A 57530-nucleotide genomic window follows, 5' to 3' on the forward strand; every position below is an offset into this window, starting at 1 on the left:
GCGGATGCTGGACAGGGCCGGAACTCCGCCCCAAAATGGGCTGGTGGGGATCATCATCGCCAACCTGTTCATCACCCTCGACGGCGTCTACCAGGCGCCCGGCGGCCGCGAGGAGGACACTGCGGGCGGCTTCGCCTTCGGCGGCTGGCAGGCGCCGGTTTCCGACGACGAGGCTGAAGCGGCCATCGAGGCTGAGATCAGCCAGATCGACGCCCTGCTTCTCGGCCGGAAAACCTACGACATTTTCGCCTCCTACTGGCCCCGCCAGTCCGGTGATATCGGGGGCACGCTCAACCGGGTGCCGAAGTACGTTGTCTCCGGCGCCCTCGCCTCTCCGAGCTGGGCGGGCACAACAGTCCTGCCGGATGCCACGGCCGCGGGCCGGCTGCGGGAGGAATACGACCAGGTGCACATGTTCGGCAGCGGCGTCCTCATCCGTTCGCTGCTCGCGGCAAACGTACTGGACCGCCTCCACCTCTGGCTCTATCCGGTAACCCTCGGGCAGGGCAAGCGCCTGTTCGACGCCGGGACGATCCCTGCGTCCTTCCGCCTCGCGGAGCCGGCGCGCAGCTTCCCGAAGGGGGCGGTGTCGCTGGTCTATGAGCGCGCGGGCGACGTTGAGACGCAGGACATGCCGGGCACGTAAGTCCGCGCCGCTCCCGCCGTCCCGCCGACGAAAAAACCGGCCCAGCGGATGCTGGACCGGTTTTTTCGCGTACACGGTTGCCCCGTGCGCAGCTACTTGCTAGTGGCTGTGGCCTGCGTGCTCGTCTTCCTCGGCAGGCTTCTCAACAACCAGGGTCTCGGTGGTGAGAACCAGGGCAGCGATGGAAGCTGCATTGCGGAGGGCAGCGCGGGTGACCTTGACGGGGTCGATGACACCGGCAGCGATCAGGTCCTCGTACTCGCCCGACTTGGCGTTGAAGCCGTTGTTGGTTTCGAGCTCGGCAACCTTGGCGGTGATGACGTAGCCATCGAAGCCGGCGTTCTGGGCGATCCAGCGCAGCGGCTGGACGAGCGCGCGGCGGACAATGCCCACGGCAGCGGCGGCGTCGCCTTCGAGTGCCTTGACGGCCGGGTCCTCATCCAGTGCCTTCAGGGCGTGGATCAGGGCCGAGCCACCGCCGGCGACGATACCTTCTTCAAGGGCAGCGCGCGTGGAGGAAACAGCGTCCTCGATGCGGTGCTTCTTCTCCTTGAGCTCAACCTCGGTGGCTGCGCCCACCTTGATGACACCGATGCCGCCGGCCAGCTTGGCCAGGCGCTCCTGGAGCTTTTCACGGTCCCAGTCGGAATCGGTGCGGGTCAGCTCAGCGCGGAGCTGGGCCACGCGTGCTGCCACGTCTTCGGCCGAGCCTGCGCCGTCAACGATGGTGGTGTTGTCCTTGGTGACCGTGATGCGGCGGGCGGTACCCAGCACCTCAAGGCCGACGGTGTCCAGGCTGAGGCCCAGTTCCGGGGAGACAACCTGCGCGCCGGTGAGGGTGGCGATGTCCTGCAGCATGGCCTTGCGGCGGTCGCCGAAGCCGGGAGCCTTGACGGCGACGACGTTCAGCGTGCCGCGGATGCGGTTGACGATCAGCGTGGACAGGGCCTCGCCCTCAACGTCCTCGGCAATGATGAACAGCGGCTTGCCGGCCTGCAGCGCCTTCTCCAGCAACGGCAGGAATTCCTGGATGCTGGAGATCTTGCCCTGGTTGATCAGGATGAGGGCGTCCTCGAGGATTGCTTCCTGGCGTTCCGCGTCCGTGACGAAGTACGGGGACAGGTAGCCCTTGTCGAACTGCATGCCCTCGGTCAGGACCAGTTCGGTCTGCGTGGTGGAGGATTCCTCGATGGTGATCACACCATCCTTGCCGACCTTGCCGAATGCCTCGGCGAGGAGCTCGCCAACCTCGTCGCTCTGGGCGGAGATAGCTGCAACGTTGGCCACCTGGGTGCCTTCAACGGGGCGGGCGTTCTCCAGCAGGCGGGCGGCGACGGCTTCAACGGAAACCTCGATGCCCCGCTTGATCTGGCCGGGGGCTGCGCCTGCCGCTACGTTGCGCAGGCCTTCCTTGACCAGGGCCTGGGCCAGGACGGTTGCCGTGGTGGTGCCGTCACCGGCAACATCGTTGGTCTTGGTCGCCACTTCCTTGGCCAGCTGCGCGCCAAGGTTCTCGTAGGGGTCGTCCAGCTCCACTTCGCGGGCGATGGTGACGCCGTCGTTCGTGATGGTGGGAGCGCCCCACTTCTTGTCCAGGACGACGTTGCGGCCGCGGGGGCCGAGCGTCACCTTGACGGTGTTGGCGAGCTTATCGATGCCGGCTTCAAGAGACCGGCGGGCAGCGTCGTTAAACGCAAGCTGCTTTGCCATGGTTTTGTCCTTTCAAGACAGAACCCCGCGCAGCCGACCAGCAGAATGCATGACCAGCGGCACGGGGATCCGGAGAGTTACTTTACGACGATCGCCAGGACGTCGCGGGCGGACAGCACGAGGTACTCGGTGCCGCCGGTCTTGACTTCGGTTCCGCCGTACTTGGAGTAGATAACGACGTCGCCAACGGCTACGTCGACAGGAACGCGGTTGCCGTCTTCAAAGCGGCCGGGGCCTACTGCAACAACTTCGCCTTCCTGCGGCTTCTCCTGCGCGGAGTCCGGGATGACCAGGCCGGAAGCCGTGGTCTGCTCGGCTTCGAGCGGGCGGACAACAATACGATCCTCAAGAGGCTTAATAGAGACCGACACTCGGACCTCTCCTTTTCGTCAGCAAATTCGTGGACTGGAAAGCTTTCCGCCGTGGCTGGCAACCGTCGTCGCGGTGCCGGCAGCAGCCTGGCTGGCAGCTCTTCATGTGTTAGCACCCTCCTAGGGAGAGTGCTAATGAAGACTCTATGTAAGGGTTAGCACTCGGTCAAGGCGAGTGCCAGCGTTTCGTCACGGGCGGACACCAACCCATGTACATTTGACCGGTGCGAGCAGCCCTGTACCTGACCCTTGCCACCCTCTTCTGGGCAGGCAACTTCGTTGTAGGCCAGGCCGCCATGGAAACCATGCAGCCGCTTCAGCTGACCTTCTGGCGCTGGGCCCTGGCTGCCGTGCCGCTGCTGGTCCTGGCGCAGGCGGTGGACAGGCCGGACTGGCGCGCTGTCCTGCGCCGCTGGCCGATGCTCCTTCTCCTGAGCTGCCTTGGCATGAGCGCCTACACCCTGCTGCTCTACAGTGCGCTGGGGCACACCTCGGCGCTGAATGCATCCCTGGTGACTGCGGCAAACCCTGCCCTGATCATGATCCTGGCTGCCATCCTGCTCCGGGACAGGCCGGGCCCCCTGAGCTGGGTGGGCGTTGCCCTGGGCCTGGCAGGGGTCCTGCTGATCCTGGCCGGCGGCAACCTGCAGCGGCTGCTGACGTTCTCGATCGATGCCGGCGAATGGCTGATCGTCGCGGCCATCACCGTCTGGGGCTTCTACACGATCGCCGCCCGCAGGCTTTCCGTCCCGGCCATTACGTCCACGGCGGTGCAGGTGGCCATGGCGGCGGTTGTCCTGGTTCCCTTTGCGGCGGCCACCGGGGCTGGACTCCCGGCCACATCCTCCGAGGGCTGGTCGCTGGCCTACATCGTCCTGTTCCCCTCCCTGGGTTCCTACCTGCTCTGGAACCTAGCCCTTAAGCACACCACGGCAGCCAACGCCGGCAACTACCTGAACCTCATCGCCGTGTTCACCGCCATCATCACGGTTGCTCTCGGGCAGCCCGTCACGGTCCCGCAAATCCTGGGCGGCGTCCTGGTCATTTCCGGGGTTCTGCTCACCAGTGCGGGCGGAAAGGCACCTCAGCGGCCCAGGTCGTCGAAGTCGACGTCCTCACCGCCGTCGGCCTCGCCTGCGAAATTCCGCCCCCGGTAGAGGAAGAAGGCAGAGGCCAGGGCGGCCAGCAGCGACGCGACGAGGAAGACGACGCTGCCGGCGCGGGCTCCGTCGTACAGCCCGCGGATATCCCGGGCCTCCTGGGTGTCGTCCTTGATGTCGTTGCCGCCCACCGAATAGACCGTGGCGTTGAAGGTATCCAGGAAAAAGATGATCACCAGGAGCGCCAGGCAGACCACCGCCACTACGGAGCTGGCGATCAGTGCCGGCCGGGCGAACCTCGCCGGCCCGCCGTCCCCGGGTTGGTGGTGACGGGACTGCTGCGGACCTGCACTGTGGTTCATGGCTTCAACCCTATCGGCATAGCGCCGGCCCGCTCCTCCACTAGGCTGGAACCCATGGCTCACGCTCCCCAGGACCAGATTGCACCGCTGCTCACCCCTGAAGGCTGGGAGCTCCTGGCGTCCCTGGGCCCCTACCAGGAAGACAAATCCTTCGAGCTGAACTCGGCCCTCCGCAAGGCCGGCCACTCCCCCGAACTGGTTTCCGCCGTCCTGACCCAGTCCCGGCTCCGCACCAAGGCCGCCGCGAAGTTCGGCGAGTTCGCCCGCAGCATGCTGTTCACCCAGGCAGGGCTGGAACAGGCAACCCGGCTGAACGTTGCCGCCCGCCATGCCCAGCGGTTCGCCGAGGCCGGCATCCGCCACGTGGCGGACCTGGGCTGCGGCCTGGCCGCCGACTCGCTGGCGCTGGCCTCCATGGACATCAAGGTCACCGCCGTGGAGATGGATGAGACGACGGCGGCCTGCGCCACGGTGAACCTCATTCCGTTCCCCAACGCCACCGTGGTCCACGCGGACGCCACGGCGGTGCCGCTGGACGGGGTCGACGGCGTCTGGCTAGATCCTGCGCGCCGCGTCACTTCGACGTCGGGCACCACGCGGATCTGGGACCCTGAAGCCTTTTCGCCACCGTTGTCCTTCGTTGAGGGCCTGGCCGCGTCCGGCCTGGCCGTTGGGGTCAAGATGGGCCCGGGCATGCCGCACGCGTCCGTTCCTGCCGGCTGTGAGGCACAGTGGGTTTCGGTGGCCGGCGATGTCACCGAGGTGGCGCTGTGGTTCAACGCGGTGCGCCGGCCCGGAGTCCGCCGGGCCGCACTGGTGCTTGGCGCCCAGGGCGCGGCGGAGCTGACCAGCGGGGAAGACTTCGGGGCAGGTCCCGCCGCGCCGGTGGGGCCGGTGGAGGGCTACCTGTACGAACCGGACGGCGCGGTGATCCGGGCCGGACTGGTGGCCGACATCGCACTGCAACTGGGCGGGCACCTGGTGGATGAGCACATCGCCTATGTGTGCGCGCCGGAGCTGGTGGACACCCCGTTCGCGCGCCCCTACAAGGTCCTCAACGTGATGCCCTACAACGTGAAGGCGCTCAAGGCCTGGGTGAAGGCCGAGGGCATCGGCGTCCTGGACATCAAGAAGCGCGGCACCGCCGTCACGCCTGAGGAGCTCCGCAAGCAGTTGCTGCCCGGCGGGAAGGGCGCAGCCGGAAAGAATTCCGGCAAGAGGGCCGGGACCAAAACGGCCACCCTGGTCCTGACCCGTATTGGCGAGGACCGGGTGGCCATCGTGGTGGAGCCGGTGCAGGGCACTGCCCTCGAAGAAACGGCTACTGCGCGCGCATGAACTCTTCTGCCGCGCGCACCTGCCCGGCAGTGGGCCGGATGCCGGTGTAAAGCACAAACTGCTCCAAGGCCTGGATGGTTGCAACTTCGGCACCGGTAATTACGGGTTTCCCCGCCGCCCGCGCCGCCTTGACCAGCGGTGTCTCGGCGGGCAGCGCAACCACGTCGAACACCACTTTGGCGGCGTCGATGGCTTCCTGCGGGAAAGCCAGGGCACCTGCCTCGGATCCGCCCGCCATGCCAATCGGCGTCACGTTGATGATCAGGTCCGCGGCGCCGCGGTCGAGTTCGGCACGCCACTGGAAGCCGTACTGTTCTGCCAGCGCCTGGCCCGTGGTTTCGTTCCGTGCCAGGACTGTAACGTCCGAAAAGCCGGCGTCACGAAGCGCGGCGACAGTGGCCTTGGCCATCCCGCCCGCGCCCTGGACCAGGACGGAATAGCCCGTAGGCACCTTGTTGGTGGCCAGAAGCTGTTCGATGGCCGTGTAGTCGGTGTTGTAGGCCTTGAGGTGCCCGTCCGTGTTCACGATGGTGTTCACCGAGTCGATGGCCGTGGCGGAGGGGTCCATCTCGTCCACCAGGGCGATCACGTCCTCCTTGTACGGCATGGAGATGGCGCAGCCGCGGATGCCCAGCCCGCGGACTCCGGCGATGGCCTGTTCAAGGTTGGTGGGGGCGAAGGCCTTGTAGATCCAGTTGAGGTCCAGCTGCTCGTACAGGTGGTTGTGGAACCGGGTCCCGTTGTTGCTGGGCCGGGCCGAGAGCGAGATGCAGAGGGTCATGTCTTTATTCAGTATGGGCACCTGACCATTTAACCCGCTCCCTCCCAACTAGGTAGCGCTAAGTGTCGTTTTGAGCCCCCAAAACGACACTTAGCGCTACCTAGTTGGGTTCTAGGGGCAGCCGGTGCCGGCCGGGAAGCTTCCGACGCCGGCGGGCAGCTTCCCGGGGGCGGGCGCCTTCCCTGCCAGGACGGCGGCCAGGGCGTCGAAGGCGCCGTCGCTGCGGCCATAGAGGGCAATCTTCACGGGAGCGGGCGAGTCCTGCAGCGGCCAGGGGGCATCAAGTGCGACGGCGATGTCCCCTTCCGCCCCGCGCCCGCCGTAGCCGATGAGGCTGACCAGCGGCCCGGAGCCCACGGACAGACCGGCCCGAACGGCCGCGGCCTCAAACCGGGCCCTGTCCCCCGGCCCGCCGCCGGCCACCCGCACCGCTCCGGGCACCAGCGGGCCGCTGCACGGTCCGGAGACCATGGTGACGGCAGAGGCGGAAACCCGGGCCGAGAGTGCTCCTCCGCTACCGGCCGGCGCACCGGTTGCCGCAGCGGTCCGGCCGTGCCACGCCATCATCGTGGCCACCCGCCGGGCAGCCTCGTCCAGGCGCTCAGGCGGCAGCGCGCCTGAGGCCACGGCCTGGACGACGGCCGCGTGTGCCTGCCCCACGTCGGCGGGCATCAGCAGGAGGTCCGCTCCGGCGGCAAGGGCCATCACGGCGGCGGTTCCGCTGGTGTACTGCTTGGCCACGGCGCCCATGTTCAGGGCATCCGTCACCGCCACCCCTTTGAAGCCCAGGCCCCGCAGCGCGGCATACGTGGGTCCGGAGAGCGACGCCGGGACGCCGGGTTCCAGCGCGGGCACGGCGATGTGCCCGGTCATCACCATGGGCGAACCGGCGGCAATGGCTGCCCCAAACGGCTTCCAGTCGCGGCCGCTGAGCTCCGCAACGGCCGCAGGCTGCACGGGCAGGCTCAGGTGGGAGTCGACGGTCACCGAACCATGCCCGGGGAAGTGCTTGACCGCAGGCAGGACGCCCGCGGCGAGCATCCCCTGGGAGAATGCGACGCCGAGCGAAGCGGCAGCACCCGGGTCCGAGGCCATGGACCGGGCACCAATGGTGGGATCCTTCGGGCCGATGGTGACGTCCGTATCGGGAGCGAAATCCACGTTGAACCCCAGCGGCACCAGCTCCGCCGCCAGCCCCTGCCCTGCTTCCTTGGCCAGGGGCGCGCTGCCGGCGGCACCGTAGCTCATGGGCGTGGGCCATTCCGTCAGGGGCGGCCCCAGCCTGGCAACCTGGCCGCCTTCCTGGTCCACCGCGATGATCCCGGGCCAGGGCCGGCCGCCGGCGGCCGCAGCCTGGGCCAGCCGCTGGTTGATGGCGGCCATGCCGTGCACATCCATCCTGCCCTGGGGATCGAGCGGAACGTTGTCGCCCATGATGATGGACCCGGCAAGGTGCAGGCGCTCGATGGCGGCCGCGTGGGCCTCCACCTCCTTGCCCTTGAAGAACGGAAGGAGGACCTGCCCGGCTTTCTGCTCGGTGGTCATCGCCGCCACCGCCGCGGCAGCCGTGTCGTGGTCGCGCTGCCGGGGACCCCAGCCCAGCGGCAGGGCACCCGGGTCAGGTGGCGGGGAGGAGGTGGCGGGCGCCGTCGTCGTACTCGGCGATGCGGTGGGCGAGGCTGGAGCAGAAGGGGTCGACGACGACGGGACGGAGCCGGGTGCGGCCGTACAGGACGCCAGGGCTACTGCGGCAGAGGCCGCCGCCAGGAAGGGGAAGGTTTTGTTAGGACTGTCACGCAGGTGTTGGAACAAGGCCATCAATACGATGCTACCCCTGCACTAGACTTGAATCATCCGTTCGCCTGCCGGCAACAGCCTGTCAGTGACGGCGTGAGCCAGCGGCAAACAGGACAGTTAGGACATGCGTGAAGATCGATTTCGCCCCCTCAAGGCAGTCAACCCTGGGAGTTGAATGGGAACTCGCGCTGGTGGACGGCAGGACAGGCGAACTCGCGTCCGTGGCCAATGAGGTGCTTCGCGGCGTTGCTTCACGACACCCGGAACTCAATGATGACGACGAGCATCCCCATATCAAGCAGGAACTGCTCCTGAACACCGTTGAGCTGGTGACCGGCATCTGCGAGACCGCCGCTGAAGCCAAGGAAGACCTCAGCCGCTCCCTGGCTGCCGTCCGCGAAATCACCGATCCCATGGGCGTGGAACTGTTCTGCGCCGGGAGCCACCCGTTCAGCCCGCCCCAGCTGCAGCCGGTGACGGACAAGGCCCGCTATGCCAAGCTGATCGACCGCACCCAGTGGTGGGGCCGGCAGATGGTCATCTACGGTGTGCACGTCCACGTGGGACTGGACCGCCGGGACAAGGCCCTGCCCGTGCTGGACGGCCTGGTCAACTACTTCCCGCATTTCCAGGCGCTCTCCGCGTCCAGCCCGTTCTGGGGCGGCGAGGACACCGGCTACGCTTCACAGCGCGCGCTGATGTTCCAGCAGCTCCCCACCGCGGGCCTGCCCTTCCAGTTCCGCTCCTGGGAGGAATACGAGTCCTACGTCCAGGACATGTTCACCACCGGCGTGATCGACACCCTCTCGGAGATCCGCTGGGACATCCGGCCGGTGCCCAACCTGGGCACCATCGAGATGCGCATCTGCGACGGCCTGGCCACGCTGGAGGAAGTGGGCGCCATCGCAGCGCTCACCCAGTGCCTGGTGGACGAGTTCTCCACGACCCTGGACAACGGCGGCACCATCCCCACCATGCCGCCCTGGCACATCCAGGAAAACAAGTGGCGCGCTGCCCGTTACGGCATGGACGCCATCATCATCCTCGATGCCGCGGGCAAGGAGCAGCTGGTCACCGAGCACCTGCTCGAGACCCTGAACCGGCTTGAGCCCGTGGCCGCCAAGCTGGGCTGCCCGGACGAGCTTGCCGACGTCGAAAAGATCATCCGCCGCGGTGCCGGCTACCAGCGCCAGCGCCGCGTGGCCGCTGAACACGGCGGAGACCTCAGGGCAGTGGTCCTGGACCTGGTGAAGCAGATGCGCAACGGCCCCACCGCCTGACGTTCCCGCGGCTTACGCCGGAAGGGAAACCGAGGTGACCGGCATGGACGAGTCCGGGGCGAAGCGGATGCCGCTTGGTTCCACTCCCGCCATCACCAGCTGCGCGCCCAGTGCCGCCACCATGGCGCCGTTGTCCGTGCAGAGGTCCAGCGGCGGCACATGCAGCCTGATTCCGGCGGAGGCGCAGCGCTGGCCGGTGAGCTCGCGGAGCCTTGAGTTAGCCGCCACGCCGCCGCCCAGGAGCACGTCCTTGATGCCGTGCTCACGGCAGGCCAGCACGGCCTTGGAAGAGATGATGTCCACCACCGCCTCCTGGAAGGCGGCCGCAATGTCGGCCACGGGAATCACCTCCCCGCGCGCCTCGAACTGCTCCACGCAGCGGGCCACCGCCGTCTTGAGGCCGCTGAAGGACCAGTCATAACGGTGCGGGCCGGGCTCCTCGGCCGTTCCCATGTACTTGGGCTGGCTGAGGCCGCGGGGAAACCGGATTGTCTTCGGGTTGCCGGTGCGGGCCACCTTGTCGATGGCCGGTCCGCCCGGATAGCCGAGGCCCAGGATGCGGGCCACCTTGTCATACGCTTCGCCGGCGGCATCGTCGATGGTGGAGCCGAGGAGCACCACGTCGTCGGTAATGCTGTTGATTTTCAGGATTTCAGTGTGGCCCCCGGAGACCAGCAGGGCGCCGAGGTTCTCCGGCAGCCGCGGAGCTGTGCTGCCGGCCCGGGCTGCGTTATTCCCGTCCAGCAAGCCCACTCCCACGTGGGCCACCAGGTGGTTGATGGCGTACAGGGGCTTGCCGGTGGCCACCGCCAGCGCCTTGGCCGCGCAAACCCCCACCATGAGGGCTCCGGCCAGGCCAGGACCGGACGTGACGGCGATGGCGTCCACCTCGTCGAGGGTCACGCCGGCGTCGGAAAGCGCCTGCTCCAGGGTGGGAACAAAGGCATCGAGGTGGGCCCGGGAGGCGATCTCGGGAATGACGCCGCCGAACCGGACGTGCTCGTCCATGGAGGAGGACACGGTGTTGGTGAGAAGCGTTGTGCCGCGGACCACGCCGACGCCGGTCTCGTCGCAGGACGATTCGATGCCCAGCACCAGTGGCTGCGAGCGGTTCATGGCTGGCGTCCTTTCTCGGGATTCGCGTCTCCAGTGCCCGCCGCGGGGATTCCGGCGAGCTGGAGGCGCATGATGAGGGCGTCGGTGCCGTCGCGGTAATACCGGGGGCGGACGTGGATCTGTTCGAAGCCGAACCGGACATACAGCTGCTGCGCCCGCGGGTTGTCCGCCCGGACCTCCAGCAGGACGTCCGCCGCCTGCCTGCGCCGGGCTTCGTCGATGAGGCTGGTGAGCAGCGCGGTGCCGATGCCCCGGCCCTCATATTCAGGGACGACGGCGATGGTCTGGACATCCGCGATGGGCTCAATGCACATCAGGCCGGCGTAGCCCACGATGCCGTCGTTGCTTTGCGCCACCAGGTAACGGCGGGTTTCCGGCTGGGACAGTTCGTCAAGGAACATCTGCAGGGGCCAGGCATCCACCGGGAAGAGCCGCTGTTCCAGGGCATTCACGGCGGGGACGTCGTCCAGGGTCATGTCGCGGACAGTGACACCAAGGCTGCCGAATCCGGGCGTAACGCTCACAGGGCCCTCTTCCTCGGTCCGGGGACCTGGGCGTCGGACTCCCGGAGGTACAGGGGCGTGGAGTCGAGAAGTCCGTTGCCGGCCGCGAGCCTGGCCAGCGCGAACTGCCCCAGGTACAGGGCGTCCGGCTGTTCCTGCACGAAGTCGGGATGGACGTTCAGTACATCAGCGTAAAGGCCGGCGCCGGCACCGAAAGCGGGCAGGCGGGGCAGGTCGGCGGCGAAGCTGACATGCGGGCCGTCTTCCAGGACTGGAAGCTGGCCTTCCGTGAGGCTGTAGCGCGCCCAGTAGACCTCCTTGCGGCGCGCGTCGGTTGCCACGAGGAACTCGCTCACAGCCGCCGAGGATTCCGCCACTTCCAGGGCCACGGCATCCAGGCTCATCAGCCCGTGGAGGGGCTTGCCCCAGACAAAGGCCAGGGTCCTCGCCGTGGCGATTCCGGACCGCAGCCCCGTGAAAGGCCCGGGACCCACCCCCACCACCAGGGCGTCGATGTCGTTTCCGGTAACGCCTGCGTCCGCGAGCATCTCTTCGATCCCCGGGGCAAGTACCTCGGCATGGCTGCGGGTGTCCTCGGTGGAGAAGCTGGCGAGCACGCCTTCCGGCACATGGTCTGAAACCAGGGCGGCGCTGGCGACGGCGGAGGTATCAATGGCCAGGATCAGCATCAGCGGACGCCTTCGTTCACGGCGCCGAGTTCCGGCGCTTCAGGCCAGCGGGGACCGTACCCGCGGATGACGATGGTGCGGGGCTCGTCCGCGTCCTCTGTGTCGAAGTCCAGGCCGGCAGGGGGCAGCTCAGCGCCGAGCCCGATCGCCCGGTGCAGGTCGATCTCCAGCCTGCTTTCGCTGAGGTGCTCCACCCGCTTCTTGCCCCACTCCACCACCGTGACGGAGGAGTCCATGGTGTTTTCAAGGTCGATGTCGTCAATCTCGGCTGCTGACCCCAGCCGGTAGGCATCCACATGGACCAGGTCCGGGCCGCCGGGCCGTGGGCCCTCCGGCAGGTTGGGGTGGATGCGGACCAGGACGAAGGTAGGGGAAATGACCCCCTCCCGGACGCCCAGCCCCTCTCCCAGCCCCTGGGTGAATGTGGTCTTTCCGGCACCCAACTCACCGCTCAGCACCAGCAGGTCCCCGGCCTCCAGGACCGCAGCCAGGCGGACGGCGAGCGCATGGGTCTGTTCCGCCGTCGTCGCGGTGAGGGTTTCTTCCCAGTTGGGCAGGGCAGCTTGGCCGTTAGTAATCACGGGAGCTTCTCCTGGCTGGACACGGAGCCCGGGCCCCCTTCGTTGACGAAGCAACGCGGCACCCTGGGGCTGATCCTGGTGACGATCTCATAGTTGATGGTTCCGGCCGCCCGCGCCCAGTCATCGGCGGTGGGTCCGCCGTCCGCGCCGTCGCCGAAGAGTTCCGCCTCCGCACCGAGCAGGTCCGCACCGGCGGGGCCGGCGTCGCCCATGTCGATGACCATCTGGTCCATCGCGATCCGGCCCACCACGGGATATGTCGTCCCTGCCACCCGGACCGGGCCGCCGGTAGCGACGCGCGGAACGCCGTCGGCATAACCCATCGGTATCAGACCCAGCGTGCTGGGGCCGCTGGTGTGGTAGCGGAGGCCGTAGGAGACGCCCTGGCCGTCCGGGACGTCCTTGCACTGCGAGACCAGGGTCCGCAGGGTCATCGCCGGGCGCAGTCCCAGCTCGGCGGAGGTCTGCCCGCTGAAAGGCGAGAGGCCGTAAATTCCGAGGCCCACCCGGACCAGGTCAAAGTGGGTGTCCGGCCGGGAGAGCGTGGCAGAGGTATTGGCAAGGTGCCGGACCTCCGGGTCCACCCCGGCGTCCTCCGCAACGGCAAGGACCTCCCGGAATGTGGCCAGCTGCTGGTCTGTTTCGGGGCGCTCAGGCTCATCGGCGACCGCAAGATGGGAGAAGATCCCCACTACGCGCAGCAGGCCCTGGTCCTGGTACTCCATTGCCTCTCCCACCAGCTGGTCCCAGGTGTCCAGGGCGGCTCCGTTCCGGCCCAGGCCGGTGTCCACTTTCAGGTGGATGCGGGCGGGGCGCTCCTGGTCCCGGGCCGCGGCCACGATGCTGTCCAGCTCCCAGCCCGAGCAGCCAATGTCGACGCCGGCCGCCACGGCAGCGCCGAAGTTGCTTTCCGTGGTGTGCAGCCAGGCGAGCAATGGCGCGTCGATACCGGCAGCGCGCAGCGCCAGGGCCTCCGAAATGTGGGCCACGCCCAGCCAGGCCGCACCTGCCTCCAGCGCTGCCCGCGCCACGGGAACCGCACCGTGCCCGTACGCATCAGCCTTGACCACGGCCATGACTTTCGCCGGGGAGGCGGCGGCGGCCAGGCGCCGGACATTGTGCCGGATGGCGTCGAGGTCGATCACGGCGGACCGTTCATATCGGGGGCCGGGCCCCGGGGCAGCACTGAATTCTCCGGTTGTTGCGGGGTAAGTCACCCTAGTGATTCTAGTGCTGGCGCTTCAGGCCGAATAATCCGTCAGGCGTCCGAGAGGTGGGCGATGGTTGCCGACGCCCTACGCTGGGCGGCGAGCGGGACGTCCTGGATGATATCGGCGAGGAAGCCAAAACGCCGCAGCCATTGGCTTGTCTGGCGCTCGGGACGGGCGTTGGCGCGCTTCCACCAGTCGGCAATATCGCCCCAGCCGGGGGCGGCCAACGATCCGCCCACCTCCTGCACCGCCAGCGAGGCGCAGAGGTTGGCAAAACGCAGCCTGTTGCCCAGCGGCCAGCCCGCCAGGCTGCCGAGGATGAACGCGGCGTCGAAACAGTCCCCCGCGCCCGTGGGATCGTATGCCTTGACCGGAAGCGACGGCACCCATTCCTCCTCCCCCGTTTCGGAGTCCACGGCCATGGCGCCCTGCGCCCCGAGCGTTACCACCGCTACCGGGACCCGGTCCGCCAGGGCATAGAGGGCGGTCCAGGGATCATCCTTCCCGGTGAAGGCCATGGCCTCGCGCTGGTTGGGGAGGAAGGCGTGGAAGTATTGCAGGTTGTCCAGCTGGGCAGGCGCCCATTCTCCGCTGGGGTCCCAACCGACGTCGCCGAACAGCTTGACCCCCGCGTGGTGCGCTGCCTTGGCCCACGGCTCAATCTCCCTGCCCACTTCCGCGATGCCTGCGAGGGCGGGCGGCGGGTCCCCGATCAGCTCTGAGGAGGTGATGGGCGCGGCGTGGCCGTGGGTCACCATCGACCGGTCCTTCTCCACGCACAGGGAGACCGTCACGGGTGAGTGCCAGCCAGGCACTTTTCGCGACAAGGAGAGGTCCACGTGCTCCTGCCCGGACAGGATCTTCCAGTTGAAGTCTCCGTAGCCGTCGTCCCCAAACGCGGCGGCCAGTCCTGTCTTCAGCCCCAGCCGCGCCGCGGCGATGGCCTGGTTGGCAACCCCGCCGGGGCAGCTGCCCATGCCGTCGCTCCAGATTTCGGTGCCTGGCTCCGGCGCGTGCGGAAGGCCTGTGAAAATGATGTCCTGGAAAACTGTTCCGGCCAACAGCACATCGAATCCGGGGGTTGAGGGCGGGCGGACAGCTGCCAGGGGGTCGAAAGGGCGGGCTGGGATCGCGTCCATGTCCGCACACTACGCCCTGCCGCAGACATCCGGTAGGGGCCTGCCGGGCGCGGGCCTAGACTGCTGGTTATGCGGCTTCTTATTGCCGGCGGCGGGGGTTTCCGGGTGCCGCTGATATACCGGGCACTGGCCTCCGGCCGCTTTGCCGGGATGGTCAGCGACCTCGTGCTGTACGACGTCGACCCCGCCCGCCTCGAGGCAATCACCGCTGTTCTCCGCAGCATGCCGGAAGCGCCCGGTGCACGCCTTCCCATCCATTCCACCACTGACCTTCCGGAGGCGCTGGCAGGTGCCGGAATGGTGTTCGCCGCGATCCGGCCCGGCGGGACGGCAGGACGGGTGGCGGACGAAAAAGTGGCTCAGGACCTTGGCCTCCTGGGGCAGGAAACGACCGGCGCAGGCGGGATTTCCTACGCCCTGCGGACCATCCCGCACATGCTCCGCCTTGCCCTGCTGATGAGGGTGCATTGCCCGGATGCCTGGCTGATCAACTTCACCAACCCCGCGGGCATGGTCACGGAGGCGCTGCTGCCCGTGCTGGGCCGGAAGGTGATCGGCATCTGCGACTCCGCAGGGGCCCTGGTGCAGCGGGCTGCGCGGGCGGCGGGCGCGGCGCTTCCGGAAGGAAGGCTCGACGGCGTGGGCTACTACGGGCTCAACCACCTGGGCTGGCTCTACCGGCTGGAGTCCGGCGGGCGGGACCTGCTGCCGGAGCTGCTCCGGAACCCGCGTGTGCTGGGCTCCTTCGAGGAGGGCCGGCTTTTCCCGCAGCCGTTCCTTGCCGGCCTTGGAGCGCTGCCCAACGAATACCTCTATTACTACTACCGGCAGGATGCTGCGCGGACGGCGATGCGCGCCATGGCCCGGACCCGCGGAGAATCCATCCACAGCCAGCAGCAGGAGCTCTATCCACGGCTGGCCGCGGCGGGCGCCGATGCCTTCCGGCTGTGGCAAGAGGCGCGCCGGTCCCGCGAGGAGGGCTACCTGGCGGAGGCCCGCAGTGAAGGCGGGCAGCGGGACGAGTCCGATCTGGCGGGCGGCGGCTACGAGCAGGTTGCCCTCGCCGCGATGCATGCCCTGTCAGGAGGAGGCGGCACTCAGCTGATCCTCAACACCCGCAACTCCCTCCCCGGCGGGCAGGACACCGCCGGGCCAGCCACCGCTCCTGGGACAACCACCGCTGGGCCAGCCACCCCGGAACCGGCGATTCCCGGACTGCCAACGGACGCCGTCGTCGAAGTTCCCTGCACGGTGACCAAGGACGGCGCGGTACCGCTGGCCCAGCAGGCTCCCCCGGAGCCGCAGCTGGCACTCCTCCGGCGGGTGAAGGAGGTGGAGCGGCTGACGGTGCGGGCGGCCACGGACGGTGACCGGGACGCGGCCCTCGAAGCGTTTACGCACCACCCACTGGTGGATTCCCGGGAGCTGGGCGTGCAACTGCTGGCGGGCTACGAGCGGGAGTTCCCTGCGCTCGCAGACCTGTGGCGCCGTGGCGGGCACTAAGGGAGGAGTAGTGTTTTATCGGATGCGCACACTACCGGCGCTGCCAGGACACGCCGGTAGCCGGAAGGAGGTCCCATGGCACTGATCCGCAGGGTCGCTTTGCTCTCCCTCCACACCTCCCCCATGGAGCAGCCGGGCTCCGGCGACGCCGGCGGGATGAACGTCTACATCCGCGAACTCGCGTCCGCATTGGCCGAAGCAGGAGTTGAGGTGGAGATCTTCACCAGGTCCACCTCGACCCACCAGCCCGCCGTCGAGCATCCCGATCCCGGCGTCTGCGTCCATAACGTCCTGGCCGGGCCCCTTAAGAAGATTCCCAAGGAAGAGCTTCCGGGCCTGCTGCACAGCATGGTTGCCGAGATCGAGCAGATCCGCCGCCGCCAGCCGCACGGGCGCTACGACGTGATCCATTCGCACTACTGGGTCTCCGGAATCGCAGGGCTGGAGCTGTCCGAACTCTGGGGCGTGCCGTTGGTCCACACGATGCACACCATGGCCAAGGTCAAGAACCTGCTGCTGGAATCGGGCGAGCAGCCGGAGCCGCGGCGGCGGGAGCTGGGCGAACACCGGATCGTGGACGGCGCGGCCCGGCTGATTGCCAATACCAGCGCCGAGGCCGCCGAACTGGTTTCCCATTACGGTGCCACGTACGAGCGGATCGACATTGCCCCGCCCGGCGTGGACCTCAGCACCTTCACGCCTGCCTTCCGGGCACGGTCCCGGGCGGAACGGGGCATCCGTCCCGGGACGTTCCACCTCGTTTTCGCCGGCCGCATCCAGCGGCTGAAGGGGCCCCAGGTCCTGGTCAGGGCCGCCGCGCTGCTCCGGCAGCGCCGCCCGGACATCGACCTCCAGGTCACCATCCTTGGCTCGCTGAGCGGTAACAAGGAATTCAACCTCCGCCGCCTGGTCTCCGAGGCGGCCATGGACGACGTCGTCACGCAGCTTCCGCCGGTCAAGGCACCGGAGCTTGCGGCGTGGTTCAGGGCGGCGGACGTAGTGGTGATGCCTTCCTTCAGCGAGTCTTTCGGGTTGGTGGCGCTCGAAGCGCAGGCCTGCGGAACCCCGGTTGTGGCCACGCGCGTGGGCGGGCTGTCGCGCGCGATCTTCCACGGCAGGACCGGACTGCTGGTGGACGGGCACCACGCCGCCGACTGGGCGGACGCACTTGAGGCCCTTTATGACGATCCCGCTACCCGCGAGGACATGGGGCGGGCCGCCGGCATCCGCGCCCAGAACTCCGGATGGGCCCGCACCGCCGCCATCACGCTCGAAAGCTACCATGCCGCCGTCGACCGTTACTCGGGGAGCAGGCTCGTGCAGGCCTTTCCGGCCTCATGACCGCGCCCTCCACGGAAACCGAAACCCCACCGGCCCCGCCGAACAAAGGACAATGATGCCTTCCACCCCAAGTGACCTGGAGATCGCCAGGACGGCACGGATCCGGCCCATCGAGGATATCGCCGCGGCTGCCGGCATCAACGCTGACGCCCTGGAGCAGTACGGGCGCTACAAGGCGAAGATCGACCCCGCGCGGCTGCAGGCTCCGGCCCCTGCCGGGAAGGTGGTGCTGGTCTCCGCGATGTCACCCACCCCCGCCGGGGAGGGGAAGTCCACCACCACGGTGGGGCTCGCGGATTCCCTGGCCCGGGCGGGGCACAAGGTGATGATTGCGCTCCGTGAGCCGTCGCTGGGACCCGTCCTGGGCATGAAGGGCGGCGCCACCGGCGGCGGTTACTCCCAGGTACTGCCGATGGACGAAATCAACCTCCACTTCACCGGCGATTTCCATGCAGTGACAGCTGCCAACAATGCCCTGATGGCGCTGGTGGACAACCACATCTACCAGGGCAACGAGCTCAACATCGACCCCCGGCGCATGACATTCAAACGGGTCCTGGACATGAATGACCGCGCCCTGCGGGAAGTTGTCATCGGGCTGGGCGGGCCCACCCAGGGGATTCCGCGCCAGGACGGGTTCGATATCACTGTTGCATCCGAAATCATGGCGGTGTTCTGCCTGGCCACGGACCTGGCAGACCTCCGGTCCCGGCTGGGCCGGATCACGTTCGGCTACACCTTTGACCGCTCCCCCGTCACGGTTGCGGACCTGGGCGTGCAGGGCGCGCTGACGCTGCTGCTGAAGGAAGCCATCAAGCCCAACCTGGTGCAGACCATCGCCGGCACCCCCGCCCTGGTCCACGGCGGTCCGTTCGCCAACATCGCCCACGGCTGCAACTCGCTGATTGCCACCCAGACGGCCCGGCGCCTGGCGGACATCGTGGTCACCGAGGCAGGTTTCGGCGCCGACCTTGGTGCCGAGAAATTCATGGACATCAAGGCACGGACCGGTGGCCTGGCGCCCTCGGCAGTTGTGGTGGTGGCAACCGTGCGGGCTTTGAAGATGCAGGGCGGTGTTGCCAAGGACAAGCTCACGGAACCGGACATCGCCGCCCTTGAGGCGGGCGTGGCCAACCTGCGCAGGCACGTCCGGAACGTGGAGAAGTTCGGGGTTCCACCCGTGGTGGCCATCAACAGGTTTGCGTCCGATTCGGCCGGGGAACTTGACTGGCTGCTGGCGTGGTGCGCTGCGGAGGGCGTACCGGCCGCCGTCGCCGACGTGTGGGGGCACGGCGGCGGCGGCGACGGCGGTGACGAACTTGCCGCCCTCGTGGCCCGGGTAGCTGCCCGGCCCAACAGCTTCCGGCACCTGTACCCCCTGGAACTGCCGGTGGAGGACAAAATACGGACCATCGCCCAGGAGATCTACGGGGCTGACGGCGTGGATTTCTCCGTTCCTGCCCTGAAGCGGCTGGCGGACATCGAGCGGAACGGATGGGGCGGGCTGCCGGTGTGCATGGCCAAGACCCAGTACTCCTTTACGGACGACGCCTCCCGCCTCGGAGCGCCCAAGGGCTTCACCATCCACGTGCGGGACCTCCTGCCCAAGACCGGTGCGGGGTTCATCGTCGCGCTGACCGGAGCGGTGATGACCATGCCCGGCCTGCCTGCCGCGCCGGCTGCCATGAGGATGGACGTGGACGCCGACGGCAACCCCGTGGGCCTCGCCTAGCGCACCCTCTCTCACTTAATGTGCGCTTTCCTGCGATCCTCTCTCACTTAATGTTGGCTTTTTACAGACGCTCTCTCACTTAACGTGGGTTTTCCGGCGATCCCCTCGCACTTCTGCTGAGCCGGGGACTCTAGAGGCCGCCGCTTGGCGGTAAGAACGGTACGCGCAGCTGGCCTGTCCGGCGTCCCCGCTTCAGCGAAACGAAGATCACCGCCGTGCTCGCCGGACCCGACATTGCCGCGACGACCGCGCCGGAGAGCACCGACAGGCTCATACTCACTGCCGCCGTCGGCATGCATATGCAAAGCCAGCTTCTGCTCAAACTACTGGCACTCGCAGGCCAGCCACGCCATCCGCCAATACCAGGGTTAAAGGCGTGGCGCTCCCGCACCGAAGTGAGAGAGCGCCGCGTGGAAGCCCACATTAAGTGAGAGAGGATCGGCCAGAAACCGACATTAAGTGAGAGAGGATCCCAGGGGTGGGCAGCCAGACTTAAGGATTAGCGCTCAAGGTCTCCGCGGATGAAGGCCTCGACCTTTTCGCGGGCGAGGTCGTCGTTGAACTGCTCCGGCGGCGACTTCATGAAGTAGCTCGAAGCCGACAGCAGTGGGCCGCCGATGCCGCGGTCCAGGCCGATCTTGGCGGCCCGGATGGCGTCGATGATCACGCCCGCGGAGTTGGGTGAGTCCCAGACCTCCAGCTTGTACTCGAGCGACACAGGCGCGTCGCCGAAGTTACGGCCCTCAAGGCGGACAAACGCCCACTTGCGGTCGTCGAGCCACTGCACGTAGTCCGACGGGCCGATGTGCACGTCCTTCGCAGCCAGTTCGGCCTCGACGTTGGACGTCACGGCCTGGGTCTTGGAGATCTTCTTGGATTCCAGGCGGTCGCGCTCGAGCATGTTCTTGAAGTCCATGTTGCCGCCGACGTTCAGCTGGTAGGTGCGGTCCAGGGTGACACCGCGGTCTTCGAAGAGCTTGGCCATCACGCGGTGCGTGATGGTGGCACCGATCTGGCTCTTGATGTCGTCGCCCACGATCGGAACGCCGGCGGCGGTGAACTTGTCCGCCCACTCCTTCGTCCCGGCGATGAAGACGGGCAGGGCGTTGACGAAGCCGACGCCGGCGTCGATGGCGCACTGGGCGTAGAACTCGGCTGCCTCCTGCGAGCCAACGGGCAGGTAGCAGACCATGACGTCAACCTTGGCGTCCTTGAGCACCTGCACGACATCCACGGGCTCTTCAGTGGACTGCTCGATGGTCTCGAGGTAGTACTTGCCGAGGCCGTCCAGGGTGTGGCCGCGCTGGACGGTGACGCCGGTGGGCGGCACGTCCGCGATCTTGATGGTGTTGTTTTCGCTGGCCAGGATCGCGTCGGCAAGGTCAACGCCGACCTTCTTGCCGTCGACGTCGAACGCGGCGGCGAACTCAACGTCACCCACGTGGTACTTGCCGAACTCAACATGCATCAGGCCCGGGATCGTGGCCTTGGGGTCTGCGTCCTTGTAGTAGTGGACGCCCTGGACCAGCGAAGCGGCACAGTTTCCTACGCCAACGATTGCAACACGAATCGGATGTGAAGACACGGAACTCCTTTGAGGACAAACGTCAGCCCGCCGGGTTCGCGTCGAACAAAGGTCGACGGCGGCGCGGCAGGCCCTGCGCCAAGCGGCGCGTTTTCATAGTAACCAACAGAGTGGGACAAGGGCCTCTTCCCGTGTCCCACTCTGTGGATATGACGGCCGGCGGGTCAGACGGGTTGCTTCCAGAGGTTGATGTCGGACTCAACCGCGAACTCGTCGATGGCGTTGATCTCGTCCGCGGTAAATTCGAGGTTGTTGATGGCGGACAATGTGTCCTCCAGCTGGCGGACGCTTGAGGCGCCGATGAGGGCGGACGTGACTGGCGAGCCCTTCGGCTGGTCCCGCAGGATCCATGCGACGGCCATCTGGGCCAGGGATTGCCCGCGGCCCTCGGCGATCCGGTTGAGTCCGCGCACGCGGTCCAGGTTTTCGTCGTTGATCATGCTTTCCCGCAGGGATTTGCGCTGAGCAGCCCGGGAATCTGCGGGGACGCCCTTGAGATAGCGGTCGGTAAGCATCCCTTGTGCCAGCGGCGAGAAGGCGATGGAGCCTGCACCCACCTGGTCCAGCGCCTCATAGAGATTGGGCGAACCGTTCTCTGTCCAGCGGTTCAACATGGAGTAGCTGGGCTGGTGGATCAACAGCGGGGTGCCCAGCTCCTTCAGGATACGGGCAGCCTCGATGGTCTGCTCGGGGGTGTAGGAAGAGATGCCTGCGTAGAGCGCCCTGCCCGAACGGACGGCGTAGTCCAACGCAGCCATGGTCTCTTCCATGGGCGTTTCCGGGTCCGGCCGGTGGCTGTAGAAGATGTCCACGTAATCCAGGCCCATGCGCTGCAGCGACTGGTCAAGGCTGGAAATGAGGTACTTGCGGGATCCCCATTCCCCGTAGGGGCCGGGCCACATATAGTAGCCCGCCTTGGTGGAGATGACGAGTTCGTCCCGGTAGGGCTTGAAGTCATCCGCGAGGTGCCGGCCGAAGTTCGTCTCCGCGGATCCGGCCGGCGGTCCGTAGTTGTTGGCGAGGTCGAAGTGGTTCACGCCGAGGTCGAAGGCGCGGCGGAGGATGGCCCGCTGCTCGTCAAAGCGCTTGTCGTCCCCGAAGTTGTGCCACAGGCCAAGCGAAATGGCCGGGAGCTTCAGGCCGCTGCGGCCGACGCGGCGATAGGGCATGGATTCATAGCGGTTTTCCGCGGCTGAATAAGTCATGCGTTCCATCCTGCCAGTTGTGACGGACGCTACAGCGCACGGAGCAAAAGTTACGCCGCGGGCTGACATTAGCCCGCGGCGCAAACGTTGCCTGACCAGGGATCAGGATTTCACAATGGCCGCACTCCAAGGCGCCAGGGCCAATGACTCTCCCTCAAGGGCGATAGCCTCATCCGTTGCCAGCAGGAGCGCACCGGGAACGTCCTCCAGCCGGACCTTGGCGTCCGACAGATTCAGCAGCACCTCAACGCTCCCCCGCCGGAAGCGCAGCCAGCCCGCGTCGTCGTCGAACGTCACATCGGTCCCGCCAAAGCCAAGCCCGGCAAGTTCCGCGTGCTCCCGGCGCAATGCCGTGAGGGAGCGGTAAAGCTCCAAAAGCCGCGCGTGGTCACCCCGGGCGGCCTCGTCCCAGTTCAGCTTGGACCGGCGGAACGTTTCCGGGTCCTGCGGATCAGGAACGACGGCGGGATCCCACCCCATGCGCTCGAACTCCTTGATCCGGCCTTCCGCAGTGGCCTTGCCGAGTTCAGGCTCAGGGTGGGAGGTGAAGAACTGCCAGGGGGTGCTCGCCGCGAACTCCTCGCCCATGAACAGCATGGGAGTGAACGGCGAGGTCAGCGTGAGTACCGCGGCCACGGCCAGCTGCCCGTGCGACAGCGACTGGGACAACCGGTCCCCTGTGGCACGGTTGCCGATCTGGTCATGGTTCTGGCTACAGACAACCAGCGCTGCAGGGTGCACCAGGCTGGCATCGATGGGCCGGCCATGGTGCCGCCCGCGGAAGCTGGAGTAGCTGCCGTCGTGCAGGAAGCCGTCCTTGAGGACCTTCGCCAGCACCCCCAGCGACTGGAAGTCTGAGTAGTACCCGGTGGTTTCGCCGCTGACGCTCACGTGCACCGCGTGGTGGAAGTCGTCGCTCCACTGCCCGGCCAGCCCGTAGCCGTTGGCGTCCCGGGGATACAGAAGGCGTGGGTTGTTCAGGTCCGATTCCGCAATCAGGGTTTTCGGCAGCCCCGTTTCGGCCGAGAGGGCATCGCCCAGCGCACCGAACTCCTCCAGGATGTGCACGGCCCGCTCATCGCGCAGCGCGTGCACCGCATCCAGCCGGAGCCCGTCCACGTGGTAGTCGCGGAGCCACAGCGCCAGGTTGTCCAGGATGTACTCGCGCACCACGTCCGAGCCTGGGCCGTCCAGGTTCACCGAGTCGCCCCACGTGTTGGCGTCGCCCTGTTTCAGGTACGGGCCGAACCTGGACAGATAGTTCCCGCTGGGACCGAGGTGGTTGTACACCACGTCCTGGATGACCCCAATGCCGGCAGCATGGGCCGCGTCCACGAACCGCTGGTAGGCCGCCGGCCCGCCGTATCCTTCGTGGACCGCGTACCACTGCACGCCGTCGTACCCCCAGTTGTGGGTTCCGTTGAAGCCGTTGACGGGCAGAAGCTCAACGAAGTCGACGCCGAGGTCCGCCAGATAGCCCAGCTTTGCGGCGGCGGCTTCCAGGGTTCCCTCAGGCGTGAAGGTTCCCACGTGGAGTTCGTAGATGACCGAGCCCTGCAGTTCCTTGCCCTTCCAGCCGCCGTCCTGCCAGGCATGGGCGGCGGGGTTGAAGGTCCTGGAGAGCTCATGCACTCCGGCAGGCAGCCGCCGCGACCGGGGATCCGGCAGCGGGTGGCCGTCCCCGTCCAGCAGGTACCCGTAGTCCACGTCGCCCTCGCCCGGTGCCTCGGGAGCGGTCCACCAGCCCTCCGAGCCGGGCGCCGCCTCCTTTTTCACCATGGGGTACTGGCGGCCGTCCGCGAGCAGGGTTACCGACGTGGCCTCCGGGGCCCAGACATCGAAACGCTCCGGTCCAACATTCTTGAGGGTCATCCCTGTTCTCCATCCACCGGTACCAGCAAAGCCACGGGGTAGGTACCCAGGACATCCGCCACCGAAACGGCGCCCGGCCCGTAACCGGCGCCGGTCAGCGCATCCCGCATGGCTACGGGAAGCTCGACGGCGGTGTCCCGCCAGCCACCGTTGGCCGCCAGCCCGGCGGGCAGCCGGGTGGCCAGTGTCAGGGCGCCCATGGCGCCGCCGCTCCCGCGGTGGAAGGCGAGCAGGTGCGCTGCCGCGGAACCTGTGGCGGTCACGGGGCTGTAGCCCTGGAACAGTTCGGGCCGGTCGCGGCGGAGGCGGAGTGCCCGGGAGGTGGCCAGGAGCTTGCTGGTTTCCGTGCCCGCCTCAGGCAAGGAGCCGGCGTCGAGCTTTGCCAGCTCCTCCCACCGGCGCGCGAAGTCCACGGGCCGCCGGTTGTCGGGGTCGGTCAGGGACCGTTCCCAGAATTCGCTGCCCTGGTACACGTCCGGGACGCCCGGCATGGTCAGTTGGACCAGCTTGGCGGACACGGAGTTGGAGGCGGCGCAGGAGTCGATCCGTGCCACGAAGTCCTCCACCACCTTGGTGACGCGGGCGTCGTCGAAGGCTGCGTCCACGGCTGCCTTGACGGAGGACTCGAAGTCCCCGTCCGGATCCGTCCAGGTGGTGGAGTTGCCGGCTTCGCGGGCGGCCTTTTCGGCATAACCCTGGAGCCGTTCCCGGCTGGCGGGCCACGCTCCGACGACCGCCTGCCAGAGCAGGTTCTCGTACGGGCCGTCCGGGATCGGGGCAAGTTCACGCAGCGTGTCCAGGGTGTCCGCCCACTCCCGGGGAAGTTCAGCGATGACCGAGATCCGTGCCCGGGCGTCCTCGCTGCGCTTGGTGTCATGCGTGGACAGCGTGGTCATCGACAGTGGGAGTTCCTGCTGGCGGCGAAGCATCCTGTGGTGGAACTCCTCAACCGACACCGAGAACTCAGTCGGTTCGGCCCCCACCTCCGTCAGCGTGCCCAGGCGGGTGTAGCGGTAGAACGCAGTGTCCTCCACGCCTTTGGCCATCACCATGCCGGAGGTCTGCTGGAACCGGACGGCGATGGGATTCGCGGGATCAAGGAGCAGGGGCAGCAGCGTTCCCACGGCGACCTCGAGCTCGGGCCGGGAGGCAGCGGCGGACTCGCACGCCTCCTTGAGGATCTCCGCGCCGGTGGGCAGGTAGGTCCGGTATACCGGGAACGCGGCAATGATCTCGGCGATGGCGTCAGCTGCCTGTTCCACGGTGAGCCCGTGGGACGCGGGAACCAGCCGGGCCAGGCGCAGGACCTCGGACCGCAGGATGCCGTCCGCGATCATGCGCTTGGTGCCCCGGATCATCCCGGCATAGTCCGCCGGGGCAGGAGAGTTCCTGAGCTTCGCGTCCAAGGCGTCCAGCGCCTGCTCTCCGGCCGGGTCCACGAACACCCGGTCCACGTCGGCCAGGGCGTCGTACCCGGTGGTTCCTTCACACGCGAACTCGCTGGGCAGGACCTCGCCCGGTTCGAGGATCTTCTCGACCAGGACGTAAGCGCCGCCCGTGAGGTCCTTCAGCCAGCGCAGGTATCCCACCGGATCTGCCAGCCCGTCAGGGTGGTCCACGCGCAGGCCGTCCACCAGGCCCTCATGGAACCAGCGGCCCACCTCGGCATGGGCTTCCTCGAACACGCGCGGAGTCTCCACCCGGATCCCCGCGAGCGTGGTGACCGCGAAGAAGCGCCGGTAGTTGAGCTCCGCGTCCGCGCGGCGCCAGTCCATCAGTTCGTAGTGCTGGCGGCTGTGCACCTCCTGCGGCGAGTCGCCGTCGGAGTACGTGCCCTCGGCGAGCGGGAAGCGGTGGTCGTAGTAGCGGAGTTCGCCGTCCTTGATCTCCAGCTTGTCCAGGTCCCCGTCGGAGCCCAGCATGGGCAGCCGGATTTTACCGCCGGCAAGCTCCCACTCGACGTCGAAGGCTTCGGCGTACGGTGATCCCTGCCCCTCTTTCAGCAGCGACCACCACCACGGGTTCCGGGCCGGCGTTGCGACGCCCACATGGTTGGGCACAATGTCCACCAGAACGCCCATGCCATGTTGGCGCGCGGCCTTGGACAGCGCCACCAGCCCCTCGGGGCCACCCCGCTCCGGATCCACGGCGGAGGGATCGGTGACGTCATAGCCGTGGTCCGAGCCCTGCTCCGCCGTCAGGATGGGCGAAAGATACACCCAGTCCACCCCGAGGGATTTCAGGTACGGCACCTTTTCGGCAGCATCAAACAGGGTGAAACTGCTGCGGATCTGCAGGCGGTACGTGGACGCGGGCACCCTCATTTTTTGGAAGACTTCCGTGAGCCCACCTTGGTGGTCTTCCCGGGCTCGGCCACCATGGGCGTTGTGAGCGATTCGGTTTCGCTGGTGGAGGTCTGGGTCAGCGCCGCCAGGGATGCGGCCACGGAGTGGTCAGGTTCAACTTCCTCGACTTGATGGGCACGCAGGACCACCAGGGACTTTGCTTCCACCGGCAGCGACTCCCCCGCGTTGACCGGCTTGGTGTCCGCGTTCTGCCCGGCGGTATCAATGATGACGTCCCAGGCCGGTGCGTATTCGTCCGCAGGCAGGGTGAATTTGACGGTGTCATCGTGGGCGTTGAAGTACAGCAGGAAGTTCACGTCGGTGATCCTCCGGCCGCGGCTGTCCTTGCCCTGAATGCCGTCCCCGTTCAGGAAGACGCCCACGGACCGGCCGAATCCGCTGTCCCATGCTTCCGGCTTCATAGTCTCGCCGGACGGGTCCAGCCATACGATGTCCGGCAGCCGTTCGCCCTCGCCCCGCAGCACGGGCCGTCCGTCGAAGAACCGGCTGCGGCGGAAGGTGGGGTGCTTGGCCCGCAGCGCGTTGACCGCTGCCGTGAACTCGATCAGGGGCTGGTCGACGGTGTCCCAGTTGATCCAGGTCAGCTCGGAGTCCTGGCAGTAGCCGTTGTTGTTGCCCTTCTGGGTGCGCCCCATTTCGTCACCGTGCAGGAGCATGGGGACACCCTGGGACAGCAGGAGCGAGGCAATGAAGTTCCGCTGCTGGCGGGCGCGCAGGCCAAGGACTTCAGGGTCATCGGTGGGACCTTCGACGCCACAGTTCCAGGACCTGTTGTGGGATTCGCCGTCGTTGTTGCCCTCGCCGTTGGCGTCGTTGTGCTTCTCGTTGTAGGACACGAGGTCCGCCAGCGTGAAGCCGTCATGCGCTGTGACGAAGTTGATGGAGGCCACCGGCCGGCGGCCGGAGTGCTCGTACAGGTCCGCGGAACCGGTGATGCGGGAGGCGAATTCGCCGAGCGTGGCGGGCTCGCCGCGCCAGAAGTCCCGCACGGTGTCGCGGTATTTGCCGTTCCATTCGGTCCACTGCGGCGGGAAGTTGCCCACCTGGTAGCCGCCGGGACCAACGTCCCAGGGCTCGGCGATGAGCTTCACCTGGGAGACTACCGGGTCCTGCTGGATGAGTTCGAAGAAGGTGGACAGCTTGTCAACGTCGTAGAACTCGCGGGCCAGGGTGGAGGCGAGGTCGAAGCGGAAGCCGTCCACGTGCATCTCGGTGACCCAGTAGCGCAGCGAATCCATCAGCAGCTGCAGGGAGTGCGGCTGGCGGACGTTGAGGGAGTTGCCGGTGCCTGTGTAGTCCATGTAGTGCTTCTCGTCGCCCTCCATCAAACGGTAGTAGGCGGCGTTGTCGATGCCCTTGAAGGACAGCGTGGGGCCCAGGTGGTTACCTTCCGCGGTGTGGTTGTACACCACGTCCAGGATGACCTCGATGCCGGCCTTGTGCAGGGACCGCACCATGGCCTTGAAGTCCTGGACCTGCTGGCCGGTATCACCAGTGGAGCTGTAGGTGTTCTGCGGCGCGAAGAAGCCGATGGTGTTGTAGCCCCAGTAGTTGTTCAGGCCCTTGTCCTGGAGTGTGCCGTCATTGACGAACTGGTGTACGGGCATCAGTTCGATGGCGGTGACGCCGAGCTTCTGCAGGTGGGAGATGACGGCGGGATGCGCCACGCCGGCGTAGGTTCCGCGCTGTTCCTCGGGGATTTCCGGGTGGAGCTGGGTGAGGCCCTTGACGTGGGCTTCGTAGATGACGGACTGGTGGTAGGGAATCCGGAGGTTCTGGTCGCCGTCCCAGTCGAAGAAGGGGTTGATGACCACGCCCATCATCATGTGGCTGGCGGAGTCCTCGTTGTTGATGGAGTCCGGCTCGCCCAGGTTGTACGTGAACAGGGACGGGTCCCAGTCCACCTGGCCGTGCACGGCCTTGGCATAGGGGTCCAGCAGGAGCTTGTTGGGGTTGAAACGGTTGCCCGACGCGGGGTCGTACGGGCCGTGGACCCGGTAGCCGTACTTCTGGCCCGGCTGGACCTGCGGGATGTAGCAGTGCCAGACGTACCCGTCCACCTCGTCCAGGGTAATGCGGGTTTCCTTGCCGTCGTCGTCGAAGAGGCAAAGTTCGACTTTTTCTGCTCGTTCGCTGAACAGGGCAAAGTTGGTGCCGGTTCCGTTATAGGTGGCGCCAAGGGGATAAGCCGATCCAGGCCAGACTTCCATAATGCTCCTCTTTGTGATTCGGCAGCAGAGGAGCAGGAGCGCCCCTACTGCCGGATGCGAACTAATGCCTACCGTAACGGCTGGCTGTGACTATTACATTTCCCGGCCCCAGAGTTACTAAGCATGCTGACTTTACCCCACACTTCGGGTAAGGCGTCGGCAATTCCGCCAGCAGCGATCGGACCACCGGAGCGCGCGTCCGACGCCGACGTGCCGGCTTTCCCGTGCAGGGCGGCTCCCAGCGCGGCAATAACGGCCCAACGCGCCTCCCCGTCAACGCCCGCCTTCCGGAAGCGTCCGACGTCGGAACCTTCCTGGGCGAGCAGCGCGCCGATGATGCCGGCCAGGACATCGCCGCTGCCGGCGGTGGCGAGCCAGGGTGTGCCGTCAGCCTGGCTGTACACGCTGCCGGAGGGTGCGGCCACCAGGGTGGTTGCACCCTTGAGCAGCACTGTGGCCCCGGTCAGCCGGGAAGCCTTGCGAACGGCGGCCAGGGTCCCGGCTTCCACGGTTTCCCGGTCCTCCGTCCGGCCAAGGCGCCGCAGGAGCGCGGCAAGCTCGCCGGCATGCGGGGTGAGGACAACCTGCGGGGCCAAGACATCGGGAAGGGCGGGCAGGGCCCCGGCATCTGCCACGACCGGAAGCCCTGAGTCCACGGCGTCGCGGGCGCGCTGAAGCTGGTCGTGGTCCCCGGGACCCATGCCCGAGCCCACCAGCCAGGCCTGGACGCGGTTCTCCGCAACAGTGCCGGTACTGCAGACCACTTCGGGGCAGGACCGGCGCACCAGGTCCGCGACTTCGGGCGGACCGAGGTAACGGACCATCCCCACCCCGGCGGCGAGCGCACCCCGGCATGCCAGGACGGCGGCGCCCGGATAATCTGCGGAGCCGGCCACCACGCCCAGTACCCCGCGCGAGTACTTGTGGGCCCGGCGGGCAGGGCGTGGGAGAAGCCGGGCAATGTCCACGTCCTGGAGCCGGCGCAGCGAAGGTTCCGGCAGGTGTTCCTCGATGCCGATCCGCACTACTTCCACCCTGCCGGCATAGTCGGCGCCGGGGTCGGCCAGCAGGCCGGCCTTGGCACCGCCGAAGGTGACGGTCAGGTCAGCCGGCAGCACAGGCTCGGACACTTCCCCCGTGTCGGCGTCCACGCCGCTGGGAAGGTCGCACGCCACAACAAAGTTGTGTCCGTCGCGGCTGGCTCCACGCTCGGCGAGGGCGGCTACGAGGCTTGCAGCGCTTCCCCGCAGCCCGCCTTGTGCACCAGTGCCCAGCACGGCATCGATCACGACGTCGGCGCGGGCCGTTTCTTCCGCGAGTTTCCCGGGTGCCGCTTCCGGGAGGCGGCGGACCCGGCCGCCGGCGCGCTCAAAAGCAGCCAACGCCAGTGCGTGGGCGGAATCGCCGGTGAGGACCGCCGTCGTGCGCATGCCCCGGGCGGAAAGGAAAGAGGCCGCGTACAGTCCGTCCCCGCCGTTGTTGCCCTTGCCGGCAAGCACCGCGACGCTGGCGCCGTAGGCGCGGCGGCCGCGGGCCTTCAGCTCCGCGATGACCGCGTTGGCCAGGCCGTGGGCGGCGCGCTGCATGAGGGCGTCCCCCAGGCCGGAGGCGAGGAGCGGTTCCTCGGCCTGCCGGACCTGGCTGCCGGTGTAGGCGCTGATCACGTGTCAGTCCTGTGACGGCCGGAGCAGCTCAGCCTTCGGCCAGGACCGTCGCAGTGGCGATGCCGCCGTCGTGGCTGATGGAGAGGTGCCAGCGCTTGACGCCCTTGGCCTCTGCGACGGCCAGCACGGTGCCCTTGACCTGGACGGTGGGCCCGTTGTGGTCCAGGCCGATCCAGCAGTCCTGCCAGTTCATGCCGGCCGGCGCGCCCAGGACCTTGGCTACAGCTTCCTTCGCGGCAAACCGCGCGGCGAGGGACCTGGTGTTCAGTTCCCGCTCAGCCGGTACGAACAGCCGGTCCCGGAGGCCGGGGGTGCGCTCAAGCTGGCGGCCGAACCGCTCGATGTCTACAACGTCTACGCCAATGCCAACAATCATGGCACTACTCTACGTCGACGGTCCCGGCCCGCTGTGCGCAGCACGCCAGGCAGCCTGCTGCTGGCTTGCTGACTCAGGCCCCGGTCACCCGGCAGCCGACGCAAATGCGTCGCTTTTGGCTCCCCGCACGGACTCGGTCCCGGGTTTGCGAGGGCCCGCTGCCCGCGCGCCGCCAAAAGTTACGCCATTCCGTTCACCAAATCCCCGGTACCGCCCATGCCGGCGGAGACGAAGGAAGCCCTGGGCGCAGGGCCCAGGGCTTCCTTCATGAATCAGTACCGGATCAGGCCTTTACTCGACGGTGACGCTCTTGGCGAGGTTGCGGGGCTGGTCCACGTCGTAGCCTTTTGCCTGGGCCAGTTCCGCTGCGAAGATCTGCAGCGGGACCGTGGTCAGGAGCGGCATCAGCAGCGTGGGAGTTTCCGGGACGTAGAAGACGTGCTCGGCGTAGGCCTTGACCGCTTCGTCGCCCTCCTCGGCGATGACCAGGGTGCGGGCGCCGCGGGCGCGGACTTCCTGGATGTTGGAGACCACCTTGGCGTGCAGGGAGTCGCGGCCGCGCGGGGACGGGACCACCACGAACACCGGCTGGCCCTCGTCGATCAGGGCGATCGGGCCGTGCTTGAGCTCACCGGCGGCGAATCCCTCGGCGTGGATGTACGCGATTTCCTTCAGCTTCAGCGCGCCCTCAAGGGCCACCGGGTAGCCCACGTGGCGGCCCAGGAACAGCACCGACTTCTCGTTGGCCATGCTGCGGGCCAGCTCGCGGAGCGGGCCGGCGTTGTCCAGGATCTTCTGGATCTTCGCAGGGATCTTGTTCAGGTCCGCGAGGACGTCCTTGATCTGGCCGGAGAAGATGTTCCCGCGCAGCTGCGCCAGGTACAGTCCCAGCAGGTACGCGGCGGTGATCTGGGCCAGGAACGCCTTGGTGGAGGCAACCGCGATTTCCGGGCCGGCGTGCGTATACAGCACGGCGTCAGACTCGCGCGGGATGGTGGAGCCGTTGGTGTTGCAGATCGAGATGGTCTTGGCGCCCTGTTCCCGGGCGTAGCGGACGGCCATCAGGGTGTCCATGGTTTCGCCGGACTGGCTGATGGATACCACCAGGGTGTTCGCGTCCAGGATCGGGTCCCGGTAGCGGAACTCGTGCGCGAGTTCCACCTCGGTGGGGATCCGGCACCAGTTCTCGATTGCGTACTTCGCCACCATGCCCGCGTACGCGGCGGTGCCGCAGGCCAGGACGATGATCTTGTCGACCTGCTTCAGCAGCGCCGGATCGATCCGGACCTCATCCAGGGTCAGCTTGTGGTTGATGTCCGAGCGGCCCAGCAGGGTCTGTGCAACGGCGTCCGGCTGGTCATGGATTTCCTTCTCCATGAACGAGCTGAACCCGCCCTTCTCGGCGGAGGCAGGATCCCAGTCCACGTGGTATTCCTTGCCCGCGGCCGGGTTTCCGTAAAAGTCGGTGATCTCCACCGTGTCCGCAGTGATGGTGACAATCTGGTCCTGGCCCAGCTCAACCGCCCGGCGGGTGTAGTCAATGAACCCGGACACATCCGAGCCGAGGAAGTTCTCCCCCTCGCCCAGGCCCACCACCAGCGGCGAGTTGCGGCGGGCGGCCACCACAACGTCGGGCTGGTCAGCATGGACCGCGAGGAGCGTGAACGCACCCTCAAGGCGCTGGCAGGCGAGCTCCATGGCCCGGGTCAGGCCGCCGTCGGACGCGTCCCCGCCAAGCTTGTTCCGGAAGATGTCCCCCAGCAGCGCCGCGGCCACCTCGGTGTCCGTCTCGGACAGGAACGTGACGCCCTTGTCCAGCAGTTCCTGCTTGAGCTCGGCAAAGTTTTCGATGATGCCGTTGTGGATCACGGCGAGCCTGCCGCCATCAGCCAAGTGCGGGTGCGCGTTCCGGTCCGTCGGCCCGCCGTGCGTGGCCCAGCGGGTGTGGCCGATCCCGGTCATGGTCTCCGGCAGCGGACGGGCCTCCAGCTCCGCGATCAGGTTGCTCAGCTTCCCGGACTTCTTCCGGGACTCAATCACGCCCTTGGACACCACAGCCACCCCGGCGGAGTCATAGCCCCGGTATTCCAGGCGGCGCAGCCCCTCAAGCACAACATCCAACGCGCTGTGACTTCCGCCGTTACCAGAACGGCCCACATAACCCACGATTCCACACATAGGCTCAAGACTATCGGCAGGGGTGCCCTACCTCTAAACCGGGACACCCTGCCGGGTCGTCATCTGCGGCGCGCCTCACCTCTGCCGCCGCACTCACATCCGCCTCCATTTCGCTATGTGCCGGGCGAGGGGCAGAATCACTAACGTGACTTTGCAACGCAACGAGGCGAACGGAGAGGGTGTCTCCCCGTTCGTCGAGCTGGACCGGCAGACCTGGTCCCGGCTCGCAGATGAGATGGAACAGCCTCTTAACCAAGAGGACATCATCCGTCTCCGCGGCCTCGGGGATCCCTTGGACATGAAGGAAATCCGCGAGGTCTACCTTCCGCTGTCGCGGTTGCTGCACCTCTACGTCGAGGCTGCCGGGCAGCTGCACGCGGCGACCACCACGTTCCTGGGTGAGCACACCCAGCGCACGCCGTTTGTGATCGGCGTGGCGGGGTCCGTGGCGGTGGGCAAGTCGACCATTGCGCGTGTGCTCCGTGAAATGCTGCGCCGCTGGCCCGGCACCCCCAATGTGGAACTCATCACGACAGACGGCTTCCTTTATCCGCTGGCCGAGTTGAAGCGGCGGCAGCTGATGGAGCGCAAGGGATTCCCGGAATCGTACGACAGGCGGGCCCTGCTGCGTTTTGTGAGTGAGATCAAGAGCGGCGCGGAGGAAGTGCGCGCCCCGTGGTACTCCCACGTGACGTACGACATCGTCCCGGACAAGGAAGTGGTGGTGCGCCGGCCCGACGTGCTGATTGTTGAGGGGCTGAACGTGCTGGCGCCGGCGCGGCCGCGGCACGACGGCCGGCAGGGCCTGGCCTTGAGCGACTTCTTCGATTTCTCCATCTACGTGGATGCCAAGACCTCCTACATCGAGGAATGGTACGTGGACCGGTTCCGCAAACTGCGGAGCACGGCGTTTGCCCAGCCGGAATCGTATTTCCACCGCTACGCCACGCTGTCCGACGACGAAGCCGAGGTCACTGCGCGGGACATCTGGAAGCGCATCAACGAGCCCAACCTGGAGGAAAACGTCCTTCCCACCCGGGGCCGTGCGCAGCTGGTGCTGACGAAGGAGGCGGACCACTCGATCCGCCGTATGCTGCTCCGGAAGGTTTAACACAGGTGTGCCACGACTGCACGCCCGGTGCGGCTGTCCCCCCGGTTGAATCAGGGGCGCCCAGCCGGCGCAGCTTCACCCGCTTCCTGGCAGCCGGCGCCGGACTGACGGTTTTGGCAGCGTGCACGCCGGAGGCACCCGCGGCGGTGGGGCCGTCGTCCACCTCCCCCGCGGGCGGTGCCCCCGCACCCGCCCCGGAAGGCATGACGGCGCCGCCCCCCACCGAGGTTGCCGCACCTGCCGCTCCGTCCCCCGCGCCGTCGCCCTCCGCAGCGCTGCCGCGGCAGTTCTCGCTCACAGACCCCGCGAGCCCCTGGCTGGTGGTCAACAAGCGTCGCCCCCTGGTCCCGGCCGAGTACGTCCCGGCTGATTTGGTGCCGCCCGCCGTCGCAATGACCGCTTCCGGCGAGGCGGCGCTGCTTAACAGCACCACGGCGGCGGCAGCGGAGGCGATGTTCGCCGCGGCTGGGCGGGACGGCGTGGCGCTGGTCCTGGCCAGCGGATACCGCTCGTACGGTAGGCAGGTGGGGACCTACAACAACTATGTCGCTGCGCGGGGGCAGGCCGACGCGGACTCCGCCAGTGCGCGCCCTGGCTACTCGGAACACCAGACGGGGTGGGCGTTCGACGTCGCCGACGGCGGGGGTGCGTGCAGTTTCCAGCCCTGCTTTGCGGACCAGCCCGCCGCCGTGTGGGCCAAGGCGAACGGTCACCGGTTCGGGTTTGTGGTGCGGTACCCCTGGATGTTCCATCCCATTACGGGGTACTACTACGAGCCGTGGCACCTGCGGTACATCGGCGTGGAGGCGGCCACGGACATGGTTGCGCGCGGCATTCTCACGCTCGAGGAGTACTTCGGCGTGGAGGCGGCGCCGGGGTATTTGTAGAGCGGATGCAGGCGCTCGTCCATAGCGTTCCCCTCCTGTAGTCTCGCTGACTATGGTGGGGAAACCAAGAAAACTGGTCCTCAAGTCCACGGCTGGTGGACGGGAGGAGGCGTTTGGGCGCTTGGCGCGGCGGCTCGACGATTTAATCACAGCAGACCGCCTGCGGGTTTACCCGGTGCTCTTGATCGTGGCGGGCGCACTTGGACTCGCTGCCGGCAGCCTAGTCCGGATCCTGGACCCGGCCGCCCAGGGCGCGTTCCTGCCTGACTACCTGGCTCACTGGACCGGCGGGCGGCTGCTGTGGGACGACCCGGGAAATCTTTACGACCCCGGGATCCAGAACCGGGTTCAAGGCGAAGCTCTGGGGACAACAACCCCGCACTTGGCATGGTTTGTATCGCCGCCGATCGTTGCTGCCTTCTATGCGCCGCTGGCACTCATCCCTTACAACCTAAGCGGCCTTTTATGGCTGGGGATAAACACAGCAATGCTGGTCTGTTGTATTTCCAGCCTGGGCGCCGTTGCCCCCGACCTGATGCGCCATCGACAGAAGCTCGTGTTCCTGCTTGTCCTTGCCGCGCCTCCTACGTTCGAACTCTTGGGCAGCGGCCAGGATTCCGCCTTCGTCCTCTTCCTTTGGCTCACGGGGATACGCCTTTTCAGGGCCGGCTATTCCGGCTGGGCCGGTGCGGTCCTGGGACTCGGCTTCGCCAAACCCCAGCTCGTGCTGGTTGTGCCGCTGGTGCTGCTGGCCATGCGGAGCTACAAGGCGCTGGCTGCCTTCGTGGCCGTGGTCGGCGCCACGAGTGGGGTGTCCGTTGCCCTGGTCGGTTTTGAGGGAATCGTGCGATGGACTTCCGCGTTGTCGAGCCCGCTGTACATGACGGAAGTCCAGCAGGGCCAGGCTTGGAAAATGGTGGGGTTTCCGTCCCTTCTGCAAGCCCTGACGCCACCCGGGTGGGGCGACTACATAGCACCGCTGCTCACAACAGCCTCGTTGCCCCTGGGAGCTGCAATCCTCCTGGTGACACTCTTGCGACTGGGGGGATCAGCCGTTGATCCGCAGGCTGTATGGATCGCTACGCTGGCAACAACACTCACGTTCTCGCCGCACTTGGCAACCTACGACGCCGTGTTGTTCGTTCCGGTGGTGATCTTCCTGTTGGAGCGCCGCCCTACCCGGACCCTGCGCATAGCGGCAGCATTCGCCTTCACGCTGATGTGGATGGTGCCCCCGTTGCATCTTGCGGCGCTCAGCCTGCCCTGGCCGCTTTCCGTCGTGGACGCTCCATGGTCGTCCTTGCCCTTGGCAGTCATTTGGCTCGAGTCCCTCCGTGCACTCCGAACACTCCGGACTGGAGACTTTGACGACGCGCAAGCATCAGGCAGACAACGGCTAAAGGGCCCCTGAGTGGCCCAGCAGCCAGTCCGGTTACCTTCCACGCATGCCCCCGCGATACGTTGTTCCTATGCTGACTGGTTTCAAGAATTTCATTATGAAGGGCAACGTCGTTGACCTTGCCGTCGCGGTGGTTATCGGCACTGCCTTCGGAGCGGTGGTCACCGCCATGGTGAATAAGGTGCTCATGCCGTTCATTGCGGGTCTCGTGGGATCACCTAACTTCGACAGTTTCGCCCGGATCGACTTCAACGGGAACTTCATCGAGTTCGGCGTCCTGCTGACAGCAATCGTCAATTTCGTTTTGATTTCCGCAGCCATTTATTTCGTTGTGGTGATGCCCATGAACCTCATGATTGAACGCCGTAACCGCAGGCTCGGGATCGGCCAGGACGTGAAGACGGAGTCAGCGGAGGATCCCCAGATCGCCCTGCTCACCGAGATCCGCGATGCTTTGAAGAGCCGGGCTGGCTAGCTCAAACCTACACTCACACAAAGCAGCGGCCCGCCTCCAGCAGGAGTCGGGCCGCTTTGCTTCGCAGGCTATTCGCTGACCAGTTGCAGGGCGAGCTCGGCGCGCACCACCTGGACCAAGTGTTCCGCGATGGACTGAGCCGTCTCCTCGTCAGCGGCCTCGACCATCACGCGCACTACCGGTTCAGTGCCGGAGGGACGAAGTAGGACCCTGCCAGTATCCCCAAGGGCGGCTTCCGCTGCTGCCACGGCCTGGGCCAGGACCTCGTTGCTTCCAACCCTGGCCCGGTCCACGCCCTTGACGTTGATGAGTACCTGGGGAAGCTTGGTCATCACGGTAGCCAGTTCCTTGAGCGGCTTTCCGGTCAATGCGATCTGGGCCGCGAGCTGCAGCCCGGTGAGGACGCCGTCACCCGTGGTGGCATGGTCGGCGAAGATGACGTGGCCGGACTGTTCCCCGCCCAGGTTGTAGCCGCCGTCGCGCATTTCCTCCAGGACGTAGCGGTCCCCTACAGCTGTTTCGCGGAGGCTGATGCCCGCATTGCGGAGCGCGATCTTGAGGCCGAGATTACTCATGACGGTGGCCACCAGGACGTCGTCCTTAAGCTTGCCGGACTGTTTCAGGGCAACTGCGAGGATGGCCATGATCTGATCGCCGTCCACCTCATTGCCTTCGTGGTCCACTGCGAGGCAACGGTCGGCGTCGCCGTCGTGGGCAATGCCGAGGTCGGCCTGGTATGCGACTACCGCTTCCTTGAGCGGGCCAAGATGGGTGGAGCCAACGCCGTCATTGATGTTGTGCCCATCCGGTTCCGCTCCGATGACCACCACGTCAGCGCCAGCGTCCTTAAACACCTGGGGTGAGCAGCCGCTGGCGGCGCCGTGCGCGCAGTCCAGGACCACTTTCAGGCTCTCTAGATTGTGCGGCAGCGTACGCAGCAGATGGACGATGTAGCGGTCCTCGGCATCGGAAAAGCGCTGGATACGGCCTACGCCGTCGCCGACCGGACGCACCGGTTCCTTCGACATCTGCGCCTCGATGGCGTTTTCAACGTCGTCCGGCAGTTTCTGGCCGCCGCGGGCGAAGAACTTGATGCCGTTGTCCGGTGCGGGGTTGTGGGAGGCCGAGATCATCACGCCGAAATCGGCGTCCAGGTCAGCAACCAGGTAGGCCGCCGCAGGCGTGGGGAGGACGCCTGCGTCGTAGACGTCCACGCCTGAGCTGGAGAGCCCGGCTTCCACGGCTGCGGCGATGAACTCGCCGCTGGCGCGCGGGTCGCGCGCCAGCACGGCGCGCGGCCGCGTCCCGTTGGAGTTGCGGTCGTGGCCGAGCACGACGGCGGCCGCCTGGGCCAGCTGCAGCGCCAGCTCCGCAGTCAACAAACCGTTCGCCAGCCCCCGGACACCATCAGTTCCAAATAATCTAGACACCGGTCAAGTCTAGAGGATGGGCGTGCTTCGGCTTGAAGCGGCAGGTCAGAGGACGCCGATAAGGCCAGTGAGCCTCAGGATGCTGCACCCTTAACGGCAGAAGCCCGCCCCGCCAAAGGGCGGGACGGGCTTCTGTACAAGCGGGTTTAGCGCTTGGAGTACTGCTGGGCCTTGCGGGCCTTCTTGAGGCCGGCCTTCTTACGCTCGATGACGCGGGCGTCGCGGGAGAGATAACCGGCCTTCTTCAGGGTGGCGCGGTTGTTCTCGACGTCGATCTCGTTCAGGGAACGGGCAATGCCGAGGCGCAGGGCTCCCGCCTGGCCGGAGATGCCGCCGCCGTGGATGCGGGCGATGACGTCGTAGGCACCTTCAAGATCGAGGATCTTGAAGGGCTCGTTGACGTCCTGCTGGTGCAGCTTGTTCGGGAAGTAGTTGTCCAGCGCACGGCCGTTGATGGTCCACTTGCCGGAGCCGGGGACAACGCGAACGCGTGCAACAGCTTCCTTGCGGCGGCCAACAGCTGCGCCGGCGACGGTCAGGGCCGGGCGCTCCTTCTTCGGCGCAGCGGCATCGGCAGCTGAGCTTTCAGAGGTGTAGCTGGTCAGGGTTTCCTCAGCCTCAACGGCTTCGGTGGTCTCTTCGTTCTGAGCCACGATTCTCCTTGTATAGATAAGTTGTTTGGTGGCCAGGACTACTGGGCGACCTGGGTGATTTCGAAAGTCTTGGGCTGCTGGGCGGCGTGCGGGTGCTCAGCACCGCGGTACACCTTCAGCTTGCCGAGCTGCTGGGCAGCGAGGGAGTTCTTGGGGAGCATGCCCTTGATGGCCTTCTCAACGGCGCGGACCGGGTTGGACTCCAGGAGTTCCGCGTAGTTGACGGAGGTCAGGCCGCCCGGGTAGCCGGAGTGGCGGTATGCGCGCTTCTGCTCCAGCTTGGCGCCGGTGAGGGCGACCTTTTCAGCGTTGATGATGATGACGAAGTCGCCCATGTCCATGTGGGACGCAAAGGTGGCCTTGTGCTTGCCGCGCAGCAGGATTGCGGTCTGGCTCGCGAGACGACCAAGGACAACGTCTGTGGCGTCAATGACGTGCCACTGGCGGTTGATATCGCCGGGCTTCGGGGTGTACGTACGCACGGTGTTTGCCTCGTTCTTGTTCTGGCGTTCTTGTTTAGGTGTCACTAGCTCGTGCACCTACTATCTGCGCGCTACCGGAACAGAGGTGAGGGCTCTATGTAACCAGTCATCCTTTGCTTCCGAATGTGCACGTTGAGTAGTCATCCTGCAACCGGATTCTCAAGCGGGCACGCACCATCGGAATAGGACACGCACAACGACTACCAAGATTAGCGCGTTAAGGGGTTCAGGGTCAAAATGGGGTAGCCGGACGCTGGTGCGCCGAGCCGGATCGACGTTCGCAGGGGGACGCAGTGAATTCTTGGGTCAACGATGGATCTGCTGTGTGGCTTTTCGTCGTCGGAGCCGGTGTCCTGGGCGGCATCCTCTCCCCCGCCGCGGAGGTTGCCATCGCCCGTTTCCTTCCCCGGGCGGGTGGCCGCCCTGGCATCCCTGTCCAAATCACGACGGGGGCAATTACAGCCGTCCTCTGTGCAGCCTTTGCATTCCGGTTCAGCGCCGAGCCCTCAATGCCGGCTTTCATCCTCCTCGCCGTTCTGGGCGTGCAACTCGCAAGAATTGATGTCTCATTACATTTGCTGCCGAACCCTTTGGTTCTTTCCCTATTAGCGGGGGGTGGCGCGTGCCTGTTAGGGGCGACGTTCAATGGGCACCAGTGGTCTGACTTCGTTCGGTCACTGGCTGGCACCGCAATTCTCTTCATTGTCTATCTGATTTTGGCATTGCTTTCACCGGGCAGCCTAGGAATGGGCGACGTTAAGCTCGCGGCCCCCATTGGCCTCTACTTGGGGTACTTAGGTTGGAGTCAACTCCTTTACGGCGGACTGCTGGGCTTCGTTCTCAACGGCGTCGTCACCGTGATTGTGGTTACGCGAAACCGCAAAGAACGCACATCCGAGGTGGCTCATGGTCCATCGATGATCGCCGCGGCCGTCTGCATAGGACTTGTGCTTTCTTAGTCTCGCGGATCAGCGCAACCGTCACCCGCGCCTGCAGGCGAGACAGATACTCCAAGTAGTCGCGCACGGATGAGTCCGGCTGCCTGAGTACTCGTGCATAGATTTCGAGTACGCGCTGAAAGAGCCCTGCAAAAAGTCGAGTACTCCTACGCATTGTTGCGTACAAGTGCCGATGACAATCTCTTCTTAGCGAAGTCCAGCCGCTAGAGAGTTATGGGGGCAGCTGGAAATTCGTTGAGACAAATAACCAATCAATTTCATCGAATTAAGGAACCTGAAATGACTTCACTCATGGTCTCAATGACCGCATTTATCGCCGGCATCAAGGATCGCCTTGCCTCCGAAAAGGGTGCCACCGCAGTTGAATACGGCCTGATGGTCGCACTCATCGCGGTCTTCATCATCACCGCCGTCGCACTTGTCGGCACCAACCTGGATGCGATCTTCAACGAAGTCGCCGGTGAGCTCACCGTCGTCTCGCCGTAATTAGGACCCGTCGCGGTCCAAGAGCGGGGGCGCACTGATTCGAGCAACTGCTCCACTAAACCGCCCCCGCTCTTTCGCTTCCACCAGATTCTAGGAGGGGTAGTGCAAGGCCTCAGTTTCAACGCGAACACCACCGCGGCGCAAGTCCCCAAGGGCTTCCGTTCCCGCCGCTACTTTCCGGCTGGCCTCTAATGGCTCTCAAAAAAAGAACGGCCTCACGTTCGGGAGCAGCCAAGGAAAAGGGTGCAGCCGCGGTCGAGTTTGCCCTGGTTATCCCGCTTTTCCTGATGCTGGTCTTTGGAATCGTCGAATTCGGCAGGGCTTTCAATATCCAGGTTTCGCTGTCCGAGGCAGCACGTGAGACAGCTAGATATACGGCAATTCACGCCAATGACGCTGATTTCTCGTTCGATGCTGCGCGTGAGGTCGGTATCAGCGCCGCCCCTTCGGTGGATCTGGACGCTTCCGCCATAGAGATTGCGTTCTCGGACGGAGCTACATGCGAGGCCGGCGACAGCGTACTCGTCAGCCTTCAAATAATGACTCCTTACCTGACGCCGCTCCCCGGGCTCATCCCAGGGATGCCGGCAAACCTCGACATTTCAAGCAAAGGCGTAATGCGATGTGGCGGATAGAACATGACGACGCCGAACGCGGCGTTATTGCACCGTTGACCGCAATCCTCATGGTAGCGGTCCTCGGAATGGCAGCCTTCGCCGTTGATGTGGCGACCATGTACTCAGAGCATTCTCAACTACAGAACGGCGCGGACTCCGCGGCCCTCTCGATCGCACAGGCATGTGCCGCCACCCCGCCAACCGTTGCCTCAATTGCGGCCTGCGCCGTGCCCAAAGATGATGCGGCTCCACTTGCCACGGGAAACGTCCTGGACGGTTCAAGCCACGTGCTGGAAGCCACAGTGGACGGTGGCACGGTGGATGTCACCACCCAGACTGAGGACGCGGCAGGGAACAAGCACTTCTCACTGGCGTTTGCTCGGATCCTTGGCATCGATACAGCAGACATACGTGCCGCAGCACAGGCACAGTTCGGTGGGTACTCAGCAGCCAATGTTGTACCCCTGACGTTCTCTCAATGCGAAGCCGATCCGACATTTGTCGAGGGGGTGCAATTCTTCCCGACGCATGGCTCTAAGTTATCTGACGACGCACCGTACAACTGCGAGCATCAATCGTCCTCCGGGCACGAGCTTCCTGGGGGCTTTGGCTGGCTGTTGGACCCTGACGCTAACTGCAACCTGCGGGTCGACATCGACAACCCGTGGGTGGAGGCGAAACCTGGAAACAGCCCCGACGGATCCTGCGCCGACATGCTCACCGCATGGGGCGAACGCCTTAAAGGCGGAGACACGGTAGAGATCCTCATACCCATCTTCGACACCGCCTGCCCGGATAAGGGTGGCACGGGAGATGACCCCTGTGCTGACTCCCCTTATGGAAAATCCTTCCGCATTGAGGCGTTCGCGCAGATTTCACTTCGTGGATGGAACTTGTCAGGCAGTAACACCTTGCCGTGGTACTACATGACGTCCGATGCCAAGGCCATAGAAAAGGACCTCAAGCTTGGGGGCAGCGATCGGGGCATCTTCGGCGAATTTATCCAGAAAGTCACCCTGGCAGAGGCGGCCGTCCTGGGCGGGCCTACCACATATGGCGCCACCGGTGTCCACCTGACCAAGTAGTCCAATTTCGCCGGACCAGGAAACCGGCTTAGCTCGAGAACCACTCAAGCAGGAAACCAAAGGAGAAACAGAAGTGAAAACTCGCCTACTGGGAGGCATCGTCGCACTCGTGCTGGCAATAGTCGGCACGCTGCTACTGGTCTCATACGTTCAAGGATCCGAGGCTAGGGCACAGGAAGACCTAAAGCCTGTTGAAGTTCTGGTCATGCAGGAACAGGTCCCGAAGGGATCTGATCTTGAGACAATCAAGGCAGCAGTTAAACTTACCTCGCTGCCGACGGCATCGGTTCCCAACGGCGCACTGAAAAGCCTGGAGGGACTCACTGGCAAGGTTGCTTCGGTAGAGCTCCTGCCCGGGGAGCCGCTACTCGGCGTCCGTCTCGTCGATCCGGAAACGCTCTCCGCGCCTGGTTCGGTTCCCGTCCCAGAGGGAATGCAGGAAATCTCAGTTCAACTCGAAGCTGAGCGGGTGGTTGGGGGGCGCATCGCTGCCGGCGACACGGTGGGCATCGTCGTCCTCTTTGACAAAGGCGCGCTGAAGGACAGGCCGGACATCGAGTCTGGGCAGCAAGTATTTCACAAGGTCCTGGTAACGAGTGTCCAGCGCGCGTTGCCTAAGTCCTCGACAAAAACACCCACAGAGACCGACGCCGCCGAGCAGGCCAACACCCAGTTGCCAACCGGGCAGATCATGGTGACGTTCGCCCGCAACGACGCTGACGCCGCGAAAATCGCTTTTGGGGCACACTTTGGCAGCTTGTGGCTCACGAAAGAGCCCGCAACCGCCACCGAAGGCGCCCCGGTGATCGTCAAGAAGCCGGAGCTGTACCGATGAGCCGATACGTCCTGATCACGTCAGATCAGGCTTTTGAAAAGCGAGTGCGGCAGGCGGCCGCCGGACTACACGGCACATTCCACGCGATCGCGGCAGATTACCTTCCACCTGGTCCCGACCACCTGCTTCAGGTACTAAGTGGCGACCCGGTGGAGGTCATCTTGCTCGGGCCCGGACTGCCAGTCGATGACTCCATCCGACTGGCCAGCCTCTTCGACCTGGAATATCCGGAAATCAGTGTAGTGCTGGTGACCGAAAGTGAAGAGGAGGTTGCGCTTCCCGCCATGCGGGCAGGTATTAGGGATCTGCTGCACCCGGGTTCGAATGCTGACACCATCCGAAAGTTGCTGGAACGGGCGAGCCTGGCGTCCGCGGGCCGGCGGCGGGGGTTGGGCAACTCCGTCGAAGGGCAGCGCGGGAGCGGCCGTATCATTGCCGTCATGTCTCCCAAGGGCGGCGTAGGCAAAACAACCATTACGACGAACATTGCGGTAGGGCTAGGTAAAGAAGCTCCCATGGGCGTTGTGGTGGTTGATCTCGACCTACAGTTCGGTGATGTCGCTTCCGGACTAATGCTGGATCCTGAGCGGACCTTGGCTGATGCGGTGGTGGGGGCGGCCGTCCAGGACAGTGTGGTGTTGAAGTCCTGCCTGACGTTGCACCCCTCAGGCATCTATGCGTTGTGTGCGCCATTACGTCCGAGCGACGCTGATCAGATTTCGGGCGAACAGGTCGGAAGGCTGCTGAGCCAGCTGGCCAACGAATTCCAGTATGTCGTTATCGATTCAGCACCGGGGCTCGGCGAACACGTCCTGGCCACCCTGGAGCTTGCCACGGATGCAGTGTGGGTTTGTGGGATGGATATTCCGAGCATCCGGGGGCTGCGTACAGGGTTCGGCATCCTTACGGAACTGGACCTCGTGCCGGAGAACCGGCACGTCGTTCTCAATTTCGCCGACCGGCGCTCAGGCTTGACCTTGCAGGATGTCGAGGCCACCATCGGCTGCCCGGTGGACGTTGTCCTGCCGCGGTCGCGGGTCGTGCCGTTTTCCACAAACAAAGGCGTTCCGCTGCTCCAGGACGGCACGCGTGACGCGGCGACCAAGGGATTGCGCCAGCTTGTCGAACGGTTCAGCCCCAACTGGGAGTCACGTCCCCACAAGAAACTTCACAGAAGGGCAGTAGTCCAATGAACCTTACCAAGCGTCTGGAATCGCTCCGGGGCCTCGACTCCAATGCCGCCACGCAGACTTCAGCTTCAAGCGGCCCCTGGGCCGGCGCAGCACACCCCTCAGCGGAGCCGCAGGCCGTGGCAACCGAGCCGAGGAATCGCGGCGCGGACGGTAACGAGGCCTTGAACGCTATCAAAGATCGCGCGAGCGCAGCCCTCTACGAACGGATGGGCAGTCGAATCACTGACCCGACCCTGGACGAGTCAGAACTCCAAAGCTACGTCAAAGAAGAGCTCCGGGCCATCATTGACGAAGACGAGATTCCGCTCTCAGCGCCGGAACGGCACCGCCTCGTCCAGGAAATCATCGACGACGTGCTGGGACTCGGACCGCTTCAAAAATTCCTGAACGACGCTGCGGTTTCAGAAGTCATGGTGAATGGACCCGACAAGGTGTACGTGGAGCGGGGAGGCAGGCTCTTCCGTGCCGATGCTCGGTTCAGCTCCGAGGAACATCTGCGCCGGATCATTGAACGGATAGTCACCAAAGTGGGCCGGCGCATCGACGAATCCTCGCCGATGGTAGACGCCCGGCTCTCGGATGGCTCACGCGTTAACGCCATCATTGCGCCTCTTGCCGTTAGCGGGTCGTCATTGACAATCCGAAAGTTCGGACAGGTGCCATTGACTGTCGACAACCTGATCTCATTCGGGACTCTCACGGGGGAGATGGCTGAGCTCTTGAACGCCTGCGTGCATGCCCGGCTAAACATCATCGTTTCCGGCGGTACCGGCACGGGAAAGACAACCTTACTGAATGTTTTGTCATCCTTCCTGCCCGCTGATGAACGCATCGTCACTATCGAGGACGCGGTCGAACTGCAGCTGCAGCAGGACCATGTGGTTCGACTGGAAAGCCGCCCACGCAACATCGAGGGCAAAGGGGAAATCTCCATCAGGGACCTGGTCCGAAATTCTCTCCGCATGCGGCCCGACCGGATCGTAATCGGTGAAGTGCGTGGCGGTGAATCGCTGGATATGTTGCAGGCGATGAATACAGGTCATGACGGTTCCATATCCACGGTCCACGCCAATTCGCCACGGGATGCCATTGCCCGGCTTGAGACCTTGGTGCTCATGGCCGGAATGGACTTGCCGCTGCGTGCCATTCGGGAACAGATTGCCTCTGCGGTCAATCTGATCGTTCACATCTCCCGGCTCCGGGACGGTACCCGTCGGGTCACCCATGTCACCGAAGTTCAGGGGATGGAAGGGGACATCGTCACTCTCCAGGACGCATTCACGTTCGACTACAGCGCCGGCGTCGACGCCAACGGAAGGTTCCTGGGCCGACCCGTTCCTACCGGCGTCAGACCTCGGTTCGTTGACCATTTTGCCGAACTGGGCATTCCCCTGTCATCGGCAGTCTTCGGAAGCATTCCCACAGGAGGTGGTTACAGGTGAACACCGCCGACCCCATCTTTTTTACGGTGGGCGTTATCTTGTGCTTTGTGTCCCTCACGATCCTGCTTATGGCGACGCTTGGCAGCGGAAACTCCGGAATCGCGCTGTCCAGGCGACGTCCGGGTGTCGTCAATGAATCGTCCTTTCTGACTCGGGCGACAGAGTCCGCCGTTGCCTTCGTCGACCGAAACGTCAGCAAGAATGCCCGCTTCGGCACCCGCGAGTCGCTTGAGCAGGCAGGTCTCCGTCTGCGCCAAGCCGACTTTATCCTGCTGGTTTGCTGCGTTGGGGTCACTGTGGGCATTGCAGGGTTCATTCTGGGAGGCGTCCTCGTTGGGTTCTTCTTTGCACTGCTTACACCGTTCACCGCGATGCTGTTCCTTCGCATCATGGCCAGCCGCCGCCGCGCAAAGTTTGACGGGCAGCTTGGAGACACCCTGCAAATGCTGGCAGGCGGATTGCGGGCCGGTCATAGCCTTTTGCGTTCGGTTGATGCGGTGTCCCAGGAGGCGGACTCACCAACGTCTGAGGAATTCGCCAGACTGGTTAACGAGACGCGTTTAGGGCGCGACCTCAAGGATTCGATGCTGGATGCCGCCCGGCGGCTGAGGAGCGAGGATTTTGACTGGATAAGCCAGGCCATCGAAATCCACCGCGAGGTGGGCGGCAACTTGGCCGAGGTACTCGATCAAGTAGGTGAAACGATCCGGGAACGTGCCGAGATCAAAGGGCAGGTCAAGTCCCTAAGTGCCGAAGGCAAACTTTCCGCCTACATCTTGGTGGCCCTTCCCGTGGGGATATTTCTCTATCTGAGTATTGCCAATCCCACTTACACCGGGGCTCTTTACACCAGCCTCCTGGGCTGGTTCATGATGGGGTCTTCCTTGGCCCTGCTGGCGCTCGGTTCCTTTTGGCTCAGTCGCGTCGTCAAGATTAAGTTCTAGGGGGTATCGCAATGACTGCAATGGCGTGGTTCATCGTGGGACTGATCATTGTCCCGTCTTCTCTGATGGTCTGGTCGTTCATCTCAATTGACCGAAACGGTCTTGCTGCCATCCAGAACAACCTAGGGCGCGGCAACCGGCTCAAGGATGAAGGCGCGACAGCGACCGATACCAGAAGCTTGGTTGCGCTCGGTCTACGCATAACTCCGAAAGGATATGTAGGGTGGCTGGACAAACTCCTCTCCAGGGCTGGCCGGCCCGCACATATGCCTCTCGAACGCCTGCTGATAGCCAAGCCAGCACTGGCGGTCATAGCATCTGTGATCGGCATCATCTTCTGGATTAAATCTCCGACGGGACCGGTCCTGTTGCTGGCGATCGGCTTCACGGCGCTGGCCTATTTCCTTCCAGATATCCTCATACACGGGCGCGGTGCCAAACGCCAAAAAGCCATTGAACTGGAACTGCCCAACACCCTGGACCAGATGCTGATTTCGGTCGAGGCGGGGTTGGGGTTCGAAGCGGCAATGGCACGAGCCGGTCAGAATGGCAAAGGACCACTGGCCGAAGAGCTTGTCCGCACGCTGCAGGATCTGCAGGTTGGTCGAAGCCGTAAGGATGCCTATCTGGCAATGGCTCAAAGGACTGACGTGCCTGATTTGCGGAGTTTCGTCCGCTCCGTAATCCAGGCGGACGCCTATGGAATTGCGTTGGCTAGTGTGCTTCGCATCCAGGCCAAACAGATGCGCGTCAGACGGCGCCAGCGCGCAGAAGAAAAGGCCATGAAGCTACCTGTGAAGGTCCTTTTCCCCTTGATCTTCTGCATTCTCCCTGTGCTTTTTACAGCCATCCTAGGCCCAGCTGTGATCAGCATCGTTGCAATGTTTTCCGAAGGCGTCTAAAGGCTGTTCGCCTCAACGCTCACGTTCCGAAAACGCGCAACCCAAATACCGGACCCCCTCGGCACCCAGAACCGAGGGGGTCCGTTTGCGCGCCCACGCAAGTCCTAACCCACAGGTAGCGCAGGAACTAGCAAGGAAAAGCGCAGGAAACACACACCCCGTAAAGCCTTCACGCAGGAAGTTCCAAGATCCGGCCGCAGGGCTGGCGTCCGTTGCTAACTTGGTTTCAGAGCTGGTGCAGGACCAGCTTCCCCCACTCGCTCAGGAGTCTCAAATGCTTTCTCTCTACACCAACCTCATGATCCGCCTTCGTAGTAACGAGAAGGGCGCAACCGCTGTGGAATACGGCATCATGGTTGCCCTCATCGCTGTCGTCATCATCGTCGCTGTCACGCTCCTCGGCACGACCCTGAGCGATATGTTCGCCGAGGTTCAGTGTTCCGTCACCGGCGGCACGTTCACGGCCTCCAGCCCTGCTTCGGGCACGACGGCTGCGGTAGCAGCTAGCTGCGCCCCGTAAGGCAGTCGCCCAGCTCCTCATGCGCCCAATGTGCCACCAGGCGCGAGAGTGGCGGCGGAAATCAACCGCCGCCACTCTGTTTTTCCGACGTAATTCTGCTGTAGTGAAAGGCATCGTCATGTCCAGGGCACCCGAGCGCGGAGCCGTGGCGGTCGAGTTTGCGATCGTGGCACCCGTCCTTGTCATGTTGCTTTTGGGCATCATTGAATTCAGCCGTGCCTACAACGCCCAGGCTTCGCTTTCAGCAGCTGCCCGTGAAGGTGTCCGGGTGATGGCGATCACCGGCAACCAAACGACAGCACGCTCGGCAGCAAAGACCACAGCTGTTTCCCTGAGCCCTGGATTGCAGGATGCAAACATAACTTTTGGGGCCGCGTGCCCGTCAACTGTTAGCTCAGGGACAAGTCCCCAAGCCACAATCACCATCACCTACTCGCTGCCCACCATGACGGGCATAGCCGGCCCGTTCACCATGACCAGCAGAGGAGCGATGCTATGCGGCGGCTGACACCGAAGAAGATAGGTAGCGACGGCGAACGCGGCGCCGTGAGCGTGATCGTCGCCATTATGCTGGTGGTCCTTTTGGGCTTCGGCGCCATGGCAGTAGACGTCGCCATGCTGTACTCAGAACGTGCCCAACTCCGAACCGGAGCGGACGCTGTTGCCCTGGCGGTGGCGCAGAAGTGCGCGAAAAACGCCAGCGACCTCGACTGCTCGGACGCCTCTTCGTTGGCGGGAAGTCTCGCGAACAGCAACGCCAACGACGGCCTCAGCAATATCAAGTCGATAGTGCTCAACAAGGCCAGCCGCACTGTGACGGCGACCGTCGGATCCCAAGAAGCCGGTCACGCCCCAAACCAGGTGTCCCTCTTTCTTGCCCGCGCCTTGGGCTTCAACACTACCGAGGTCATTGCCCCGTCTACCGTCGTCTGGGGCAGTCCAGTAAAAGGACCGACCGTCTTTCCTATTACAGTGTCCATCTGTCAGGTCCGTGGCCAGGCAGACGTTATGCAGCTCCTGCGCCTCCATGGAACCGGAGCCAATCCCGGCTGTTTCTACGGACCCTCCGGCGCAGCAGTTGAAGGCGGGTTCGGTGGTCTCCAACAAGACCCCAATTCCTGCGGAGCTGTTGTTGACATCGAAACGGCAGAGGGCAACGGGGATACCGGAAATAATCCTCCGCCCCACTGCGAAGACACACTGAACTCCTGGGCAGCAGACATGAACGCAGGCAAGGACGTCATCATCTTGCTGCCGATTTTCGATAAAGTGACCGGCACAGGAACAAACGCCGTCTTCGGACTTACCACCTTCGCCGCATTCAAAGTTGCCGGGTGGAAGGTCGGCAACCCAGGACTTCCCTACACCTTCCGCAACAGAACACCGGACGTTCCGGCGGCATTGGAGTGCAAGGAACCGTGCCGCGGAATTATTGGAACGTTCGTCAGATACGTTTCCCTGGCGAAGGGCTACACCCTGGGTGAAGTCAAGCCGGATGGCGCCACCGTCGTCGCACTCGGCGGCTAGTCCGAGCAACCCATGAATTTTGAAATATCCAGGAGCATTAAGTGAAGTCACGTTTGTTAGCCGGTGTGGTCGCAGTACTGCTCGCCATCGTCGGCGCAGTCATTGTGGTGACCTATGCGCAGGGGGCAGACCAGCGGGCGGTCGCCAACCTTGAGCCCGTGGGAGTCCTGGTGGTTACCAAAGCGGTGCCGGCAGGCTCGTCCGTCGAAACCTTGAAGGCTTCCGTGGCGCTTCAGCAGTTGCCGGGCACCGCCGTCGCAAAGACCGCCTTGAACACCCTTGACGGGTCCGCCGGAAGGGTCACTTCGGCGGACCTTGTCCCTGGTGAGCAGCTCGTAGCAGAGCGGCTGATCGCTCCCGAAGACCTGAAGACCTCCGGCTCCGTACCCGTGCCCGCGGGCCTGCAGGAAGTCTCGTTCCAGCTTGAGCCCCAGCGCGTTGTGGGCGGACGCTTGGCTCCTGGCGACACCGTGGGTATCTTCATCTCCATGCCTAACGGCGGCCTCGAAGCGAAGCCCGACAAGGAAACTGTCCAGCTCTCCATCCACAAAGCCTTGGTCACGGCAGTCCAGCGCGCACCCGAAGCAACAGCGGCTAAGCCTTCTGCCCAAGCAACCGACCCCGCCCAGCCGGATCCCCAGGACGTGAACCTACCTACGGGAATGCTGATGGTCACGGTTGCCGTCAATGACGTGAACTCGAATAAGATCGTTTTCGCTGCAGAATATGCTTCCCTCTGGCTCAGCCGCGAACCACTCGACGCCCAGGACAGCGGTCCGCGCGTAATGACCCGGCAGGACCTGTACAAGTGAGCCGCTTCGTCCTCATCACTCCAGACGCGGGCTTCGATTCCCGGCTCCGCCAAGCTGTCGGCGGTGGCCTTCACGGTAGCGTACAAACCTTCTTCACCAGCCTGCTGCCCGATGACCCGCACCAGCTGTTCGCGGGCCTCGACCAGGAGCAGCCTGAGGTCCTGATCCTGGGACCGGAAGTACCTCTGGATGAAGCACTTCGGTTCGCCACTATCTTGAACGTCAGCTTTCCCGAGCTCAGCGTGCTTGTTGCCGCGGAACCAGAGCCTGACTTCCTCCTGCACGCCATGCGGGCCGGCATCAAGGACATTGTCTCCCCCGATTCGGATGCCGCCCAGCTGCGGGTACTGCTCGAGCGTGCCAGCCAGTCCTTCGCCAGCCGGCACCGCACACTCGCGCCCCAGCAGGCGGCTGAGAGCAACAAGGGACTCGTGATTGGTGTCTTCTCGCCCAAGGGTGGCGTGGGCAAAACCACCGTCGCCACCAACATCGCCATCGGGCTGGGAAAAATCGCCCCCATGAGCGTTGTCATTGTGGACCTCGACCTCCAGTTCGGGGATGTCGCCTCAGGGCTGTACCTGGACCCGGAGCACACAGTGACGGACGCTGTTTCTCCGGCCGCAAGCCAGGATTCACTGGTCCTCAAGGCCTTCCTTACGGTGCATCCGAGCAGCATCTACGCCCTTTGTGCTCCCCCCACCCCTGTGGACGCTGACGACATCACGCCGGACCAGATCGGCCGGCTGATCGAACAGCTGTCGGAGCAGTTCCAGTACGTGGTGGTGGATACCGCGCCGGGCCTGCCCGAGATCGGGCTGGCAGCCATGGAAAAGTGCACCGATGTGGTCTGGGTCAGTGGCATGGACATCCCAAGCGTGCGGGGCCTTCGTTCCGGCCTGGACATCCTGCGCCAGTTGGACATCGACCCCGATACTCGCCATGTGGTGCTGAACATGGCTGACTCCAAGACCGGCCTCACCGTCCAGGACCTCGAATCAACCATCGGGGCGCCCATTGATGTGAGCATCCCACGCTCGCGGGCAGTTGCCCTTTCCACGAACCGCGGTATCCCTGTCCTCCAGGAGCCGGTAAAAGACCCGGCCGTAAAGGGGCTCAACCACCTCGTGGAGCGATTCAACCCTGCGTGGCGGGCAAAATCCCAGCGCAAACTGCACCGAAGGGTAGTGGTCTAAATGAAACTTTCAGAGCGCATCAACGCCGCGCAGGCGAAAACCCAGCCGTCTGCCAAGCCATCCTCTGCCAAGGCCACAGCTCCCAACCGCGACGTGCCGCGCTCTGAGGTTCCCGCCCAACGGGTGCAGTGGGCGGAACAATCCCAGGAAAAGCGGACGACGGCGGCACCGCCTGCCGCCGTCGTCGCACCCAATGCTCTCTTTGAAGAGCCGAAGCCGAAACTCCAGCAATCCGTCGATGTTTTCGCAGCACTCAAGCAACGGGCCGCGACGGCCCTTTTTGAACACATGGGCGCACGCTTCAATGACTCCGCCATCACAGAACTAGAATTGAAGTCTTCTGCCCGCGAGGAGCTCACGCGGATCATCGACGCAGAGCAGGTTCCTCTCTCTGCTGATGAGCGCACACGGCTTGTCCAGGACGTCGCCGACGACGTTTTGGGCTATGGCCCGCTCCAACGGTTGCTCGATGATCCAGCCGTTACGGAAATCATGGTCAACCGCATGGACCAGATCTATGTGGAGCGCAAAGGACACCTCACCCTGGCCGATACGCGGTTCAGTTCCGAGGAGCACCTCCGCAAGGTTATCGAGCGCATCGTATCCAAGGTGGGCCGCCGCATCGACGAGTCCTCCCCCCTAGTGGATGCACGCCTTGAAGATGGCTCCCGTGTCAACGCCGTGATCCCGCCCCTTGCCGTCGGCGGCTCCTCGCTAACTATCCGTAAGTTCAGCAAGACCCCGCTGACCGTCCAGAACCTTATCAATTTCGGAACCCTTACACCCGAGATGGCGGAACTGCTCAATGCCTGTGTCAAAGCCAAACTCAACATCATCGTCTCCGGTGGTACGGGCACCGGCAAAACCACGCTCCTCAATGTGCTGTCGTCCTTCCTGCCCTCGGACGAGCGCATCGTCACCATCGAGGACGCCGTGGAACTCCAGATCCAGCAGGACCACGTGGTCCGGCTGGAGAGCCGGCCGCCCAACACGGAGGGCAAGGGCGAGGTGACTATCCGGGAGCTGCTCCGGAACTCACTGCGTATGCGCCCCGACCGCATTGTGGTGGGTGAGGTCCGTGGCGGCGAATCCCTGGACATGCTCCAGGCCATGAACACTGGCCACGACGGTTCACTTTCCACTGTGCACTCCAACTCACCCCGCGACGCCGTGGCCCGGCTCGAAACCCTGGTGCTGATGGCCGGCATGGATCTGCCGCTGCGGGCCATCCGGGAACAGATCGCTTCGGCCGTCAATCTCATTGTCCAGATCTCACGCCTGCGGGACGGGTCCCGCCGGATCACCCACGTGACTGAAGTCCAGGGCATGGAAGGGGACATCGTGACCCTTCAGGACGCGTTTGTGTTTGACTACTCTGCCGGTGTTGACCAACACGGACGGTTCCTCGGCAAACCGGTGGCCACTGGCATTCGACCCCGGTTCATCGACCGGTTCGAGGACCTAGGGATCCACGTTTCGCCTGCCGTCTTCGCTACCCCGGCCGGTGCTGCTCCGGCCGGGGCAAACCCTTCCGGCACCGGAAAGGCCTAGGAACCCCATGTTGATCATCATCGGAGCCACCCTCCTGTTCCTCGCCCCCATCATGGTGGGCATGGCGCTTGTGCTGCCAAGCACCCCCGACATTGCGCTCGAAAGGCGCCGGCCCTTTCAGGCGGATCCGCCGTCGAACCTCACCCGGCTAGCCGACGCGACGGTTGGTGCCCTGGACCGGTTCCTGGCAACCCGGAACGTCCGGCTCTACAACCGCGAAACACTTGAAAACGCCGGCCTCCGGTTCAGCCAGACCGAATACATGGTGCTGGTCGTTGCCGGTGCCATCGTCGGCGTATTGGTGGGACTGGTGATCGGAGTACCTGCGGTCTCCCTCCTGGTATTTATCCTGGCGCCTTTCGTAGGCCACCTTGTGCCCGGATTCCTGGCGGGCAAGCGGCGCGCAAAGTTCGACAGCCAGCTTGGCGACACCCTTCAACTTCTCTCCGGCGGCCTGCGGGCCGGGCACAGCATCCTGCGCGCCATCGACGCGGCGGCGACCGAGTCGCAAAGCCCCACGTCTGAGGAAATGCGGCGCGTCGTTACGGAGACAAGCCTGGGCCGCGATCTGTTGGCCTCTCTAACTGACACGTCGGAGCGTATGCGCAATGAGGACTTCGTTTGGATTGCCCAGGCCATCCAAATCAATCGTGAAGTGGGCGGCAACCTCGCGGAAGTGCTGGACCAGGTAGGCGAAACCATCCGCGAGCGCAGTGAGATCAAAGGCCATATCAAGTCCCTCGCAGCTGAAGGCAAGTTCTCCGCATATATCCTCCTCGCGATGCCCTTCGGCATCGTGCTGATGCTGATGACCGTCAACCCCGGCTACATGGATAAGATGTTCACCCACCCGCTCGGCTGGGGCATGATCGGCGCATCGGCTGTGCTCATGACGATCGGCAGCTTGTGGATGCGCAAAATCATCGATCTGAAGTTCTGAGGTGATCATGAGTCCGCTGATATTTTCCTCACTCCTGCTGGTTTCCCTGCCCATTGGCTACGTGACCTGGTCCATCCTGTCCGTGGACCGGAAGACTCGCACTGCCACCGTGGCAATCCTTACCCGGGGCCACCGGGCTGCCGAAGCTCCGGAAAAACAATCGTCGAGCATCGTCGCCGGGATCGGTTACCGCCTGACTCCCCCGGCATATGTCCGCAAGCTGGATCGCCTGCTCTCACTTGCCGGCCGGCCCATTTCCATGCCGCTGGAAAAAGTCCTTGCCGGCAAGATTGCCCTCGGGCTGGCCGGCGCCTCCTTTGGCCTATACCTTGCCGCCGTCGGCAGCACGCCAATCATGAAGCTTGCGGGCCTGTTCCTGCTCGTCCTGGGGTACTTCATCCCCGACCTGCTGCTCTATAGCAAGGGCACGGAACGGCAGAAGGCCATGCAGCTGGAACTGGCCAACACCCTGGATCAGATGCTCATCTCCGTGGAGGCAGGCCTGGGTTTTGAAGGGGCCATGGCCCGCGCAGGGGAAAACGGCAAAGGTCCCCTCGCCGAAGAGCTGGTCCGCACCCTGCAGGACATGCAGGTGGGCAGAAGCCGCCGCGAGTCGTATCAGGCGCTTGCCGAACGTACCAGCATCCCCGAGCTGCGCAGCTTTGTGCAGGCCGTGGTCCAGGCGGACACCTACGGCATTGCCATCAGCCGGGTACTCCGGATCCAGGCGAAGGTTATGCGTGTAAAGCGGCGGCAGCGTGCGGAAGAAAAGGCGATGAAACTCCCAGTTATGATCCTGTTTCCACTGCTCTTCTTCATTTTCCCGGTCCTCTTCATCGCCATTCTTGGCCCGGCCGTCATCAATACCGTGGTGACTTTGGGCGGACAATAAGCCACAGCCTCCGTCTCAAAGGATCCGCAAGGTTTCCACAGGATCACCCGAATTAGGACAACGGACGAATTACAGGAAGTAGCCTTGAATCATGCAAAATCACGATCCCGGCTTCAGCAGCGAGGCCGCCGCTGCGGGCTACCTGCCGCCCGGGGTCGCTTCAGCCGCAGGAACACCACCCTCACAGGAAACGGCCGGACTCTTGCCGCTCGTTGACGCCGCGGTCCTCGAAGAGCTCGAAGACGAGCTCGCGGGCTCCGGCCTGGCCCAGCGCTTCGCCCGCGACTATGCAGCCATGTGGGACCAGCGCTACGCCCGGCTGGCCGCAGCAGTTGACAACCAGGACAGGGACTCTGCCCTTGACGCCGTAATAAGCCTGAAGATCACGTCCATGATGGTGGGCGGACTCCGCCTCGCGAAACTTGCCGAACTGCTGGAGGCCGTCATCCGCATAGGTGACTTTGGCCAAAGCAAGGTGTTGATGGTGCGGGTGGCAGAGGACGGCGGGCATACGGTGTCCGAGTTGCAGGCCAACTACATCCTGGAAAACGACTGATCCTGATTACCCCTCGAACGGCCTGCTGGGAGCCAGCCGGTACCCCACGCCGCGGACCGTCTGCAGCCAGCGCGGGGACACCTGGTCCTCCTTGAGCTTGCGGCGCAGATTTCCCACATGGACCTCGACGGCGCGTTCGTCCGCCTCGCTGATGTACGTGTCATGGTCATAGAACTCGCCGCGCACGGCCCGGACCAGGTCAGCCCGGGTGCACACTGCACCGCCGCCGCGCAGCAGCACATGCAGTAGATCGAACTCGCTGCGGGTAAGCCCCAGCGGTTCACCCTTGATCTCCACCGTACGCGTGCGGTGGTTCAGCGTAAGTCCATTGTGGTGCAGGACGGCGGTGTCATGGGTTCTCGCTGCGGCGGCCGGAGCAGGAGGCGCTCCCCCCGCGGACACGTCCGCTTTCTGCCCGCTGACTTCGTGCCTCGGCCTGCGCATCATTGCGGCTACGCGCGCCCGCAGTTCCCGGGGCCGGAACGGCTTGGCAATGTAGTCGTCCGCACCAGCGTTGAGGGCGGACAGCAGGTCCGGTTCCTCAGTCCTGCCGGTCAGCATTACCACATAGGCGTTACTGAAATGTCGGATCCGACGCAGTACCTCAAAGCCGTCGATGTCTGGCAGTCCAATGTCCAGTGTCACCACATTGGCCTGCTTGGTGCGGACCACTTCTACTCCGGCCCGCCCGTCCGCGGCTGTATGCACTTCAAAGCCGGCCTGGGTGAGCACACCTTCCAGCAGGTTGCGCACGTCGGCGTCGTCTTCTATTACTACCGCCACACCAAGTTCGTCCATTACTATCCCCATGCCAGGCGGATATGCCCCCCATTGGCCCAGCGCCAATGCCATACCCGCTCCAACCATTTATACGCTACTCGTAAGCGCTGCTGTTGACATCCATTCGACATTGATTTCGAAAAGTCAATTATCATGACAAGGGATGTGGATTATGATACCGAAAGGATGGGGCACGGTGACCCACCCGAAAATGCATTACAGCTGCGAATGCTCCAGCTTCGGGACAGTCCCAGAAATGGTGGTCGACGGTGGCTGAACACCTGTTCCAGCCTGGACCTGCGCGGATTTTCCGTGGTCTCGGACCCCGGGCGCAGGCGGCCCTGTGCCAGCTCCCACTCACGTTGATTGTGGCGGGGCTTGCAGTGGCTACGCCCTTTGCATGGCCGGCGTTGCTGCACAGTCCCCTCTACATGGCCGGCATCCTCCTCCATGCGATCCTATTCCTGGGCTGTTTCCTGGTGCCGTGGGAACGCTTTGGCCACCAGGCCTATCTGTTTGTGCCCATCCTGGACTTCGCGGCAATCGGGCTCCTGCGCAACGGAGCCGCCCCGCTCCTGCCGGGGCTCGCTGTCCTGGTGGTATTCCCGGTGATCTGGCTTTCCGCCTCGGGAATGCTCACGCGCAGCAGCCTTGTGCTCAGCTTTGTTGGCCCAATGTTCATCGTGGTCCCCCCAGTGGTGGGACGATTCCCCAACCTCAACGCCTCGGACATCACCACCGTGATCCTCTTTCCCCTCATGATGCTGTCCGTATCGCTGGCCATCCGCTTCGCGAGCATCCACCTCCGTTTGCAGCAGCGCGAACTTGCGGAGAAAGACACCGAACTCCGGAAACTGCTGCAGGAGAGCCGGGAACGGGAAAAGCTGCTCCAGACGGTCCTTGACGCCACCGACGTCGGAATTGCCGCCGTCGACCGTACCGGCCATTTCCTCGTCTCCAACAACCGTCAACGCCACTTCCGCCGCGCCACCGGCGCCGACGACGCCGTGCCGGGCCAGGGACACCAGCTGATCTTCGGGCAGGACAGGCGTACCCCTCTGCCACCGGAAAAACGTCCCATCAACCGGGCGATCGCAGGCGAGTCCTTTGCCGACTATCTGGTGTGGGCCGGCGAAGGAACTGAACAGCGCGCCCTGTCCACGGCCGCGCGGCCCCTGGTCAGCGAGGACGGCAGCTTCAACG

53 protein-coding genes (1 of these 53 running past the window's edge) are annotated in these 57530 nt (G+C 64.8%); 30 read left to right on the forward strand and 23 right to left on the reverse strand.

The features are described from left to right. The first annotated feature begins 43 nt into the window (after positions 1 to 43). Positions 44 to 646 carry a dihydrofolate reductase family protein gene (locus Q9R30_RS06380; RefSeq protein WP_311217199.1) on the forward strand — a complete coding sequence of 201 codons (603 nt, stop codon included), beginning with the start codon at positions 44 to 46 and terminating at the stop codon, positions 644 to 646. Positions 647 to 745: 99 nt separating this feature from the next. On the opposite strand, the gene groL is transcribed toward Q9R30_RS06380, so the two are convergent. After that, positions 746 to 2356: a chaperonin GroEL gene (gene groL, locus Q9R30_RS06385; RefSeq protein ID WP_104998581.1), complete on the reverse strand. Its 1611-nt coding sequence runs from the start codon at positions 2354 to 2356 to the stop codon at positions 746 to 748. A gap of 77 nt (positions 2357 to 2433) precedes the next feature. Beyond that, the gene (gene groES / locus Q9R30_RS06390; protein WP_003805290.1) at positions 2434 to 2727 is read right to left on the reverse strand and encodes a co-chaperone GroES; all 294 of its coding nucleotides are present in this window, start codon (positions 2725 to 2727) and stop codon (positions 2434 to 2436) included. Between the two features lie 224 nt (positions 2728 to 2951). Between groES and Q9R30_RS06395 the strand changes: the two genes are divergently transcribed. Beyond that, the gene (locus tag Q9R30_RS06395) at positions 2952 to 3884 is read left to right on the forward strand and encodes a DMT family transporter (protein WP_311217102.1); all 933 of its coding nucleotides are present in this window, start codon (positions 2952 to 2954) and stop codon (positions 3882 to 3884) included. Here Q9R30_RS06395 and Q9R30_RS06400 read toward each other — a convergent pair. After that, complete coding sequence (locus tag Q9R30_RS06400) at positions 3812 to 4189, reverse strand: hypothetical protein (RefSeq protein ID WP_104998583.1); 378 nt, start codon at positions 4187 to 4189, stop codon at positions 3812 to 3814. The genes Q9R30_RS06395 and Q9R30_RS06400 overlap by 73 nt on opposite strands. 54 nt (positions 4190 to 4243) lie before the next feature. Here Q9R30_RS06400 and Q9R30_RS06405 point away from each other — a divergent pair, with 54 nt between their 5' ends. After that, positions 4244 to 5527, forward strand: a complete 1284-nt coding sequence (locus tag Q9R30_RS06405; RefSeq protein ID WP_311217103.1) for a class I SAM-dependent methyltransferase — start codon at positions 4244 to 4246, stop codon at positions 5525 to 5527. Here the strand turns inward: Q9R30_RS06405 and Q9R30_RS06410 are convergent. Continuing rightward, positions 5511 to 6308 (reverse strand): shikimate 5-dehydrogenase, encoded by a 798-nt coding sequence (locus Q9R30_RS06410; protein WP_104998585.1) that lies wholly within the window; start codon positions 6306 to 6308, stop codon positions 5511 to 5513. The genes Q9R30_RS06405 and Q9R30_RS06410 overlap by 17 nt on opposite strands. Before the next feature lie 111 nt (positions 6309 to 6419). Continuing rightward, positions 6420 to 7853 (reverse strand): glycoside hydrolase family 3 N-terminal domain-containing protein, encoded by a 1434-nt coding sequence (locus tag Q9R30_RS06415; protein ID WP_311217200.1) that lies wholly within the window; start codon positions 7851 to 7853, stop codon positions 6420 to 6422. Between the two features lie 380 nt (positions 7854 to 8233). On the opposite strand from Q9R30_RS06415, the gene Q9R30_RS06420 reads away from it, so the two are divergent. Next, positions 8234 to 9385 carry a glutamate--cysteine ligase gene (locus Q9R30_RS06420; RefSeq protein WP_104998587.1) on the forward strand — a complete coding sequence of 384 codons (1152 nt, stop codon included), beginning with the start codon at positions 8234 to 8236 and terminating at the stop codon, positions 9383 to 9385. 12 nt (positions 9386 to 9397) lie between these two features. Here the strand turns inward: Q9R30_RS06420 and tsaD are convergent, their stop codons facing one another. Genes tsaD through Q9R30_RS06450 form a run of 6 tightly spaced genes read right to left on the reverse strand, consistent with a single transcriptional unit; the run spans position 9398 to position 14624 of the window. After that, on the reverse strand, positions 9398 to 10501 hold the full coding sequence (tsaD, locus tag Q9R30_RS06425; RefSeq protein ID WP_311217104.1) for a tRNA (adenosine(37)-N6)-threonylcarbamoyltransferase complex transferase subunit TsaD: 1104 nt from the start codon (positions 10499 to 10501) through the stop codon (positions 9398 to 9400). Beyond that, positions 10498 to 10977, reverse strand: a complete 480-nt coding sequence (rimI, locus tag Q9R30_RS06430; RefSeq protein WP_311217201.1) for a ribosomal protein S18-alanine N-acetyltransferase — start codon at positions 10975 to 10977, stop codon at positions 10498 to 10500. Before rimI ends, tsaD begins: the two co-directional genes overlap by 4 nt. 44 nt (positions 10978 to 11021) lie before the next feature. Then, positions 11022 to 11693, reverse strand: coding sequence for a tRNA (adenosine(37)-N6)-threonylcarbamoyltransferase complex dimerization subunit type 1 TsaB (tsaB, locus tag Q9R30_RS06435; protein ID WP_104998589.1), 672 nt, complete (start codon positions 11691 to 11693; stop codon positions 11022 to 11024). Next, positions 11693 to 12274 (reverse strand): tRNA (adenosine(37)-N6)-threonylcarbamoyltransferase complex ATPase subunit type 1 TsaE, encoded by a 582-nt coding sequence (gene tsaE / locus Q9R30_RS06440; protein WP_104998590.1) that lies wholly within the window; start codon positions 12272 to 12274, stop codon positions 11693 to 11695. The genes tsaB and tsaE overlap by 1 nt, the downstream gene beginning before the upstream one ends. Continuing rightward, positions 12271 to 13491, reverse strand: coding sequence for an alanine racemase (gene alr, locus Q9R30_RS06445; RefSeq protein WP_311217105.1), 1221 nt, complete (start codon positions 13489 to 13491; stop codon positions 12271 to 12273). The genes tsaE and alr overlap by 4 nt, the downstream gene beginning before the upstream one ends. Before the next feature lie 41 nt (positions 13492 to 13532). Further along, entirely contained in the window at positions 13533 to 14624 is a 1092-nt protein-coding gene (locus tag Q9R30_RS06450; protein WP_311217106.1) for a carbohydrate kinase family protein, read from the reverse strand. A gap of 69 nt (positions 14625 to 14693) precedes the next feature. On the opposite strand from Q9R30_RS06450, the gene Q9R30_RS06455 reads away from it, so the two are divergent. The 3 genes from Q9R30_RS06455 to Q9R30_RS06465 all read left to right on the forward strand — a co-directional run bounded on the left by Q9R30_RS06455 (position 14694) and on the right by Q9R30_RS06465 (position 19200). Continuing rightward, a complete protein-coding gene (locus tag Q9R30_RS06455) occupies positions 14694 to 16127 on the forward strand; it encodes a 6-phospho-beta-glucosidase (protein WP_311217107.1) in 1434 nt (477 codons plus the stop codon). A 75-nt stretch (positions 16128 to 16202) separates the two neighbouring features. Further along, positions 16203 to 17468: a D-inositol-3-phosphate glycosyltransferase gene (gene mshA / locus Q9R30_RS06460; RefSeq protein WP_311217108.1), complete on the forward strand. Its 1266-nt coding sequence runs from the start codon at positions 16203 to 16205 to the stop codon at positions 17466 to 17468. Between the two features lie 55 nt (positions 17469 to 17523). After that, the gene (locus Q9R30_RS06465; protein WP_104999801.1) at positions 17524 to 19200 is read left to right on the forward strand and encodes a formate--tetrahydrofolate ligase; all 1677 of its coding nucleotides are present in this window, start codon (positions 17524 to 17526) and stop codon (positions 19198 to 19200) included. 499 nt (positions 19201 to 19699) lie between these two features. Here Q9R30_RS06465 and Q9R30_RS06470 read toward each other — a convergent pair whose 3' ends face one another. The 8 genes from Q9R30_RS06470 to glmS all read right to left on the reverse strand — a co-directional run bounded on the left by Q9R30_RS06470 (position 19700) and on the right by glmS (position 32656). After that, positions 19700 to 20785, reverse strand: coding sequence for an inositol-3-phosphate synthase (locus Q9R30_RS06470; protein ID WP_104998595.1), 1086 nt, complete (start codon positions 20783 to 20785; stop codon positions 19700 to 19702). 164 nt (positions 20786 to 20949) lie between these two features. Next, positions 20950 to 21990 (reverse strand): L-glyceraldehyde 3-phosphate reductase, encoded by a 1041-nt coding sequence (mgrA, locus tag Q9R30_RS06475; protein ID WP_104998596.1) that lies wholly within the window; start codon positions 21988 to 21990, stop codon positions 20950 to 20952. A gap of 102 nt (positions 21991 to 22092) precedes the next feature. After that, the gene (treZ, locus tag Q9R30_RS06480) at positions 22093 to 23862 is read right to left on the reverse strand and encodes a malto-oligosyltrehalose trehalohydrolase (protein ID WP_311217109.1); all 1770 of its coding nucleotides are present in this window, start codon (positions 23860 to 23862) and stop codon (positions 22093 to 22095) included. Beyond that, positions 23859 to 26186, reverse strand: coding sequence for a malto-oligosyltrehalose synthase (treY, locus tag Q9R30_RS06485; RefSeq protein ID WP_311217110.1), 2328 nt, complete (start codon positions 26184 to 26186; stop codon positions 23859 to 23861). Before treY ends, treZ begins: the two co-directional genes overlap by 4 nt. After that, positions 26183 to 28438, reverse strand: a complete 2256-nt coding sequence (gene glgX, locus Q9R30_RS06490) for a glycogen debranching protein GlgX (RefSeq protein WP_104998599.1) — start codon at positions 28436 to 28438, stop codon at positions 26183 to 26185. Before glgX ends, treY begins: the two co-directional genes overlap by 4 nt. A gap of 68 nt (positions 28439 to 28506) precedes the next feature. Then, positions 28507 to 30102: an NAD(P)H-hydrate dehydratase gene (locus Q9R30_RS06495; protein ID WP_311217111.1), complete on the reverse strand. Its 1596-nt coding sequence runs from the start codon at positions 30100 to 30102 to the stop codon at positions 28507 to 28509. A gap of 28 nt (positions 30103 to 30130) precedes the next feature. Next, entirely contained in the window at positions 30131 to 30478 is a 348-nt protein-coding gene (locus Q9R30_RS06500) for a holo-ACP synthase (protein ID WP_013601780.1), read from the reverse strand. A gap of 291 nt (positions 30479 to 30769) precedes the next feature. Continuing rightward, the gene (gene glmS, locus Q9R30_RS06505; RefSeq protein ID WP_104998601.1) at positions 30770 to 32656 is read right to left on the reverse strand and encodes a glutamine--fructose-6-phosphate transaminase (isomerizing); all 1887 of its coding nucleotides are present in this window, start codon (positions 32654 to 32656) and stop codon (positions 30770 to 30772) included. A 115-nt stretch (positions 32657 to 32771) separates the two neighbouring features. Here glmS and coaA point away from each other — a divergent pair, with 115 nt between their 5' ends. The 4 genes from coaA (at position 32772) to mscL (ending at position 36528) form a co-directional block, all read left to right on the forward strand. Continuing rightward, positions 32772 to 33767, forward strand: coding sequence for a type I pantothenate kinase (gene coaA / locus Q9R30_RS06510; protein ID WP_311217112.1), 996 nt, complete (start codon positions 32772 to 32774; stop codon positions 33765 to 33767). Positions 33768 to 33772: 5 nt separating this feature from the next. Beyond that, entirely contained in the window at positions 33773 to 34654 is an 882-nt protein-coding gene (locus Q9R30_RS06515) for a M15 family metallopeptidase (RefSeq protein WP_311217113.1), read from the forward strand. A gap of 175 nt (positions 34655 to 34829) precedes the next feature. Further along, positions 34830 to 36065, forward strand: coding sequence for a glycosyltransferase family 87 protein (locus Q9R30_RS06520; RefSeq protein WP_311217114.1), 1236 nt, complete (start codon positions 34830 to 34832; stop codon positions 36063 to 36065). Between the two features lie 58 nt (positions 36066 to 36123). Next, a complete protein-coding gene (gene mscL / locus Q9R30_RS06525; RefSeq protein WP_311217115.1) occupies positions 36124 to 36528 on the forward strand; it encodes a large conductance mechanosensitive channel protein MscL in 405 nt (134 codons plus the stop codon). A 68-nt stretch (positions 36529 to 36596) separates the two neighbouring features. On the opposite strand, the gene glmM is transcribed toward mscL, so the two are convergent. The 3 genes from glmM to rplM all read right to left on the reverse strand — a co-directional run bounded on the left by glmM (position 36597) and on the right by rplM (position 39093). Then, positions 36597 to 37958 (reverse strand): phosphoglucosamine mutase, encoded by a 1362-nt coding sequence (gene glmM / locus Q9R30_RS06530; protein ID WP_311217116.1) that lies wholly within the window; start codon positions 37956 to 37958, stop codon positions 36597 to 36599. 146 nt (positions 37959 to 38104) lie between these two features. Next, complete coding sequence (gene rpsI / locus Q9R30_RS06535; RefSeq protein WP_050684362.1) at positions 38105 to 38611, reverse strand: 30S ribosomal protein S9; 507 nt, start codon at positions 38609 to 38611, stop codon at positions 38105 to 38107. A 38-nt stretch (positions 38612 to 38649) separates the two neighbouring features. Further along, positions 38650 to 39093, reverse strand: a complete 444-nt coding sequence (gene rplM, locus Q9R30_RS06540; protein ID WP_015937805.1) for a 50S ribosomal protein L13 — start codon at positions 39091 to 39093, stop codon at positions 38650 to 38652. A 323-nt stretch (positions 39094 to 39416) separates the two neighbouring features. Between rplM and Q9R30_RS06545 the strand changes: the two genes are divergently transcribed. The 18 genes from Q9R30_RS06545 (at position 39417) to Q9R30_RS06630 (ending at position 55547) form a co-directional block, all read left to right on the forward strand. Continuing rightward, on the forward strand, positions 39417 to 40052 hold the full coding sequence (locus tag Q9R30_RS06545) for an A24 family peptidase (RefSeq protein WP_311217117.1): 636 nt from the start codon (positions 39417 to 39419) through the stop codon (positions 40050 to 40052). Between the two features lie 279 nt (positions 40053 to 40331). After that, positions 40332 to 40538 (forward strand): Flp family type IVb pilin, encoded by a 207-nt coding sequence (locus Q9R30_RS06550; RefSeq protein ID WP_311217118.1) that lies wholly within the window; start codon positions 40332 to 40334, stop codon positions 40536 to 40538. A gap of 191 nt (positions 40539 to 40729) precedes the next feature. Beyond that, positions 40730 to 41173, forward strand: coding sequence for a TadE/TadG family type IV pilus assembly protein (locus Q9R30_RS06555; protein ID WP_311217119.1), 444 nt, complete (start codon positions 40730 to 40732; stop codon positions 41171 to 41173). Then, on the forward strand, positions 41161 to 42240 hold the full coding sequence (locus tag Q9R30_RS06560) for a TadE/TadG family type IV pilus assembly protein (protein WP_311217120.1): 1080 nt from the start codon (positions 41161 to 41163) through the stop codon (positions 42238 to 42240). Before Q9R30_RS06555 ends, Q9R30_RS06560 begins: the two co-directional genes overlap by 13 nt. Before the next feature lie 73 nt (positions 42241 to 42313). After that, complete coding sequence (gene cpaB / locus Q9R30_RS06565) at positions 42314 to 43075, forward strand: Flp pilus assembly protein CpaB (RefSeq protein WP_311217121.1); 762 nt, start codon at positions 42314 to 42316, stop codon at positions 43073 to 43075. Continuing rightward, positions 43072 to 44268, forward strand: coding sequence for an AAA family ATPase (locus Q9R30_RS06570; RefSeq protein WP_311217122.1), 1197 nt, complete (start codon positions 43072 to 43074; stop codon positions 44266 to 44268). Before cpaB ends, Q9R30_RS06570 begins: the two co-directional genes overlap by 4 nt. After that, positions 44265 to 45710, forward strand: coding sequence for a CpaF family protein (locus tag Q9R30_RS06575; protein WP_311217123.1), 1446 nt, complete (start codon positions 44265 to 44267; stop codon positions 45708 to 45710). Before Q9R30_RS06570 ends, Q9R30_RS06575 begins: the two co-directional genes overlap by 4 nt. Then, entirely contained in the window at positions 45707 to 46654 is a 948-nt protein-coding gene (locus Q9R30_RS06580) for a type II secretion system F family protein (protein WP_311217124.1), read from the forward strand. Before Q9R30_RS06575 ends, Q9R30_RS06580 begins: the two co-directional genes overlap by 4 nt. 11 nt (positions 46655 to 46665) lie before the next feature. Beyond that, a complete protein-coding gene (locus Q9R30_RS06585) occupies positions 46666 to 47556 on the forward strand; it encodes a type II secretion system F family protein (RefSeq protein ID WP_311217125.1) in 891 nt (296 codons plus the stop codon). Between the two features lie 274 nt (positions 47557 to 47830). Beyond that, the gene (locus Q9R30_RS06590; RefSeq protein ID WP_311217126.1) at positions 47831 to 48076 is read left to right on the forward strand and encodes a Flp family type IVb pilin; all 246 of its coding nucleotides are present in this window, start codon (positions 47831 to 47833) and stop codon (positions 48074 to 48076) included. Between the two features lie 118 nt (positions 48077 to 48194). Continuing rightward, a complete protein-coding gene (locus tag Q9R30_RS06595) occupies positions 48195 to 48584 on the forward strand; it encodes a TadE/TadG family type IV pilus assembly protein (RefSeq protein WP_396136700.1) in 390 nt (129 codons plus the stop codon). Then, on the forward strand, positions 48572 to 49603 hold the full coding sequence (locus Q9R30_RS06600; protein ID WP_311217128.1) for a pilus assembly protein TadG-related protein: 1032 nt from the start codon (positions 48572 to 48574) through the stop codon (positions 49601 to 49603). Before Q9R30_RS06595 ends, Q9R30_RS06600 begins: the two co-directional genes overlap by 13 nt. A gap of 41 nt (positions 49604 to 49644) precedes the next feature. Next, positions 49645 to 50415 (forward strand): RcpC/CpaB family pilus assembly protein, encoded by a 771-nt coding sequence (locus Q9R30_RS06605; protein ID WP_311217129.1) that lies wholly within the window; start codon positions 49645 to 49647, stop codon positions 50413 to 50415. Continuing rightward, positions 50412 to 51608 carry an AAA family ATPase gene (locus tag Q9R30_RS06610; RefSeq protein WP_311217130.1) on the forward strand — a complete coding sequence of 399 codons (1197 nt, stop codon included), beginning with the start codon at positions 50412 to 50414 and terminating at the stop codon, positions 51606 to 51608. Before Q9R30_RS06605 ends, Q9R30_RS06610 begins: the two co-directional genes overlap by 4 nt. After that, the gene (locus Q9R30_RS06615) at positions 51609 to 53159 is read left to right on the forward strand and encodes a CpaF family protein (RefSeq protein WP_311217131.1); all 1551 of its coding nucleotides are present in this window, start codon (positions 51609 to 51611) and stop codon (positions 53157 to 53159) included. A 7-nt stretch (positions 53160 to 53166) separates the two neighbouring features. Then, the gene (locus Q9R30_RS06620; protein WP_311217132.1) at positions 53167 to 54099 is read left to right on the forward strand and encodes a type II secretion system F family protein; all 933 of its coding nucleotides are present in this window, start codon (positions 53167 to 53169) and stop codon (positions 54097 to 54099) included. 7 nt (positions 54100 to 54106) lie between these two features. Next, entirely contained in the window at positions 54107 to 54991 is an 885-nt protein-coding gene (locus Q9R30_RS06625; protein WP_311217133.1) for a type II secretion system F family protein, read from the forward strand. Between the two features lie 91 nt (positions 54992 to 55082). After that, complete coding sequence (locus Q9R30_RS06630) at positions 55083 to 55547, forward strand: Hpt domain-containing protein (RefSeq protein WP_199775258.1); 465 nt, start codon at positions 55083 to 55085, stop codon at positions 55545 to 55547. Positions 55548 to 55553: 6 nt separating this feature from the next. Here Q9R30_RS06630 and Q9R30_RS06635 read toward each other — a convergent pair whose 3' ends face one another. Beyond that, positions 55554 to 56345: a response regulator transcription factor gene (locus Q9R30_RS06635; RefSeq protein WP_311217134.1), complete on the reverse strand. Its 792-nt coding sequence runs from the start codon at positions 56343 to 56345 to the stop codon at positions 55554 to 55556. A 251-nt stretch (positions 56346 to 56596) separates the two neighbouring features. Here Q9R30_RS06635 and Q9R30_RS06640 point away from each other — a divergent pair, with 251 nt between their 5' ends. Next, positions 56597 to 57530: the 5' portion of a cell wall metabolism sensor histidine kinase WalK gene (locus Q9R30_RS06640; protein WP_104998625.1), read on the forward strand. Its footprint extends 737 nt past the window's final position; only the first 934 of its 1671 coding nucleotides appear in the window; it begins with the start codon at positions 56597 to 56599; its stop codon lies beyond the right edge, outside the window.

The organism is Arthrobacter sp. AB6, from assembly GCF_031844545.1.
Lineage (GTDB): Bacteria > Actinomycetota > Actinomycetes > Actinomycetales > Micrococcaceae > Arthrobacter.

Coding starts and splice junctions, on each gene's coding strand:
- groL (WP_104998581.1), bottom strand. CDS start 2,356: ATGGCAAAGCAGCTTGCGTTTAACGACGCTGCCCGCCGGTCTCTTGAA.
- Q9R30_RS06400 (WP_104998583.1), bottom strand. CDS start 4,189: ATGAACCACAGTGCAGGTCCGCAGCAGTCCCGTCACCACCAACCCGGG.
- Q9R30_RS06405 (WP_311217103.1), top strand. CDS start 4,244: ATGGCTCACGCTCCCCAGGACCAGATTGCACCGCTGCTCACCCCTGAA.
- Q9R30_RS06410 (WP_104998585.1), bottom strand. CDS start 6,308: ATGACCCTCTGCATCTCGCTCTCGGCCCGGCCCAGCAACAACGGGACC.
- Q9R30_RS06415 (WP_311217200.1), bottom strand. CDS start 7,853: ATGACCACCGAGCAGAAAGCCGGGCAGGTCCTCCTTCCGTTCTTCAAG.
- tsaD (WP_311217104.1), bottom strand. CDS start 10,501: ATGAACCGCTCGCAGCCACTGGTGCTGGGCATCGAATCGTCCTGCGAC.
- rimI (WP_311217201.1), bottom strand. CDS start 10,977: ATGACCCTGGACGACGTCCCCGCCGTGAATGCCCTGGAACAGCGGCTC.
- tsaB (WP_104998589.1), bottom strand. CDS start 11,693: ATGCTGATCCTGGCCATTGATACCTCCGCCGTCGCCAGCGCCGCCCTG.
- Q9R30_RS06450 (WP_311217106.1), bottom strand. CDS start 14,624: ATGGACGCGATCCCAGCCCGCCCTTTCGACCCCCTGGCAGCTGTCCGC.
- Q9R30_RS06455 (WP_311217107.1), top strand. CDS start 14,694: ATGCGGCTTCTTATTGCCGGCGGCGGGGGTTTCCGGGTGCCGCTGATA.
- mshA (WP_311217108.1), top strand. CDS start 16,203: ATGGCACTGATCCGCAGGGTCGCTTTGCTCTCCCTCCACACCTCCCCC.
- Q9R30_RS06465 (WP_104999801.1), top strand. CDS start 17,524: ATGCCTTCCACCCCAAGTGACCTGGAGATCGCCAGGACGGCACGGATC.
- mgrA (WP_104998596.1), bottom strand. CDS start 21,990: ATGACTTATTCAGCCGCGGAAAACCGCTATGAATCCATGCCCTATCGC.
- treZ (WP_311217109.1), bottom strand. CDS start 23,862: ATGACCCTCAAGAATGTTGGACCGGAGCGTTTCGATGTCTGGGCCCCG.
- treY (WP_311217110.1), bottom strand. CDS start 26,186: ATGAGGGTGCCCGCGTCCACGTACCGCCTGCAGATCCGCAGCAGTTTC.
- glgX (WP_104998599.1), bottom strand. CDS start 28,438: ATGGAAGTCTGGCCTGGATCGGCTTATCCCCTTGGCGCCACCTATAAC.
- Q9R30_RS06500 (WP_013601780.1), bottom strand. CDS start 30,478: ATGATTGTTGGCATTGGCGTAGACGTTGTAGACATCGAGCGGTTCGGC.
- glmS (WP_104998601.1), bottom strand. CDS start 32,656: ATGTGTGGAATCGTGGGTTATGTGGGCCGTTCTGGTAACGGCGGAAGT.
- coaA (WP_311217112.1), top strand. CDS start 32,772: ATGTGCCGGGCGAGGGGCAGAATCACTAACGTGACTTTGCAACGCAAC.
- mscL (WP_311217115.1), top strand. CDS start 36,124: ATGCTGACTGGTTTCAAGAATTTCATTATGAAGGGCAACGTCGTTGAC.
- Q9R30_RS06550 (WP_311217118.1), top strand. CDS start 40,332: ATGACTTCACTCATGGTCTCAATGACCGCATTTATCGCCGGCATCAAG.
- Q9R30_RS06555 (WP_311217119.1), top strand. CDS start 40,730: ATGGCTCTCAAAAAAAGAACGGCCTCACGTTCGGGAGCAGCCAAGGAA.
- Q9R30_RS06560 (WP_311217120.1), top strand. CDS start 41,161: ATGTGGCGGATAGAACATGACGACGCCGAACGCGGCGTTATTGCACCG.
- Q9R30_RS06570 (WP_311217122.1), top strand. CDS start 43,072: ATGAGCCGATACGTCCTGATCACGTCAGATCAGGCTTTTGAAAAGCGA.
- Q9R30_RS06575 (WP_311217123.1), top strand. CDS start 44,265: ATGAACCTTACCAAGCGTCTGGAATCGCTCCGGGGCCTCGACTCCAAT.
- Q9R30_RS06585 (WP_311217125.1), top strand. CDS start 46,666: ATGACTGCAATGGCGTGGTTCATCGTGGGACTGATCATTGTCCCGTCT.
- Q9R30_RS06590 (WP_311217126.1), top strand. CDS start 47,831: ATGCTTTCTCTCTACACCAACCTCATGATCCGCCTTCGTAGTAACGAG.
- Q9R30_RS06595 (WP_396136700.1), top strand. CDS start 48,195: ATGTCCAGGGCACCCGAGCGCGGAGCCGTGGCGGTCGAGTTTGCGATC.
- Q9R30_RS06600 (WP_311217128.1), top strand. CDS start 48,572: ATGCGGCGGCTGACACCGAAGAAGATAGGTAGCGACGGCGAACGCGGC.
- Q9R30_RS06615 (WP_311217131.1), top strand. CDS start 51,609: ATGAAACTTTCAGAGCGCATCAACGCCGCGCAGGCGAAAACCCAGCCG.
- Q9R30_RS06620 (WP_311217132.1), top strand. CDS start 53,167: ATGTTGATCATCATCGGAGCCACCCTCCTGTTCCTCGCCCCCATCATG.
- Q9R30_RS06625 (WP_311217133.1), top strand. CDS start 54,107: ATGAGTCCGCTGATATTTTCCTCACTCCTGCTGGTTTCCCTGCCCATT.
- Q9R30_RS06630 (WP_199775258.1), top strand. CDS start 55,083: ATGCAAAATCACGATCCCGGCTTCAGCAGCGAGGCCGCCGCTGCGGGC.
- Q9R30_RS06635 (WP_311217134.1), bottom strand. CDS start 56,345: ATGGACGAACTTGGTGTGGCGGTAGTAATAGAAGACGACGCCGACGTG.